Source organism: Paenibacillus sp. SAF-068 (assembly GCF_051967555.1).
In the GTDB taxonomy this organism is placed as follows: domain Bacteria; phylum Bacillota; class Bacilli; order Paenibacillales; family Paenibacillaceae; genus Paenibacillus.
On sequence record NZ_JBQCJX010000004.1, the window covers coordinates 1 to 57,671 of the forward strand.

The 57,671-nt window shown below is 45.6% G+C and carries 58 protein-coding genes and 1 other annotated feature (1 of these 59 running past the window's edge); of the genes, 38 read left to right on the forward strand and 20 right to left on the reverse strand.

The features are described 5' to 3' along the window. Nucleotides 1–256 precede the first annotated feature (256 nt). Nucleotides 257–1,177: a methyltransferase domain-containing protein gene (locus tag ACTHPG_RS21265; RefSeq protein ID WP_440391428.1), complete on the forward strand. Its 921-nt coding sequence runs from the start codon at nt 257–259 to the stop codon at nt 1,175–1,177. 346 nt (nt 1,178–1,523) lie between these two features. Here ACTHPG_RS21265 and ACTHPG_RS21270 read toward each other — a convergent pair whose 3' ends face one another. Further along, the gene (locus ACTHPG_RS21270) at nt 1,524–3,914 is read right to left on the reverse strand and encodes a helix-turn-helix domain-containing protein (protein ID WP_440391429.1); all 2,391 of its coding nucleotides are present in this window, start codon (nt 3,912–3,914) and stop codon (nt 1,524–1,526) included. A 556-nt stretch (nt 3,915–4,470) separates the two neighbouring features. Between ACTHPG_RS21270 and ACTHPG_RS21275 the strand changes: the two genes are divergently transcribed. The 12 genes from ACTHPG_RS21275 to ACTHPG_RS21330 all read left to right on the forward strand — a co-directional run bounded on the left by ACTHPG_RS21275 (nt 4,471) and on the right by ACTHPG_RS21330 (nt 14,971). Further along, a complete protein-coding gene (locus ACTHPG_RS21275) occupies nt 4,471–4,779 on the forward strand; it encodes a LiaF transmembrane domain-containing protein (RefSeq protein ID WP_017692311.1) in 309 nt (102 codons plus the stop codon). A gap of 35 nt (nt 4,780–4,814) precedes the next feature. Then, nucleotides 4,815–5,486 (forward strand): PspA/IM30 family protein, encoded by a 672-nt coding sequence (locus ACTHPG_RS21280; protein ID WP_091037978.1) that lies wholly within the window; start codon nt 4,815–4,817, stop codon nt 5,484–5,486. Nucleotides 5,487–5,490: 4 nt separating this feature from the next. Further along, nucleotides 5,491–5,724, forward strand: a complete 234-nt coding sequence (locus ACTHPG_RS21285) for a PspC domain-containing protein (protein ID WP_253440859.1) — start codon at nt 5,491–5,493, stop codon at nt 5,722–5,724. A 17-nt stretch (nt 5,725–5,741) separates the two neighbouring features. Next, nucleotides 5,742–6,245, forward strand: coding sequence for a PspC domain-containing protein (locus ACTHPG_RS21290; RefSeq protein ID WP_440391430.1), 504 nt, complete (start codon nt 5,742–5,744; stop codon nt 6,243–6,245). A 1-nt stretch (nt 6,246) separates the two neighbouring features. Next, nucleotides 6,247–6,954 (forward strand): PspA/IM30 family protein, encoded by a 708-nt coding sequence (locus ACTHPG_RS21295; protein WP_440391431.1) that lies wholly within the window; start codon nt 6,247–6,249, stop codon nt 6,952–6,954. A gap of 150 nt (nt 6,955–7,104) precedes the next feature. Beyond that, on the forward strand, nt 7,105–7,752 hold the full coding sequence (gene liaF, locus ACTHPG_RS21300) for a cell wall-active antibiotics response protein LiaF (protein WP_440391432.1): 648 nt from the start codon (nt 7,105–7,107) through the stop codon (nt 7,750–7,752). A gap of 31 nt (nt 7,753–7,783) precedes the next feature. Next, nucleotides 7,784–8,899: a sensor histidine kinase gene (locus ACTHPG_RS21305; RefSeq protein ID WP_440391433.1), complete on the forward strand. Its 1,116-nt coding sequence runs from the start codon at nt 7,784–7,786 to the stop codon at nt 8,897–8,899. Then, nucleotides 8,841–9,509 carry a response regulator transcription factor gene (locus tag ACTHPG_RS21310; RefSeq protein WP_278298330.1) on the forward strand — a complete coding sequence of 223 codons (669 nt, stop codon included), beginning with the start codon at nt 8,841–8,843 and terminating at the stop codon, nt 9,507–9,509. Before ACTHPG_RS21305 ends, ACTHPG_RS21310 begins: the two co-directional genes overlap by 59 nt. Before the next feature lie 283 nt (nt 9,510–9,792). Beyond that, entirely contained in the window at nt 9,793–10,542 is a 750-nt protein-coding gene (locus tag ACTHPG_RS21315; RefSeq protein WP_440391434.1) for a YwmB family TATA-box binding protein, read from the forward strand. Nucleotides 10,543–10,717: 175 nt separating this feature from the next. After that, the gene (gene zwf / locus ACTHPG_RS21320) at nt 10,718–12,268 is read left to right on the forward strand and encodes a glucose-6-phosphate dehydrogenase (protein WP_440391435.1); all 1,551 of its coding nucleotides are present in this window, start codon (nt 10,718–10,720) and stop codon (nt 12,266–12,268) included. A 366-nt stretch (nt 12,269–12,634) separates the two neighbouring features. Beyond that, the gene (locus ACTHPG_RS21325; protein WP_053783291.1) at nt 12,635–13,033 is read left to right on the forward strand and encodes a DoxX family protein; all 399 of its coding nucleotides are present in this window, start codon (nt 12,635–12,637) and stop codon (nt 13,031–13,033) included. A gap of 354 nt (nt 13,034–13,387) precedes the next feature. Next, nucleotides 13,388–14,971 carry a peptide chain release factor 3 gene (locus ACTHPG_RS21330; RefSeq protein ID WP_440391436.1) on the forward strand — a complete coding sequence of 528 codons (1,584 nt, stop codon included), beginning with the start codon at nt 13,388–13,390 and terminating at the stop codon, nt 14,969–14,971. Between the two features lie 221 nt (nt 14,972–15,192). On the opposite strand, the gene sspI is transcribed toward ACTHPG_RS21330, so the two are convergent. Continuing rightward, nucleotides 15,193–15,426, reverse strand: coding sequence for a small acid-soluble spore protein SspI (gene sspI / locus ACTHPG_RS21335; RefSeq protein WP_036673259.1), 234 nt, complete (start codon nt 15,424–15,426; stop codon nt 15,193–15,195). 127 nt (nt 15,427–15,553) lie between these two features. Between sspI and ACTHPG_RS21340 the strand changes: the two genes are divergently transcribed. Both ACTHPG_RS21340 and ACTHPG_RS21345 read left to right on the forward strand, forming a co-directional pair. Beyond that, the gene (locus ACTHPG_RS21340) at nt 15,554–16,255 is read left to right on the forward strand and encodes a potassium channel family protein (RefSeq protein WP_440391646.1); all 702 of its coding nucleotides are present in this window, start codon (nt 15,554–15,556) and stop codon (nt 16,253–16,255) included. Between the two features lie 26 nt (nt 16,256–16,281). Beyond that, a complete protein-coding gene (locus ACTHPG_RS21345; RefSeq protein ID WP_440391437.1) occupies nt 16,282–17,073 on the forward strand; it encodes a TrmH family RNA methyltransferase in 792 nt (263 codons plus the stop codon). A 1,258-nt stretch (nt 17,074–18,331) separates the two neighbouring features. Here ACTHPG_RS21345 and ACTHPG_RS21350 read toward each other — a convergent pair. From ACTHPG_RS21350 to ACTHPG_RS21370, 5 genes are all read right to left on the reverse strand, one after another. Further along, on the reverse strand, nt 18,332–18,931 hold the full coding sequence (locus tag ACTHPG_RS21350) for a class I SAM-dependent methyltransferase (protein WP_440391438.1): 600 nt from the start codon (nt 18,929–18,931) through the stop codon (nt 18,332–18,334). 34 nt (nt 18,932–18,965) lie between these two features. Further along, entirely contained in the window at nt 18,966–20,066 is a 1,101-nt protein-coding gene (locus ACTHPG_RS21355) for a sensor histidine kinase (RefSeq protein WP_440391439.1), read from the reverse strand. Then, nucleotides 20,059–20,739 (reverse strand): response regulator, encoded by a 681-nt coding sequence (locus ACTHPG_RS21360; RefSeq protein ID WP_440391440.1) that lies wholly within the window; start codon nt 20,737–20,739, stop codon nt 20,059–20,061. Before ACTHPG_RS21360 ends, ACTHPG_RS21355 begins: the two co-directional genes overlap by 8 nt. Nucleotides 20,740–20,828: 89 nt before the next feature. Continuing rightward, complete coding sequence (locus ACTHPG_RS21365; RefSeq protein WP_440391441.1) at nt 20,829–21,395, reverse strand: class I SAM-dependent methyltransferase; 567 nt, start codon at nt 21,393–21,395, stop codon at nt 20,829–20,831. A 45-nt stretch (nt 21,396–21,440) separates the two neighbouring features. Next, nucleotides 21,441–21,944, reverse strand: coding sequence for a DedA family protein (locus ACTHPG_RS21370; protein ID WP_440391442.1), 504 nt, complete (start codon nt 21,942–21,944; stop codon nt 21,441–21,443). 642 nt (nt 21,945–22,586) lie between these two features. On the opposite strand from ACTHPG_RS21370, the gene ACTHPG_RS21375 reads away from it, so the two are divergent. Continuing rightward, complete coding sequence (locus ACTHPG_RS21375; RefSeq protein WP_440391443.1) at nt 22,587–23,171, forward strand: sigma-70 family RNA polymerase sigma factor; 585 nt, start codon at nt 22,587–22,589, stop codon at nt 23,169–23,171. After that, entirely contained in the window at nt 23,161–23,910 is a 750-nt protein-coding gene (locus ACTHPG_RS21380; RefSeq protein ID WP_440391445.1) for a DUF3600 domain-containing protein, read from the forward strand. The genes ACTHPG_RS21375 and ACTHPG_RS21380 overlap by 11 nt, the downstream gene beginning before the upstream one ends. A 70-nt stretch (nt 23,911–23,980) precedes the next feature. Here ACTHPG_RS21380 and ACTHPG_RS21385 read toward each other — a convergent pair whose 3' ends face one another. Then, a complete protein-coding gene (locus ACTHPG_RS21385; protein WP_440391446.1) occupies nt 23,981–24,856 on the reverse strand; it encodes an AraC family transcriptional regulator in 876 nt (291 codons plus the stop codon). A 108-nt stretch (nt 24,857–24,964) separates the two neighbouring features. Between ACTHPG_RS21385 and ACTHPG_RS21390 the strand changes: the two genes are divergently transcribed. Further along, nucleotides 24,965–26,122: a Gfo/Idh/MocA family protein gene (locus ACTHPG_RS21390; RefSeq protein WP_440391447.1), complete on the forward strand. Its 1,158-nt coding sequence runs from the start codon at nt 24,965–24,967 to the stop codon at nt 26,120–26,122. Between the two features lie 198 nt (nt 26,123–26,320). On the opposite strand, the gene ACTHPG_RS21395 is transcribed toward ACTHPG_RS21390, so the two are convergent. Further along, on the reverse strand, nt 26,321–26,641 hold the full coding sequence (locus ACTHPG_RS21395; RefSeq protein ID WP_036605715.1) for a winged helix-turn-helix transcriptional regulator: 321 nt from the start codon (nt 26,639–26,641) through the stop codon (nt 26,321–26,323). 415 nt (nt 26,642–27,056) lie between these two features. On the opposite strand from ACTHPG_RS21395, the gene zwf (ACTHPG_RS21400) reads away from it, so the two are divergent. From zwf (ACTHPG_RS21400) to yunB, 4 genes are all read left to right on the forward strand, one after another. After that, nucleotides 27,057–28,511 (forward strand): glucose-6-phosphate dehydrogenase, encoded by a 1,455-nt coding sequence (gene zwf, locus ACTHPG_RS21400; RefSeq protein ID WP_440391448.1) that lies wholly within the window; start codon nt 27,057–27,059, stop codon nt 28,509–28,511. Between the two features lie 558 nt (nt 28,512–29,069). Next, the gene (gene gnd / locus ACTHPG_RS21405) at nt 29,070–29,963 is read left to right on the forward strand and encodes a phosphogluconate dehydrogenase (NAD(+)-dependent, decarboxylating) (RefSeq protein ID WP_347396611.1); all 894 of its coding nucleotides are present in this window, start codon (nt 29,070–29,072) and stop codon (nt 29,961–29,963) included. A gap of 86 nt (nt 29,964–30,049) precedes the next feature. Then, complete coding sequence (fsa, locus tag ACTHPG_RS21410; RefSeq protein ID WP_440391449.1) at nt 30,050–30,694, forward strand: fructose-6-phosphate aldolase; 645 nt, start codon at nt 30,050–30,052, stop codon at nt 30,692–30,694. Nucleotides 30,695–30,956: 262 nt separating this feature from the next. Further along, on the forward strand, nt 30,957–31,835 hold the full coding sequence (yunB, locus tag ACTHPG_RS21415; RefSeq protein WP_440391450.1) for a sporulation protein YunB: 879 nt from the start codon (nt 30,957–30,959) through the stop codon (nt 31,833–31,835). A gap of 127 nt (nt 31,836–31,962) precedes the next feature. Here the strand turns inward: yunB and ACTHPG_RS21420 are convergent, their stop codons facing one another. Beyond that, complete coding sequence (locus tag ACTHPG_RS21420; protein ID WP_440391451.1) at nt 31,963–33,033, reverse strand: M23 family metallopeptidase; 1,071 nt, start codon at nt 33,031–33,033, stop codon at nt 31,963–31,965. A gap of 240 nt (nt 33,034–33,273) precedes the next feature. On the opposite strand from ACTHPG_RS21420, the gene lipA reads away from it, so the two are divergent. Next, nucleotides 33,274–34,173 (forward strand): lipoyl synthase, encoded by a 900-nt coding sequence (lipA, locus tag ACTHPG_RS21425; RefSeq protein ID WP_253440726.1) that lies wholly within the window; start codon nt 33,274–33,276, stop codon nt 34,171–34,173. A 14-nt stretch (nt 34,174–34,187) separates the two neighbouring features. Then, nucleotides 34,188–34,607 carry a YutD family protein gene (locus ACTHPG_RS21430; RefSeq protein WP_440391452.1) on the forward strand — a complete coding sequence of 140 codons (420 nt, stop codon included), beginning with the start codon at nt 34,188–34,190 and terminating at the stop codon, nt 34,605–34,607. Between the two features lie 28 nt (nt 34,608–34,635). On the opposite strand, the gene ACTHPG_RS21435 is transcribed toward ACTHPG_RS21430, so the two are convergent. Together ACTHPG_RS21435 and ylbJ are read right to left on the reverse strand one after the other, a co-directional pair. Further along, nucleotides 34,636–35,439 (reverse strand): NAD kinase, encoded by an 804-nt coding sequence (locus ACTHPG_RS21435; protein WP_036673293.1) that lies wholly within the window; start codon nt 35,437–35,439, stop codon nt 34,636–34,638. Between the two features lie 104 nt (nt 35,440–35,543). Further along, a complete protein-coding gene (gene ylbJ / locus ACTHPG_RS21440) occupies nt 35,544–36,797 on the reverse strand; it encodes a sporulation integral membrane protein YlbJ (protein ID WP_440391453.1) in 1,254 nt (417 codons plus the stop codon). 152 nt (nt 36,798–36,949) lie between these two features. On the opposite strand from ylbJ, the gene ACTHPG_RS21445 reads away from it, so the two are divergent. The 3 genes from ACTHPG_RS21445 (at nt 36,950) to ACTHPG_RS21455 (ending at nt 38,511) form a co-directional block, all read left to right on the forward strand. Then, nucleotides 36,950–37,114 (forward strand): hypothetical protein, encoded by a 165-nt coding sequence (locus ACTHPG_RS21445; RefSeq protein ID WP_155984997.1) that lies wholly within the window; start codon nt 36,950–36,952, stop codon nt 37,112–37,114. A gap of 244 nt (nt 37,115–37,358) precedes the next feature. Next, a complete protein-coding gene (locus ACTHPG_RS21450; protein WP_440391454.1) occupies nt 37,359–37,736 on the forward strand; it encodes a globin domain-containing protein in 378 nt (125 codons plus the stop codon). 43 nt (nt 37,737–37,779) lie between these two features. Next, nucleotides 37,780–38,511, forward strand: coding sequence for a DUF2225 domain-containing protein (locus ACTHPG_RS21455; RefSeq protein WP_433747027.1), 732 nt, complete (start codon nt 37,780–37,782; stop codon nt 38,509–38,511). 12 nt (nt 38,512–38,523) lie between these two features. On the opposite strand, the gene ACTHPG_RS21460 is transcribed toward ACTHPG_RS21455, so the two are convergent. After that, a complete protein-coding gene (locus ACTHPG_RS21460; RefSeq protein WP_062324061.1) occupies nt 38,524–38,757 on the reverse strand; it encodes a hypothetical protein in 234 nt (77 codons plus the stop codon). Beyond that, nucleotides 38,754–38,924: a YycC family protein gene (locus ACTHPG_RS21465; RefSeq protein WP_074096390.1), complete on the reverse strand. Its 171-nt coding sequence runs from the start codon at nt 38,922–38,924 to the stop codon at nt 38,754–38,756. The genes ACTHPG_RS21460 and ACTHPG_RS21465 overlap by 4 nt, the downstream gene beginning before the upstream one ends. Before the next feature lie 118 nt (nt 38,925–39,042). Between ACTHPG_RS21465 and ACTHPG_RS21470 the strand changes: the two genes are divergently transcribed. Together ACTHPG_RS21470 and ACTHPG_RS21475 are read left to right on the forward strand one after the other, a co-directional pair. After that, complete coding sequence (locus ACTHPG_RS21470; protein WP_440391455.1) at nt 39,043–40,842, forward strand: M3 family oligoendopeptidase; 1,800 nt, start codon at nt 39,043–39,045, stop codon at nt 40,840–40,842. 273 nt (nt 40,843–41,115) lie between these two features. After that, complete coding sequence (locus tag ACTHPG_RS21475; RefSeq protein WP_440391647.1) at nt 41,116–41,529, forward strand: O-methyltransferase; 414 nt, start codon at nt 41,116–41,118, stop codon at nt 41,527–41,529. Nucleotides 41,530–41,617: 88 nt separating this feature from the next. On the opposite strand, the gene ACTHPG_RS21480 is transcribed toward ACTHPG_RS21475, so the two are convergent. Then, the gene (locus ACTHPG_RS21480) at nt 41,618–41,851 is read right to left on the reverse strand and encodes an alpha/beta-type small acid-soluble spore protein (RefSeq protein WP_017692382.1); all 234 of its coding nucleotides are present in this window, start codon (nt 41,849–41,851) and stop codon (nt 41,618–41,620) included. 213 nt (nt 41,852–42,064) lie between these two features. Then, entirely contained in the window at nt 42,065–43,039 is a 975-nt protein-coding gene (locus tag ACTHPG_RS21485; RefSeq protein ID WP_440391456.1) for an aldose 1-epimerase, read from the reverse strand. Between the two features lie 245 nt (nt 43,040–43,284). Beyond that, nucleotides 43,285–43,551 (forward strand) — a binding site (T-box leader). Nucleotides 43,552–43,626: 75 nt separating this feature from the next. Here ACTHPG_RS21485 and trpS point away from each other — a divergent pair. Continuing rightward, nucleotides 43,627–44,622 carry a tryptophan--tRNA ligase gene (gene trpS / locus ACTHPG_RS21490; protein WP_440391457.1) on the forward strand — a complete coding sequence of 332 codons (996 nt, stop codon included), beginning with the start codon at nt 43,627–43,629 and terminating at the stop codon, nt 44,620–44,622. Nucleotides 44,623–44,734: 112 nt separating this feature from the next. On the opposite strand, the gene ACTHPG_RS21495 is transcribed toward trpS, so the two are convergent. Further along, nucleotides 44,735–44,935 (reverse strand): hypothetical protein, encoded by a 201-nt coding sequence (locus ACTHPG_RS21495; RefSeq protein ID WP_440391458.1) that lies wholly within the window; start codon nt 44,933–44,935, stop codon nt 44,735–44,737. A gap of 120 nt (nt 44,936–45,055) precedes the next feature. On the opposite strand from ACTHPG_RS21495, the gene ACTHPG_RS21500 reads away from it, so the two are divergent. Beyond that, nucleotides 45,056–45,274 (forward strand): alpha/beta-type small acid-soluble spore protein, encoded by a 219-nt coding sequence (locus ACTHPG_RS21500; protein WP_024634589.1) that lies wholly within the window; start codon nt 45,056–45,058, stop codon nt 45,272–45,274. Nucleotides 45,275–45,391: 117 nt separating this feature from the next. Here the strand turns inward: ACTHPG_RS21500 and ACTHPG_RS21505 are convergent, their stop codons facing one another. Continuing rightward, entirely contained in the window at nt 45,392–46,372 is a 981-nt protein-coding gene (locus ACTHPG_RS21505) for a metal-dependent hydrolase (RefSeq protein WP_440391459.1), read from the reverse strand. A 424-nt stretch (nt 46,373–46,796) separates the two neighbouring features. On the opposite strand from ACTHPG_RS21505, the gene ACTHPG_RS21510 reads away from it, so the two are divergent. Further along, nucleotides 46,797–47,408 carry an SCO family protein gene (locus ACTHPG_RS21510; RefSeq protein WP_192135858.1) on the forward strand — a complete coding sequence of 204 codons (612 nt, stop codon included), beginning with the start codon at nt 46,797–46,799 and terminating at the stop codon, nt 47,406–47,408. A gap of 77 nt (nt 47,409–47,485) precedes the next feature. Here ACTHPG_RS21510 and ACTHPG_RS21515 read toward each other — a convergent pair whose 3' ends face one another. Both ACTHPG_RS21515 and ACTHPG_RS21520 read right to left on the reverse strand, forming a co-directional pair. After that, nucleotides 47,486–47,833, reverse strand: coding sequence for a toprim domain-containing protein (locus ACTHPG_RS21515; protein WP_062837991.1), 348 nt, complete (start codon nt 47,831–47,833; stop codon nt 47,486–47,488). Nucleotides 47,834–48,358: 525 nt separating this feature from the next. Beyond that, nucleotides 48,359–49,534 carry an MFS transporter gene (locus ACTHPG_RS21520; RefSeq protein ID WP_440391460.1) on the reverse strand — a complete coding sequence of 392 codons (1,176 nt, stop codon included), beginning with the start codon at nt 49,532–49,534 and terminating at the stop codon, nt 48,359–48,361. 187 nt (nt 49,535–49,721) lie between these two features. Here ACTHPG_RS21520 and ACTHPG_RS21525 point away from each other — a divergent pair, with 187 nt between their 5' ends. The 6 genes from ACTHPG_RS21525 to ACTHPG_RS21550 form a co-directional block, all read left to right on the forward strand. After that, nucleotides 49,722–50,207, forward strand: a complete 486-nt coding sequence (locus ACTHPG_RS21525) for an ATPase (RefSeq protein ID WP_440391461.1) — start codon at nt 49,722–49,724, stop codon at nt 50,205–50,207. Between the two features lie 66 nt (nt 50,208–50,273). Then, nucleotides 50,274–51,368, forward strand: a complete 1,095-nt coding sequence (locus ACTHPG_RS21530; RefSeq protein WP_440391648.1) for a transglutaminase domain-containing protein — start codon at nt 50,274–50,276, stop codon at nt 51,366–51,368. A gap of 105 nt (nt 51,369–51,473) precedes the next feature. Further along, the gene (locus ACTHPG_RS21535; RefSeq protein ID WP_440391462.1) at nt 51,474–53,510 is read left to right on the forward strand and encodes a peptidoglycan D,D-transpeptidase FtsI family protein; all 2,037 of its coding nucleotides are present in this window, start codon (nt 51,474–51,476) and stop codon (nt 53,508–53,510) included. A gap of 369 nt (nt 53,511–53,879) precedes the next feature. After that, nucleotides 53,880–55,856 carry a peptidoglycan D,D-transpeptidase FtsI family protein gene (locus ACTHPG_RS21540; protein WP_440391463.1) on the forward strand — a complete coding sequence of 659 codons (1,977 nt, stop codon included), beginning with the start codon at nt 53,880–53,882 and terminating at the stop codon, nt 55,854–55,856. A 248-nt stretch (nt 55,857–56,104) separates the two neighbouring features. Continuing rightward, nucleotides 56,105–57,037 (forward strand): metal ABC transporter solute-binding protein, Zn/Mn family, encoded by a 933-nt coding sequence (locus tag ACTHPG_RS21545; RefSeq protein WP_440391649.1) that lies wholly within the window; start codon nt 56,105–56,107, stop codon nt 57,035–57,037. Between the two features lie 32 nt (nt 57,038–57,069). Next, nucleotides 57,070–57,671, forward strand: the 5' portion of a protein-coding gene (locus ACTHPG_RS21550) for a metal ABC transporter ATP-binding protein (protein ID WP_440391464.1). It continues 220 nt past the right edge of the window; 602 of the gene's 822 nt are visible here — the first part of the coding sequence; its start codon is at nt 57,070–57,072; its stop codon lies beyond the right edge, outside the window.

Here is a 57,671-nt window from a genome sequence, read left to right on the forward strand (position 1 = left end):
CGTGGCGGAATGGCAGACGCGCTCGACTCAAAATCGAGTGGGAAACCGTGGAGGTTCGAGTCCTCTCGCCGGTATATTGAATAGCCCTACATGTTGCTTATGCAATGTGTGGGGCTATTTTAATTTCTAAGATAAGGTTGTTGTACATTAAGAAAATGTGGACTAAGAAAAGTGGGACGTTAATAAAGATTGACGTGTGCTTACATTCAGTATATTGTAGATAAGTAAAGTCTTTAATATGAAGGAGTGAAGCAAAGTGACTAATGGAAAACATATATCGGATAACGATCTGTTATTTGATCTTTCTGTATGGGAAGAAGCATGGAAGAATCGTCCGAGAAGTCCAAAATATAAAAAGAAAAGCGCCCCCTTTAATACAGATGAAGCATTTGAGCGGTGGGCCAGGGACTATCACGCACAGTCGTTTACTGAAGAAGGCAAGCAGCGTTCTGAGCGCATTATGGGTTGGATTGAGAACCAGGGGGTGGAGTTCTCAGGATTATCCATATTGGACATTGGAGCGGCCTCAGGCATATTTACCATTCCTTTTGCGAATAAAGGGGCAAGTGTGACTGCAGTTGAGCCTTCCGAGTTACTTGTCTCCCTTATGAAAGAGACGATCCCTTCGTCTTTGGAATCCAGTATTGAGATCGTAAAAGAACGATTTGAGGAAATCTCTATTCAGGATAAAGGCTGGGAGAAGAAATATGACTTTGCATTTGCATCCATGTGTCCTGCAATGTCAGATTGGGCAACGATTGAGATGGCGATCAACTGTGCTCGTAAGTATGTCTATATAAGCACGATGGCGGGACAGAAGGAACACACACTAATGGATGAACTTAAGAATGTTCTAGGGGTTACTTCTTCATATAAAGCCGGTGATATGGGATATATTCAACAGTTGTTGTATTTGAAGGGGTATTCATACACGATGATTATTACAAGAGAGGTTAATTCATTTGAGATACCGGTGGAAGAGGTTATCGAGAAGCTACCAGAATGGCTTAATACGTATGAGTTACCATCGGATGAAGATTCTCTCAGACTTGCTGAGAAGTACATACGGGATTCGTACAAGGATAGTACGTTGACCTTCTCACGTGGAGCTAGGTTCGGGAAAATTCTAATACAACTTGAACAGCCTAATATGAAAACAGTTCGCATTAAGGATTAAGGACAAGCGACAAATGGTATAAGCTTGTTACGTGTAGAGGAGAATCAGGAAAGGATACGGACGACGTGGTCTAATGTCTGTGTTGACGCGAGCAAGCATCAAACCGTCACTCAAGACAATGCACGTGTGAAACTTATGAAGTTTGGTTTTTACTTATAAAAAAGGAGGGATCAGCATAGTTGCTCCCTCTTTTTTATAACTTTCAACAGGATTTCAAGCACGTTGAATCAAACCGTTGATTTTTGGCGCTGTAAAGCTGAATTAATGAATCACCTATGGGCTGGCATCAACGTTTGATCTAATATTGAACAACGGAAAACAAAAAAAGAAACACGAAACACGTAATTTATTTCCTATTGGATACTTCTACTTTCTGCTTACGCTCCCGGTACTGGCCGGGGGTGATTCCCTCCCATTTACGAAATGATCGAATGAAATTTTGCGAATTGTTGTACCTAAGTCGTGCTGCGATATCCTTAACCGTTAGATCACTTTCGTCCAGCCATTTTTTAGCTATGCTAAAACGGTACTTGGTCAGATATTCACTAAATGCACAACCTGTCTCTTTTCGGAAAACACTACTTAAGTAGTTGGCATTGTAGTGAAGCTTCAAGGCACATTCCTCAAGCGTCAGATCCTTATCATAATCTTGATGAATCATGGCAATCATCTTCTCTGATATATGCTGGTACTGGGCATACTGTCTCGCTTTAAAAACCTGGATGACGGGCAAAATGACATGATGATTAAACCATTCCTCAACTTCAGCGGCGTACTGCAAACCATGAAGTTCATGGAACATCGATCCACGGCCCTGTGAGATCTGTCCAAGTCGGATACCGGACTCCTGAGTCATTTGCAAAATATGCGTGAGCAGCCTCGTAAGTGCTATCTGATATTCTTCTGGTGTACACTCCATACCAAAGAGTACTTCAAGCAACTGTTGCAAAAGAATAGAGGCCTGGACTTCGTCCGCACTTTGAATAGCTTGGATCAACGAATATTCCAACGATTCCGGGTAGGTAATGGACCATGTTGGAGCGTAATGATCTATGTTCTCATATTGAAAAATAATGCCTGTTCCCAGCTTCAGACGGTGCATCAATGCTTCCATGGCTTCTGCGTAGGCTTGTGGGATGTGATATAGGGAGCTGTGTGGCTGGCTGAAGCCTATACTGACTTGAAGAGCTAGAATGTTATTAATCTGTTGTTGTAACTGGTCTGTTAATACATGTAGCTGCTGTGAAAACATAAAATGATCCTGTTCTACAGTGCCAATCACCGTGACCACCGTATGTTCCAACACAATGGGAAGCAATTGTTGGTTACGCGCAACCGTTTCCTCCAATATATTCTGAATAGCGAATAACAAGAGGTCACGATCACTAGCGCTATATTTTGTATGATTAACGAGATCGGCCTGTAGTGTAATAACAGCAATTTGTTGCCATTCCCGAACCTGATGTTTATAGCCATATTCATTCAGGGTGTCATGAAGCGTATGAAAAGGGCTCTTGCCTTGGAACAGATTCATCATAAAATGAGTGCGAATCTGCAACAGATGCATATTAAGTGTGTTCTCTAATTGGGAGCGAGAGGCAGATAATTGTGAGACCCCTGCTCTAATCTGTTCGAACTCATCAGAAAATGGCGGGGATTGCTGGGCTAGTATGTTTCCTCCTTTGGACAGCTGGTTGTCACCAAGTTGGGTTAAAAGTTTACGAATCGGGACATGCATTCGCTTGGAGCCGAGCCAGGCGAGCAATAATGAAAGTAAAAGCAAGAAGATGCTGATATACAAGGTGTGTAATCCAATATTGATATATTCCTGCGTCAGTATATTAGTCGGTGAGATTAGAACATAAGTCCATCCTTTCAAGGTAGAAGGGCTATACGTTAAAGAATATTGTGTATTGGCGATCGTAACTTCTCGTTTTTCAAAGCCTGTTGAGAAGGGGATGGGTGATAGTTTAGTTATGCTGGCTTTCGTATCCCGATCCTGTAATCCTATGGCAGACAATGGTTGTCCAATGTATACAGGATCGGGATGAACCAAAATACGTTGTTCCCGATTCAAAATGACCAGTCCTGAGGCAGCAATGGCTGAGGAGGATTCTCCCAGTGTGTTTTGCAAAGAGCATGCAGGAATTCCCGCAATCAGGGCAGCATCGGAAGATGTATTCAGATTCGGGATTGATCTCGCAAGTGCAATATGATAAATACAGCCTGTACCGGGTGAAAGCTCATCATTACTAAATACCGACGAAGGGGAGAGCTGCCATCCGGAGGTTAGCGTATCCGATATCATTTCCTTCATGGGAAGAGCCAGTGGGAAATCCGTATTCCGATATAATCCCGCATGATCAATAAGCCAATTCTGAGATTGATTCACCAGGGTAATATCTAACAAAGGTTCCCATGACCGCATATGCTGAAACTCGCTCTGCAGCTTATCGGCATGTAAAGGCCCTTTCCCTTGTAGTGAAGAAGATGCAGACAGGGAACGGAGGGTTACTGGAGAGCGAACGGCCTGATCAAGCATATAACTGACTGTAGCGAGTTTGTGTTCTACGTTGGATTGCATTTGTTCCAGCAACTGCCTGTTGGCCTGCGTGCGATGCAGTTCTGTTTGGTTTGATGAATAGATAAATGCGGCAATTCCTGTTAACAAAATGGGCAGGGTGCTTAACAGGATTCCGAAGATGATCATTTTATGGAGATAGCTGATTGGTCGCACAGTTTCCGCTCCACTCCTGACATTAGTAGTAGTAACACTTTCTATTTTAGTAAACGCTTACATATAGAACAATCTAAAATTTGTTTATTTGGATAAAAAAGTAATTATTTTGTGTGAGCATAGGAAAAAAGATAAGGGATTGCTGATAGATGATTTGCGGAAAGGGTTATAGAAACAGCTTGGTCTTACACGTCTGAACGGAATCATGAGAAACGAAATTGCAGTGTGAACGTAAATAGAGACATGGACATCATTCTCTAGAGGTCGATATCGGTTGAAGGGTGACCCGGATATGGGGATATAGAAGGCATCCGAAGTGCCAATTAGCTTGGGCGGAACGAAGGTCTTATATAGGGACAGTCAAAGGTCCAACTAGATCCCCGACCTGAGTCTAGGATGAAAAACCGTCCACGGTCTGTTTTGAAAAGTCTCAAATTCCCCTAGAATAAGGACATAAGGTTAAACAAGAAACACGGAAACAAAAAAACAAGAAACAAACGAACAAATGACTCAACACATTAAAACGAATGAATGGAAAGGGCGGTGAACAACAATTATGAGATTGAATAAGGGAAATGGCTGGGCGATTGTATTGATTGCGCTGGGTGCACTACTCCTCTTCGGAAAGTTAACTCCACTTCTGGGACACCTAATGGGTTATCTGATTCCGGTCCTGATGATTGCACTGGGATATTACGGAGTCAAGCGAGGGAATGTGATGCTCGGATGGATTGTTCTCATCATCGGTATCATCTCACTGATGGGCAAGCTGGCATGGTTGATCGGACCGATCATCGCGATCGGGTTAATCATCTTTGGTATCTCAATGCTAAGCAATAACCGCAGTCGTCGTGGTAGGTACTAAGCTTTCACGATTATGAAAAGGAGGGACAGAACATAATGAGTGTATTTCGTCGAATGCGGGATATTACCGTAGCCAATCTGAACGAACATTTGGAGCAAAGTCAGGATCCAGTCAAACTGATTGATCAGTTCCTGGTCTCGACCCGCCAAGACATCGGTGAAGCCGAGAAACTTCGTCATCAATATGCAAGCCATACCAGACAAATGAAACAACAAGCCGATCAGGCAGCAGGTATGGTGAACAAACGGGAAGAACAGGCTTCCATGGCTCTGAAAGCCGGGGAGGAACATCTCGCCAAGCTTGCCTTGCAGGAGAAAATCCTCCACGAGGAAAAAATGGAACAGTACAATGAATTGTATGCACAAAGTTATGCGGCATTACAGGAGCTGGATGAACAGATCGACCAGCTGAAAGTTGAATATCAGAATGTATACAGCAAACGCCAATATTACTACGCTCGTATGCAGACGATTCAGTTACAACAACGCATGAACCAGAGAGGGAATCACAACGGTCAGAATGTACCCCGTATGTTTAACCGACTGGATGACCAAGTCTCTGATCTGGAATATGAAGCACAAAGTCTCCGGGATATCCGGCGGATGAGTCAAGATGGTTCAGGAGTGACTGGCAGCATGTCATCCTCCACGCTGGATAAGGAACTGGAGCGCTTAAGACAGAAATTGAACAATGACAGAAAGGAGTAGTCACATGAATAAATTATACCGCTCGGCGCGTAATCGGATGCTAACAGGTTTGATCGGCGGCATTTCTGAAAATCTCGGATTGAGTACCACGCTGCTGCGTATCATCTTCTTCATCAGTATTTTCGCTACGGGAGGTACATCATTGTTGATCTACTTCATCGCTGCGTTGGTGGTACCAAAGGAATCCAATCACGTTGATCCATATGCTTATGATTCCAACGTAAGAGGATACAAGTAAACGAAAGGAGCAAGCACATGAGCAAATTATACCGCTCAACGCGTGACCGGATGTTGACCGGCTTGTGCGGCGGAATTTCCGAAAGCATCGGAATGGATTCCACCCTGCTGCGTATCATCTTTGTCATCAGTATCTTCGTAACTGGCGGCACGTCGTTGTTAATATATTTCATTGCAGCACTGGTGGTACCAAAAGAACCGTATCCACCTTATGATCCATATGGTTACGGCCCGGGCCCTGGTCCTGGCAGAGGATACAACAACTATGATCATCAGCCGCCAAGAGGTCCTTTTCAAAATAATCACAATCAACAAGGTCCTGGTAACTTCGGTCCCGGCCCTGGATACAACAGCAGACCTCAATCCGGTCCGCGTTCTTATGACAACAACGGCTACGGAGCAGGCGCACCGCAAGAAAGTGAACTTGATTCCATGATGAAAGATATCGAGAAAAAAGCACTGAAAAAAGAAGTGGAAGAGCTTCGCCAAAAATTATCTCGTTACGAGAAGGGAGAAAAGTAAAATGGGAGTATTTAAACGGATTAAGGATATGACGAAAGCGTCGGTAAATGATATGTTGGATAAGGTAGAAGACCCGATTGTAATGTTGAACCAGTACTTGCGTGATATGGAGGCTGAGATTCATGAGGCAGAGGTAACTGTTGCCAAACAAATGGCGAATGAGCGCCGCATGAAACAACGTCTGGACGAAGCGGAGCGTACTTCGGTACAACGTGAGTCCCAAGCAGAAGCTGCTCTGGCGAATGGTCAGGAAGAAGTGGCACGCAAATTGCTGGAAGAGAAAATCTACTTTGATCAAAAAATTACGGAGTACAGCGAACTGCATGCACAATCTGAAGCACAAGCAAAAGATCTGTTGCAACAGTTGCATGACATGAAAGATGAGTTCTACAAAATGCGTAACAAACGTAATGAACTCGTATCCCGTGCACAAATGGCAAAAGCCAAAAAACAAATGTCTTCCATTAACAGCTTGCATTCGATTGAAAGTGGTGGCGCATCATTAGGATTCCACCGCATGGAAGAGAAAATCATGCAACTGGAAGCTGAAGCGGACGTGGCCCGTGCACCTTATCGCAACACTTCATCCACGTACACGAACCCTGTAGATGTGGAAAAACAATTCAAAGTGGATCAGCAATTACAAGCCCTCAAAAACAAAATGGGCAATGGTTCCAAGAATGAAGAGAACGGAACTTCAAAAGAATAACTGTTCGCATAGTGGACAATATGATATTCTATAAATCGTGTATAATGTACGGTTGGTAGAACAAAAGTTAAGCCATACAGGACTTCATCGCCTGGTATGGCTTTTCCGTTGAATAAAGAGAGATTAACTTACAGAGGAGGTGCGGCGGGGATGAATAACAAGAGTAAATGGCTTGCAGTTGTCATTATTATTATTGGTGCAATGATGTTATTGAATCAGAATATTAACTTTCTGACTGCTGCCGCACTGATTCTGTTGACGGTTGGAATGCTTCAAATTCGCAAGGGAGATACCCGCAGAGGTTATCGATATCTTGGGATTGGCGCGGCACTGCTGTTGCTGGATAATTTAATGATTGTATTCTTGATTGTACTGGCTTCTTTAGCTTACTTTTATTCAAAAAACAAAAAGATTCATCTGGACGAAGGTGTTATGAAGAAACAAAACTTCATGGCTCGGTACTACTGGGATCAATCATCCTGGACGTTACGTAGCATGAGCCTGTGGCATGCCATGGGTGAGGTTAATGCGGATCTGTCTCTTTCGATTCCGGAGGAGAAACAAACAATTGTGCTGCTGCAAGGAGTTATGGGTAATGTTCGTCTTACGTTACCAGAAGATTATGGTGTGGAGATTGAAGCATCGGTTCTCTTCGGCCGGATTAATCTTCTTGGAGAACAAGATAGCGGTATGATGAACAAATTAGTATGGAGAACTCCTGGATATGAGTCCAGTGAACATAAAGCAAAATTTGTCATTTCTTATATTGTTGGCGACCTAAGCATAAGTCATTCGTAGTAAAATAGATGAAGAGAAGGAGGAGACCCCGATGAAGACAAAACGACATACCGACATGGTAACCCGAAGTATGGGTGAAGGGATCCTCCTGGTTTTCATTGTTCTTGCTGTTATTTTGTATGTATTGTATACATATGGTTATCTTGCTCCATTTGCAGGCTGGCGTCACTTGATTCAATCGGGTCTTGCCTTATTGCTGCTTCTGATTGGGATCGGTGCGGTCTTTGGGTTCTATCAGAGTTATCGGGTTAAACGTCGGCTTGAACTGCTGCGGGAAACACTTCTACTGTGGGAGAAGGGCTCTCTATCACGCACTGTACCTGATCTGGGCGTTGATGATGTGGGCCGTTTAAGTGAACAACTCGGACGAATCGGCAAAAAGTGGGAAGATCAGGTATCTTCGCTTCAGCGATTGTCTACTCATAATGCACAGCTTGCGGAACAAGCCAGAATAACGGCAATTGTGGAAGAACGGCAGCGGCTGGCACGGGAGCTGCATGATGCGGTATCGCAGCAACTGTTCGCGATATCCATGACAGCAACGGCCGTTGGACGGAAGATGGAGAAGGATTTTGAACGTGCTCAGCGGCAGGTGGCTCTGATTGAGGAGATGGCTTCGGTAGCACAGTCGGAGATGCGTGCATTATTGTTACATCTGCGGCCAGTCTATCTGGAGGGCAAACAACTCGAACAAGGTCTGCGTGATCTGGTGATGGAACTGAAAACGAAAGTACCCATGGATATTGTGCTCGAAATAGATGAAGACATCGATCTGATCAAAGGCATCGAGAATCATCTGTTTCGGATCGTTCAGGAGGCTATGTCCAATACGTTACGGCATGCGAAAGCGGAGAAAATGGAGATACGGCTCCAGCGCCGTACGGATGCAATCCGCGTACTGATCCGTGATGATGGGCAAGGCTTCGATCTGGATGAGAATAAACAGGCTTCCTACGGTCTCGCTAACATGCGTGAACGTGTTACGGAGATTGGTGGAGCCATACAATTTGTAACAGCGCCTGGTAAGGGAACGCGGATTGAGATTACGATACCTTTGATGAGCGATGAAAGCGAGGAAGAACATGTCAATGGAACCGGAAGTCGAAACGGAGACGGAAACGTCGATCAAAGTATTGCTCGTGGATGATCATGAGATGGTACGTATTGGTCTTGCAGCGGTACTGGATACCGAAGATGGGATTGAAGTTGTTGGTGAAGCAGGGAGTGGAGAGGAAGGCATCCGTCTTGCACAGGAATATAAGCCTGATGTGGTTCTGATGGATCTGGTGATGGAAGGCATGGATGGCATTGAGGCTACCCGTCAGGTACTTAAAATGTATCCGGAGTGCAAAGTCATCGTGTTAACCAGTTACCTGGATGATGAAAAAATGTACCCTGTCATTGAGGCAGGCGCATTCAGTTATCTGTTGAAAACATCAAGAGCCAATGAAGTGGCAGATGCGATTCGCGCAGCTGCTCGCGGCCAATCCGTTCTGGAGTCACAGGTCGCTTCAAAAATGATGAATCGATTCCGGCAGCCACAGGCAGCAGCTCCTCTGCATGATGAATTGACGGAACGTGAGATGGATGTGCTCCGATTACTGGCCAAAGGCAAATCAAACCAGGACATCGCGGATGATCTGATCATCGGCATTAAGACCGTCAAATTTCATGTTACGAACCTATTGGCAAAATTGGGCGTAGACGACCGTACTCAGGCCGCGATCTATGCTTATAAGAATGGACTTGCAGAGTAAAAATGATCATGTGCAATAAGATCATTAAGCCAAAGAATCGTGCTTTCATGTGCCGACAATCCGGGGATAACAGCGATCGGAAGGTTGTTCTGTCATCGGAGTTGCGCGTGTAAATATGGATGAGTTCAATTTAGATAGAAAACGTTAAATGGAAAGCTCCAATCTGCCATGCAAGTGGCGGGTGGGGCTTTTTTTGATATGTTCATAAGAAGTATAGCTGATGTGGGAAAGGGGCATGCTGTTGATAGATTCATAGAATGCAAGAATGAAGCGGGGGATACAAATGTTAAATCGTTGGATGACAGCAGGTATATTAGCAATGGCTATCATTATTCTTATCGGTGTGACACAGGTATACGCAGAGAAGAATGAATCCGAAGCAGCCCAATTGGAACAGTTAATCCATACTGCTGACAGCGTGATTGATAAAGTGGATCGTCTGGTTATTAAATGGCAAGGAGATGGCCAGGGAAACGCAGAAGCACAGGCAGTATCACTGGCTGGCCATTTGGGACTGGAACATCCGGTACGGGTACGTCAGACGGGGCACGATGTGTATCGCAGTGAGAAGGTTAACAATGAGGCTACAGGAGAAGCAGGCCTGTTGGTCAATGTCGTTGAGACAGGAGATAACGGCTATTACACCGTCGTACAACTTTCAGGGGACGCATACACGGATCGGAAGGCACTAATGACCGTACATGAACAGATCAGTCAACTGCTTGTAGACTCGGGAATGAAGGCAGCCTGGAATATATCTGTGCAAGGTACGGCAACTCATGCTATACAACGTGATGCGAGTCAGCAGTTGGCATGGATTGAGGAAGACCTGTCCAAAAAGGTGGATCTCGTCTCCGTTGAACGTTATACGGATGTAGCCAGCGCAAGTGTCTCTTACGAGGCGGCTGAGCTCCCGTTGTCGATTAAGAGTGGCTCGCATATGTTGAATATGCAACTCGCAGTTCACCAGGTTGGTGACGAGGTTGACAATCGAATTACAGTGGGGTTTCCGGTAATTACGATTGAATATTAAGGGATACTAGAAAAATGAATTTGAAATAGTGCATCCATTCAGTTGATATGCTAAAATGGCATCACATCCAAGAAGGAACTTGCTGGTAATTGACAGTTGTATGTCGTGCATATATAACACCATTACATAGCTCGGGGAGAGCGTGAAGGTTTCTTCCCGGAAGAAAGAGGAGCCCATGGTTGAAAAACAATCGCAAGATGAAGTACAGACACCAGGCGCAGTATTTTTCATTTTTGGAGCAACGGGTGATTTGGCCCGCCGGAAGCTGTTTCCGGCTATCTACAGTCTTTACCGTGAAGGCAAGCTTGCCGAAGACTTTGCGGTTATTGGCGTAGCACGTCGTCCGAGGTCCCCAGAAGAATTCCGGGAAGACATCTATGAATCCATTAAAGAGTTCTGCCGCTATCCGGCGGGGGAACCTGATGAGTGGAACGCTTTTGTCGATCATTTTGAATACAAAGCACTGGATATCAATAATGTGGACGGATTCAAAGAGCTGCGTGCGCAGACAGAGCATCTGGAGTCGAAGTTTAATACGCCGGGGAATCGGCTGTTCTATCTGGCACTGGCACCTGAGCTGTTTGGAAGCGTCTCGTATAGCTTGCGGGATGGTGGCATGCTGGAAAGTCAGGGCTGGAACCGTTTGGTGATCGAAAAACCATTTGGGTATGATCTGCAATCCGCTGAACATCTGAATGAGCAGATTCGTGAGGTCTTCCGTGAAGAGGAGATCTATCGGATTGATCATTATCTGGGCAAGGAAATGGTGCAAAATATCGAAGTGATCCGCTTCGGAAATGCTTTTTTCGAACCACTCTGGAATAACAAACATATAGCCAACGTTCAGATTACGCTGGGGGAGACGGTAGGCGTGGAAGAACGTGGCGGTTATTATGATCACTCCGGTGCACTGCGTGACATGGGGCAGAATCATATGCTTCAGATGCTGACGATGATTGCGATGGAACCGCCGAGTCGCCTATTCCCTGAGGACATTCGGGATGAGAAGGTGAAGGTATTACGCTCATTGCGGGCTTTTACTTCGGATGAGGAAGTCAGCAACAACGTTGTGCGGGGACAGTATTCCGAAGGGGAGTACCGTGGCAAGCAGCTTCCGGGGTATCGCCAGGAAGACAAGGTTGATCCGCAATCGAATACGGAGACTTATTTTGCAGCACGTGTATTCGTGGATAATTTCCGCTGGGCGGGAGTTCCATTCTACATTCGGACAGGCAAGCGTCTACCGGTAAAAACGACCGAGATCGTAGTGGAGTTCAAGTCGATGCCGAACAATGTGTACCTTGGGAAAAAGTATAAATTGGAGCCGAATCTGCTGGTCATTCGGGTGAATCCGATGGAAGGCATATATATCAAAATCAATGCCAAGAAACCAGGCTCGGATTCCGAGATTCAGCCGCTCGCGATGGATTTCTGTCAGAGTTGCATGATCGGAATCAACTCGCCTGAAGCGTATGAGCGTCTGCTGCATGATGCAGCGGAGGGGGATTCTACGTACTTTACCCGTTGGGATGAAGTGGCGACAGCCTGGTCTTTCGTAGATCGGATCGCTGCAGCCTGGAGCAAGAATCAGGGAGAGTTACACACGTACCCTGCTGGAACCTGGGGACCAGAAGCAACAGACAAGCTGCTGGAGCAGGACGGATTCCACTGGTGGCCGGTAAATGGTCAGGACGAGGACAGCGTGATCTGGCAAGTGAACGGTTAGGGTAAGGGCGTTAACAATGGTAATAAGAACATACAGAACATGACTGAGCCTGGGACATCGCAAATTTTGCGGTGTACTCAGGCTTTTTAGCGAGGAAAAGGCTGGCATCCATCATAAGGAAATAAGTAATTAAAATTAAGTTGTTGACAAAAAGTAAGTATGTAACTTATACTCAACACATGAGTTAAAGAGTTACGCAAATGAAAAACTTCATCCGGCAAACCTTTCGGATAAGTTATCATTCATGAGATAAAATGTAAACCAGTTGAAGGGGTTTGCGAATAGAGAATCATGAAAAAAAATATGCATAATATCTTTAATCTGAGAATACTATTTTGTATATATTGAATGGAGGAAAAGAAAATGATGTTGGATGTAGGGTTGTTGTTGATTCGTTTGGTGATTGGATTGTCGTTTATGGCGCACGGGGCTCAAAAGCTGTTTGGTTGGTTCGGAGGTTACGGAATCAAGGGTACAGGCGGCTGGTTTGAGTCGATGGGTATGAAACCAGGTGCATTGGTGGCGTTACTGGCTGGACTCGCTGAGTTCGGGGGCGGACTGTTGCTGGCTCTGGGTCTGCTCACACCGGTAGGTGGCATTCTAATTGCGCTGACGATGGTCATTGCCATTGTGAAAGTGCATGGTGCGAACGGATACTGGTCCACACAGAACGGATTCGAATATAATCTCGCGATTCTGGTCGTTGGTGTAGCGCTGGCCCTGACGGGTGGCGGACAATACGCGCTGGATGCATTGATTTTCTAAACCGGATAAATAAAAATGAATGAGGAGTGCCTGGATGCCATGATTATGGCTGAAGGGTGCTTTTTTTTTGCAAGTGAAAAGAGAAGAATCTGCGGTAGTAATCGGTTATTTTCGGTACAGATTATGGTACAATAGGAGAGTTGGGTTAAGAAGCAGTTCACGGTATGGAAGAAAGCACAGATTTGAGGAGGATGAACTCCATTGTAAATGTGTAAAATTAATCTAGTGTATGAATACCTCATATGCAAAATGACCAGTGTACAATCAACCGGCCTCGCCGGATTGCATAAAGATTGAATGATGGACCGGCCATGCCGGATTAACGTGAATGAACGGACGAAAGGGATTAAACCTATGAGCAAAGCTGCAAATGATATTCTTCAACAGGAAGTGGACAAACGCCGGACGTTTGCCATTATCTCTCACCCGGATGCGGGTAAAACGACATTAACCGAGAAACTGTTGCTGTTCGGGGGCGCGATCCGCCTTGCGGGAACGGTAAAAGCTCGGAAAGCGAGCAAACACGCAACTAGTGACTGGATGGAAATTGAGAAACAACGGGGGATCTCGGTTACCTCTTCCGTAATGCAATTTGATTATCTGAACCATCGCGTCAATATTCTGGATACACCGGGTCACCAGGACTTCAGTGAAGATACGTATCGTACACTTACGGCTGCCGATAGCGCGGTAATGTTGATCGACGTGGCGAAGGGTGTCGAGGCACAAACCATTAAATTGTTCCAAGTGTGTGCGAAGCGTGGCATTCCTATCTTTACGTTTATCAACAAACTCGACCGTGAGGGTAAAAGTCCATTTGATCTGATGGAAGAACTTGAAAATGTACTGGGTATTCGTTCCGTTCCGATGAACTGGCCTATTGGTACAGGTCGCGAGCTTTGCGGTGTATATGACCGGATGAAAAATCAGGTGGAATTGTTCCAAGGGGACGATCACTCTACCATTAAAGTTCAGAAAGTAAACGGTTATACAGATCCAATTATCCGTGAGATGGCAGGAGAATATCTGCATGATCAGTTAATTCAGGACCTGGAGCTTTTGGACGTTGCGGGCGACCCGTTCGACATGGAGAAAGTTCAACGCGGCGAACTGACGCCTATTTTCTTCGGTAGTGCGATCAATAATTTTGGTGTGCAAACCTTCCTGGAGAATTTCCTGGAACTGGCACCGAAGCCTGAACCACGTCGCAGCACAGCAGGGGAAATCCAGCCAACGAATGAAAAATTCAGCGGTTATGTATTCAAGATTCAAGCGAATATGAACCCGGCACACCGGGATCGTATCGCATTCCTGCGTATTGTATCAGGCAAGTTCCAACGCGGAATGAGTGTGAAGCATACCCGTGTAGGTAAAGAGATCAAACTGTCACAGCCACAGCAATTTCTGGCACAGGATCGGGATATTGTGGAAGAGGCGTATGCCGGCGATATTATCGGTTTGTTCGATCCAGGTATCTTCCGGATTGGGGATTCACTGAGCCAAGGCAGCGAGGTTGTCTTTGAGGAGTTGCCAACGTTCTCACCGGAGATTTTCGCTAAAGTTACCGTGAAAAATGCGTTGAAACATAAACAGTACCAAAAAGGCATTGACCAGTTGACGGAGGAAGGAACCATTCAGGTGTTCCAGACGGCAAGTTTTGACGAGACAATCCTCGGCGTAATTGGTCAACTTCAGTTCGAAGTATTTGAATACCGGATGAAAGGCGAGTATGGGGTAGACGTGCAATTGCAGCGCATGCCTTATCAGTTCGCTCGCTGGATCGTGGATGAGAATCTGGACTCAAGCAAATTCCGGATTAACTCTGCGCTTGTAAAAGATAAAAAAGGCAATTATGTCGTGCTCTTCGAAAATGAGTACGCCATGAGAACAGCTATGGATAAAAATCCTACAGCTAAGTTCCTGGAGACTGCGCCTTAAGTAAGGCTGTTTTCTGGGAATCATGGAAGAGTTAGTTGAATGTGACAAGTTCATATGATGAAATAGAGCTTGTTATAAATAAGATCCCTCCGCCGATTGGCGGAGGGATCTATTGCTATACACCTTACTTTGAGGCGGGTATGATCCAGCCGAATAAGGGAAAGCTTTCTTTTGCAGACAGAACAAACGGTATGATGGTTACCTTACCCTCCAATGCTTCGTTAGCGAAGCGGTTGAACGGGAATGGTGTGCAGATGCTCCTGCGCGATTTGAATGAGTTCTTCCTGCTTGGCAGGTTCTGTGTTCTTCCAGATCATCTCGAAAATGGCGCCAAGTCCAGGTAATGCAGCTTCCGGTCCGTCTACTGAACCTTCAATCATCTCCCGGAGCTGATCATCACTCTTGTCATGAACTTTATGAACAATCGCTTCACGCAGGCTTAATGTAATGGGCATCGCAATTCCCTCCTCGTATATTCGGCTGCTCTTATACTGTTCCCTGGGAAGCGCGAGCGCATTCAAGTTTATCAGGCTTTGTGGTATACTACGAAGGATTATTTACGTTGGCATGGGTATCCGAATGATGCGTCATGCTGAAGTGCAGCGGGAGGTTAAGACCCTAATGGCCAAGAAACAGTATGCCGTAATTGGCATGGGACGGTTCGGATCAAGTGTTGCCAATGCACTGAGTGGCATGGGATTCGACGTGCTGGCAATTGATGCGGACGAGCAGCGGACACAGGAAATGTCCAATGTGGTGACCCATGCGGTATCGGCAGATTCAACAGATGAAGAGGCGCTGCGTGCGCTGGGTATACGAAATTTCGACGTTGTCGTTGTGGCAATTGGTGAAGATATACAGGCGAGTATTCTGACAACCTTGATATTGAAAGATATGGGCGTGCCGGTGCTGATCGTAAAAGCTCAAAATGAGCTACATGGTAAGGTGCTGCAGAAGATCGGAGCAGACAAGGTGATCTATCCTGAGCGGGATATGGGACTTCGTGTAGCTCATCATCTGACTTCGCCTAATATACTGGATTACATCGAGTTGTCTGAGGACTACAGCATTCTGGAGATGAGAGCTTCCGAGCAAATGATCGGTAAGAACCTGATGGAATTAAACATCCGGGCACGTTTCGGGTGTAACGTGATGGCGATCCGCAGTGGAAATTCGATGAACATTTCGCCGTATGCGGAAGACCGGATTGAACCTGGAGATGTGCTGATTATTGTGGGTCACAAGGATCATCTGACGAAAATGGAGCTTGCATATCCGAAGTGATGGATGCAGATGGGAAGGATGGAAAGATGGATATTGTATCACCGCAAAATACACGTGTAAAAGAATGGGCACAGTTGTTGGAGAAGAAGCATCGTACCCGTCAACATAAATATATTATTGAAGGTATTCATCTTGTCCAGGAGGCATTGCGGGCCGGCGCAGATCTGGAGTGCATTGTGTATGACGGAGAGCAAGGCGTGCCTAGCGAACTGGCCGGACTTGAGAACCCGATACAGCGTGTGGAGTGGGTCAGCGTATCTCCTGCGGTTATCGCCAAATGTACGGACACGATGACACCGCAGCCTGTATTCGCAATTGTGCGTAAAGGCAGTGAGCCGCTGGAAAGTCTAATTGCCGGAGTACGCGGGCTTGTCGTGGTACTGGATGGGGTGCAGGACCCCGGAAATGTGGGGACGATTATTCGGAGTGCGGATGCAGCTGGAGCAGCGGGTGTCGTACTTGGCTCGGGTTGTGCGGATGTATATAACCCGAAGACGATTCGTTCGACGATGGGGTCATTGTTTCATCTGCCCATTGTGGAGGGCCAGTTGGAATCCTTGCTTCCCGAAGCAAAGGCTGCGGGCGTGAAGCTGGTCAGTACTTCTTTGCAGGCAGAGCATTCATGTTACAGTTATGATTTTACGCAGTCCGTATGGCTTGTAATCGGTAACGAAGGCAAAGGCATCTCGGATGCTACGGCACGTTTGGTGGATGATGCGATTACGATTCCAATGCAAGGCAAGGCGGAGTCGCTTAACGCGGCAATGGCGGCAACGATTTTGTTGTTTGAGGCGATGAGACAGCGGATGTTTAACTAACTAATAATTCCTGTCCAATTTCACATTAACTGTCCCTAACTAAAATTAACTGTCCTCAAAGCACTAAAGACTGGAATATGGTTGATGATTGTCCCAACCATTTCTCCAGTCTTTTTCTCAACCCCAAAACCATCCCAGCAGGGAATTCCCACCCGAATCCCGAATAGGTAATCAAGCAGAAACCCAGGCTACTCAAGGATTTTGGGAATTGAAAGCAGTTGATTCAAGCTTTTACTCAGGGATTTCCCAGGCTCTTACCCAGGCGTTTTAAATGCCGATTCCTTCTTTTCTCAGGCACCTCTCTATCCTTTCAGGGACACGAATTATTAGTCGCTTTCGTTCACAATTGAACCAGTTTATTTCCAGTTTTCAGGTGTATTTCTCAGCGTTTTTGGGACACGAATTTTTATCTCGGAAATGGCGGTGAAACCTGTGGGGTAAGGGATTGGGGGATTTGGAGTTGGGGACAGTTATTTTTAGTTTTCTACAGGATGTTTAACTAACTAATAATTCCTGTCTAATTTTATTTTTACCGTCCCTGCTAAAATTAACTGTCCCCAAACCACCAAAGACTGGAAACTGGTTGATGATTGTCCCAACCATTTCTCCAGTCTTTTTCTCATGCTTTGAGGCATCCCAGCAGGGAATTCTCATCTAAATCCAGAATAGGTAATCAAGTAGAAACCCAGACTACTCAAGGCTTTTGGGAATTGAAAGCTGTTGATTTAAACTTTTTCTCAAGCATTTCCCAGGCTCATACCGAGGCTTTCTAATGCCGATCCTTGCTTTTCTCAGGCACTTCTCTATCCTTTCAGGGACACGAATTATTAGTCGTTTTCGTTCACAATTGAACCAGTTTCCTTCCAGTTTTCAGGTGTATTTCTCAGCGTTTTTGGGACGCGAATTTTTATCTCGGAAATGAAGGTGAAGCCTTGTGGGGTAAGGGATGGGGGGATTTGGAGGTGGGGATAGTTATTTTTAGTTATTTACAGGATGGTATAGGTGGTAGTTTAACTAACATTTTCTGAAAAACGTATGAAGACTGGATACTGGTTGAAGATTAATTAAACCAGTCTTTTTTTTATTTTCTTTTTTAATTCTCATTTTTGTTGCATTTGAGGCATATTCTCTATACAAAATAATTCTTTACTGTTCGTTCTATATATAATAAAAAACGATTTTTATCGAAAATATAATCACACGACTCTAAAGCTAAAAGGAGAAGGTAAAAAATTTTTGAATAGGTTCCCTGCTAGAATCAGCTTTCCCCCAATTCGCTCATTTTATTGGCTCCTTTATCGAGTCTTTTACGACAAACATACACAAAAACAGGAGGGAGATTGAAGGGTTCAAATTGTATTTTCTCAATCTCAAATAACTCAGCTAATTGTTTCTTCATATATAGTGAGTACTGGTATAACACTAATGTGCCTCCAGGTCGGAGCGCTGTATGGATCTGTGACAGAATATTATGTCTCATTTCTCTGGAGAAATTAAAGAAGGGTAGTCCGCTAATGATACAATCCAACGAATGGATCTGTTCTTGATTGATCCTTTTCAATAGATAGGATGCATTTGAATGGAACATGAACCCAGGGTATGTTTGCTTGAGATTATTCCTCATTTTGGGGTCTCTTTCAAATAAAAACACGGTTGCAGATTTCGGTAGATGTGCTCTCATGAGACGTGTCACTGCACCTGTTCCTGGTCCCAGCTCAGCAATGGTTCTAACCTCATCCCATCGTACAGAATGGACGATTTTATGGGCCAGCAATTTGGAGCTGGGCAGGAGACTGCCTACTCGTTTGGGATTTCTCAGGAATCCTTGCAGGAAAAGAAGCGGTTCGGATGTTTTCATCGTAGTATCCTCCATGGTTGAACTCATTGATGGTTCACTTGGTGTTGGAAGGCAAGTTTAATTCGAATGTAAATACGTTATGCATATGTTGAAGCGTCAAAGTACCCTGATGCAGCTCTGCAATATTTTTGGCTATTGAAAGCCCCAAACCCGACCCCGTTTGAATGCCTTCACTGCTTCTTGAATAATCCACCTTATAAAAACGATCAAACAGTTTGTCTTTTTGCTCCATTGTGAGCGGTGCACTTTTATTTTCGACTTGAATGGTAACATGCTCATGGTGCATACTCATTCGAATGTGAATCACACCAGGTTTAAAGGAATACTTCAGCGCATTCATGAGAAGATTATCGATAGCCCGAGCAATCTTATCACTGTCCACGCAGGCCATAATGGGGGCATTACCGATTTCCTTCTCAAGCTGTATACCATTCTCCTGAGCTAAAGGCTCAAATTCAAACAATAACTGATCCAAAAGTTGATACAGGTCAACCTTTTTCATATCCAACTGGGTATCAACTGAAGTTAAACGTGTATATTCAAATAGATCATCAAGCAGCTTCTTTAAATGCGTTGCTTTGTTATGGGTGTTCTGAATGAAGCGGTCATACTCTGCTTTGTTTTGAAAGGATTCTGTTCTGAGTAGCTCAATATACCCGATTATGCTGGTAAGTGGTGTACGCAGGTCATGTGAGATACCCGTGATCATGTCCATCTTGGATTTCTCCAGTTCGCGCTCCTTGATCATCTGTAACTGCAATTGTTCCGTCATGTGATTAATATTGGAAGCGACGCGTCCAAGTTCATCTTGTCGATTAATGGGCACCCGATAGTTCAGATTTCCTTCTGAAATGAATTGAAGCCCTTGCTCCAATGTAATGATATCTTTAACCATTCGACGTGTTAAGAATAGAAAGGATAAGATAAAAGTCAATATGAAGATTGGCGTAATGACATACGGAAGCGAATTGCGGAACCAAGCTTGCTCCCAGGCTTTGAAAACATCTATAGATAGGTATATGAGCATATTATTAAAGCCAGCTGCAGCAATGGTACTCAAAATAATTCGGATTAAAATGTTAACCTGAATCTTCTTCTTTCGAGTTCGATGTGAAGGGTTAGATCGTTTAGTCAATTTTATAACCCACTCCCCAAACTGTTTTAATATATTGAGGTTCTCGTGGATTCACTTCCAGCTTTTCTCGCAGATTACGAATATGGACCATCACCGTATTATCTGAATATCCGTAAGGTTCTTTCCATACGGTCTCGTATATCTTTTCGGAGCTAAATACTTGTCCAGGATGGCTGGCAAGCAACACCAGAATGGAAAACTCCAGTGGTGTAAGCGAAATATCATTATCTTTGAGCTTCACAGAATGTTTACTTGTATCAATGACAAGGTCCTTGATCAGGATAAGTGAATTATATTCATCTTTCCCAATTAGTGTTTGACGTCGCAGTTGAGCCTTAACGCGAGCCAGTAATTCTAACGGGTTAAACGGTTTAACCATGTAATCGTCAGCCCCGGTAGTCAAGCCTGTGATTTTATCAATGTCCTCTTCCTTGGCGGATAACATAATAATGGGAGTCGTTGATACCTCTCGTATTTTGAAGCAGGCTTTGATACCATCCATAACGGGCATCATGACATCCAGAATAACGAGTTGGACCGATGTGGTTTTAATCATATTTAATGCTTCTTCACCATTGGATGCTTCAATAACATGGTATCCTTCGTTACGTAAATAGACATGAATGACATCACGGATATCGGGTTCATCATCAACAACGAGAACGGTATTCATTATTCAAAACTCCTTTTATGACCTGATTTAAATAAAATCTATAATCTTATGAAAAGGATAACATCAGTTTAAACGATAACCCGGGCTGTTTAAATTGTTTCCTTTTTGCGACAGACATAAACGAACGCAGGAGGGATATTCAAGGGCACCAATTTTATTTTTTCGATGAAAAATTGCTCGGATAATGTTTTTTTCATTTGAAGTGAATATTGAAAGGCGATGAATAATCCTCCAGGTTTGAGTGCCTTATAGATCTGGTCTACCAACGTATTTCTTAATTCAGGCTCAAAGTTGAAGAAGGGCAACCCGCTAAAAATATAATCCAGTTGCTGAACGTCCTCTTGATGCATGAATTCTATTAATCGAGCGGCATCTGGATAACAGGAGTATTTCGGGTATGTTGTTTGCAGATTACTTCTCATCGTTTCGTTCATCTCAAACAACAGGACTTTGGTGGAATCCTGAACCTGTTGATGAATATAACGTGTGATGGCACCTGTACCTGATCCGAGTTCAGCGATGGCTTTCGCCTCCAGCCAAGACGCTTGAGTTACCATTTTGTTAGCGAGGAAACGGGAACTGGGAATGATGCTGCCAACATGTTTAGGGCTTTGCAGAAAACTTTTCAGAAATAAAATGGGTTCATTGGAATTCATGTTTGTGGTTCCTCCATATATGTGATGGTATGATATCCAAACCAGTTAGAAATGTAATAATTGAAGCGTATTTAGAATGGGGCCGCCGAAATAGATTCCTGCTGTAAAATACGTAATGGTCCAGAGCACAGCGCTGGAATATGAAATGAGAGCAAATTTACGATACTGTACGCCGCTTAGCCCAATGGCCAATGGAAGAACATAGCGCACGATTGGAATGAACAAACCGATGCACATGGCCCAATTGCCACTCTTATTCAGCAAGAGTTGAGCCTTGACGAAGTGTTTATGATGTTGAAATCTGTGTTTTATCTTGATCCCGAATACCTTTCCTGCAAAATAGGCAAAGGTAATGGCCGTTAATAGTCCTGATAAAATACAGAAATATGTGATCCAGGAATTAATAACTCCTGTGTGACTCAAAATGGCACCGCTGATAATTGTGATCTCATTCGGAATTGGAATGCCGAAAGGCCCTAATGAGAAGGCAAAATAAAAAATCAGATATCCATACTGATGAAGCAGCTCTAAGATCGTATTACTGATCATTGTTTTGCCTCCTCTTTTGTTGATACAGCAATCTTAATGAAAAAAACTAAGGAATTAATGAGTATAAATCTGAAGAAAAACTAAAGAATACATAAGCAAAGCCATACAACTAGATTCAAGAGAAAAAAAGCCTTGCCAATGTACTGGCAAGGCTTGAACAGGTGGATATTCAGGAGCATCAGCACGGAACAGAATGCGCATAAATGAAGAGCCGAGACGTCATAATGACGTCTCGGCTCTTCTGTATGTCCCATGAAAAGCGACTATATTTGGAATCCATTTATTGTAGGAAATAGAACCAGCTAAATTTTATGCTTGCAACAACAAACAAAGCTATCCATCCCCATAGAAACAGTAAACGTAAAGGTCGTGGAATCAGTAAATATTCTGAGTGAAATTTGGTGAAAAACTTCATCACAGTAGTACCATCCTCCGCTAAGTTTACTCTCTGATAAATCATATTAATAGACCTAAAATGATCCTATAATTCAGATGCCATCGATCCAATTATATCAAAAATAGGTATATTATATCATGATAAACACTCATAGGTCCTTTGGTTTTTTGAAATGTTCAATAAATAAATCGAACGATATGATGCTGGCATGCCAATATATAGTGTAAGGAGGAAGGGGAGGGATAATGAGCGAGCAGGATGAGTACATACAACTTGTAACGTTAATACGTGCTGGGCATGAAGAAGCGTATGGAGAGTTATATGAGAAAACAGTGATGGGTGTATATCGGACTGTGCGATTTCTCATCAAGGACGAGCCCGACGCGGAGGATGTGGTACAGGAGATTTATATTCAGGCCTATCGATCCTTGGCGGGATATGATGCGGAGCGAGCTTTTCGTCCTTGGTTAATGGGGGTGACGATGCGACAGGTTCAGAGTTATCGACGCAAAAGATTGATGCAGTTTCGATTTGGCAAGCGAATCGAAAAATCGGACGTGAGATTGGAACATGATTTTTCCACGGATCTGGTCAACAAACTGGCAAATCGTCCTCTTCTCGAACAGGTCCGCCGTTTACCGTACAAGCTGCAGCAGGTGGTTACACTTCACTACTTGAATGAATACACGCAAGAGGAGATTGCTGGCATATTGGACATTCCGCTTGGAACTGTGAAATCGCGCATACATGCGGCGCTGGCGAAGTTGAGACAGAAAGAGAAGATGAATCCAAGGTTGCGGGGAAAGGTGGAGGATCTGCATGAAACTTGATGAACAGTTGCGTACAGCCTACCAGGAAGAGACCAAAGACTGGTCGATTCCTGCGGGAATTAAACATAAAATGATGAATGAAATTCGAAGTAATTCACATATCAGAAGAAATCGAAAAAAATGGCTGGTAACAGGGCTACTGGCTGTTGTACTCATTATCCCCACCGGAGTCTACGCAGGGTATACCTATCTCGCCGACGGAATATACGGTTCACAGGAAAATATTACAGCTATGGGGGGAACAGCTGAGGATTACATGAGGTTGGAAGCGAAGTTGCAGACGGCCAAAGCCCATTTCAGCGAAGAAGAATTTGTTCAATATATGGACTTGCTGAAGCATATGGGGCAAATGGCCGTGAAGCATGCCGATGCTCAAGGCAATATGTATCCAGAGCAGTGGAGTACAGTGGAGCAGGAACGATATAACGTTCTTGTAGCTGAGCTGGAACCGTTTTTCGATAAGCTGAATGCTGTGAGTGCAGGGTCCTCTCAAAAACAGATGGACGAGCAGCAATTTTGGACGGAACAGTTGGAACAGGCAGAGAAGTCATTTACCAAGGAACAGTATCGTGAGTTCAAGTCGGTCTATGATCAGATGAAGAAATACAAAGTGATGGTGACGGACAAGGATGGAAGTATCCATGAGGAACGTTTGTCAGCGGAGCAGAAGGATGATTTGAGACAGCTAGAGAGACGCCTAATCCCCTATTTGAAACGGTTGGAGCTCAATGTGCGTTGAGTCGCGCGAACTGTGAAAGAGGAGTAAGGCGGAGAAGTGAATTCTTTCCCTTCTTTCTCCATCTTAACTATTATTTCCTCCCCTGTACCTTCAGCCGATACTGATGCGGCGTAGAGCCTGTGGCATTACGGAATACTTTGCAAAAGTAAGACGGACTCGTCATACCGACACGGTGACCGATCTCGGGTACGGTGAGCGAGGAACGGGTGAGCAGTACACAGGCATGACGAATGCGGGTGGCTTGAGCATAAGCAATGATGGTAGTGCCGGTCGCTTTTTTAAACAGATGAGACAGGTGATAGGGAGATAGGTGAAGTGCATCTGCGATCTGCTCCAAACGGAAAGGCTCTGAATAATGCTGTTCAATCCACTGCATGGCAGCTTCGGCATGAGGATGAAGGATTAATGAACTGGTTGCTGCAGGGGCCTTTAGATTTTGAAGGAAAACATCTTTCCATAAGTAACGAAGTTGCGTAAGTGAATCCAGTACAAAGAGACAAGTATCCTCCCCAGCTTCATGAGGTAGTAGTTCTGAATAAGTCTTATCGAATTGTTCCATGCGTTGAATGAGCGGGGAAGTGGCAGCAAGTCGGATGGGCTGAATGGGGGATTGCTCTCCCAGCAGATCCTGTATGAAGTGGTGAGTAACGATAAATTGCGACCAGTGTGCCTTCAGTAATTCAAGCTCCACCATGAGAACGTTTCGAATGAAAGGTCGCTGGCTGGATACTTGTATCTGAACGTGGTGCAATTGAAAAGGTCTAAAAATCATGAGCATACCAGGTTCAAGGGAGAACACCTGTCCTTCGGTTATCAACTGTCCATATCCTTCGTGGATATAGGTTATCTCCAACTGTGAATGAGCATGAAACACTTCGCGAAACGTAGTCTTGGAAGTACGACGACAAGCCAAGTTAAATTGTTCTCCCAGGATGATGGACATCATGAATACCTCCCTTATCATGCGCAAGATAGTTTCATTTTAGCACAAGATGAACGCATAAAAGCGCTTTATTATTGTGTATTGTGAAGGGAATAAGGGAGGTATGCAACGATGTTAAAAGTGGCGATTATCGGCGCAGGAGCAATTAGTGGAGCACATATCTCGGCATACTTGGCATTTCCTGAGCGATGTCAGATTGTGGCTGTGGTCGATATGTACGTGGATAAAGCACAGAAGCGAATGAACGAATATGGACTGGAAGGTGCACAAGTCGTTACGGATTATACGGAATTACTTACCCAAAACATTGATCTGGTATCCATCTGTACACCGCCATATACTCATGCTTCTATTGCATGTGATTTCATGCAGGCAGGTGCGCATGTATTGGTCGAAAAACCGATGGCATCTTCCTTGGAGGAAGCGGATCTGATGCTGAAAGTAGCGCAAGAAAGTGGCAGGCTACTATCTGTTGTAGCTCAGAATAGGTTTACGACACCGATGATGAAACTGAAAGGTGTGTTAGACAGTAAACAGATGGGCCCCATAGTACATGTGCAGGTTGATTCGTTCTGGTGGCGTGGGCACAATTATTATGATCTGTGGTGGCGCGGTACATGGGAAAAAGAAGGTGGAGGCTGTACCCTTAATCATGCGGTGCATCATATTGATGCCATGTTATGGATGATGGGACCTCCGATGGAATTGCAGGCCATGATGGCGAATACGGCGCATGATAATGCGGAAGTCGAGGATATATCCATGGCGATGCTCCGCTTTCAGGCAGGTGCGCTTGGCATGATTACCAGTTCGGTCGTACATCACGGAGAGGAGCAACAGTTAATCTTTCAGGGCAAGGAAGCCCGAGTGTCTGCACCTTGGAAAGTGGTTGCTTCTACCTCACGGAGTAACGGGTTTCCGGAATCAAATCGAGTATTGGAGCAACAGATTCAGAAGCTCGCTGACGAATTACCGGATGTTATCCATGTCGGTCACGCTGGGCAAGTTGAGAATGTGTTAAATGCTATTGAGACAGGTTCACCGCTACTGGTGGATGGGAATAGTGGACGGAATACACTTGAACTGATTGTAGGCATTTACAAATCGGCGAGTACCGGAGAAAAGGTTGTTTTTCCACTGAGGGCGGAAGACTCATTTTACACAAGAGAAGGAATCATGCAACATGCCGTACACTTTTATGAAAAAAAGACGGCGGTGGAGAACTTCGAGGATTCGGGTATTACACTCGGGAGCAAGTTGGATTCGTAGTATAAAATGTCAAAAAAGATGCTGTCTCATGAAATTGAGAAAAGGCATCTTTTTTCTAGGTCTGTGCAGCCTTCCTACTCTAAAAATAAAATCATTGTATCCATTCATATTTATGGAATGACGTTGTTACGTTATCTTACTGTGCACCATTATTATTTAGAATTTAAATTAATATAATTAGGATTCCTCGCCTCGATGTTACAGCCACTTATCAGCCCAACGTTCCACAGCGCTTAGTGCTCTCCCCAGTTCCGTGCCTTTTCGTGACAACATATATTCAGTTCGAACTGGACGTTCCGTGACCACATGGCGAACCACGAGTCCTTCCTCCTCCAATTCCTTCATTCGCTCATTTAACACACGTTTGCTCAAGTCAGGGATATAAGCGTGAATCTCACTGAAGCGCTTGGGTTCCTCCATCAACGCATGGATAATGAGGGCTACCCATTTTCGGCCAATGATCTGATAAGATTGTTCCACTTTTGTGCATATTTGCTTGGCATTCTCATCATCGCTCATGATTGTACTCCTTTGATTTAGTATTGCCTGTAATATCATTAGTATACTTATTGTAACCTACTTGTCCACAGGCCATATGTGTAAAATGTCACATACCAATTGTTATTAATGTTACCACATAAAGCGTTATCATCAAATAAAAACCCTATAAACACTGGAGTTCACAGGTTCGACACGATTATTGACGAATTGTGACGACAGGTGTAATATGGGTAACGTTAATTCAAATGGTTACAATTTATAACCTAAACACAGGTTGTGGAGAGAAGGAATGTTCCATGGTTGAATTCAGGTGCGCAATATAAACGGAGGCAAGGCGGGGAACACACCCACTTATTCCGTCTTTTGTCATGCTTGGATTTGAACATTTTGCAACATCATATACTATACTGCACAGATCACAGGAGGCACTCCAATGGATGCAATGACATTTGTCCTGTTCGGGGCAACAGGCGATTTAGCCAAACGCAAGATTTACCCTGCATTATATAACTTGTACATGGATCAGAAAATGCCGAAATCCTTCTCCGTTATCGGTTTGGGACGACGCGAGTTGTCCGATACGGACTTCCAGGCGAATGTTGAAAAGTCACTGCATGAATTTTCACGTCAAACGCCGGAAGAAGCATCACAGGTTCGTGATTTCATTGGCGCTTTCCGTTACTGTTCTCTAAATAATACGAAGCCTGAAGATTACACCAAACTGTTGGAACTGGTTCAACAGCGTGAACAAGAGCTTAACATTCCCGAAAACCGCATGTTCTACATGTCGGTAGCACCGGAATTCTTTGAGCCAATCGCATTGAACATTCAAGAAAGTGGGCTGGGTAACACCAAAGGCTGGAAAAAACTGATTATCGAAAAACCATTCGGACACGACCTGCAATCGGCTCGTGATCTGAACGAAAAACTGAGCAATACCTTTGCGGAAGAAGAGATCTATCGCATTGACCATTTCCTTGGTAAACCGATGGTTCAAAATATTGAGACGCTCACTTATGCAAATCCGGTGATTCAGGCGTTGTGGTCCAACCGTTATATTGCCAATGTTCAGATCACGGCAAGTGAGACGGTAGGTGTTGAAGAACGTGCTGCGTATTACGACCAAAGCGGTGCCCTTCGTGACATGTTCCAGAACCATATGCTTCAGTTGCTGATGATGATTGGATTGCATTTGCCTAAACGTTGCACACCAGAAGAAATTCAATTCAAAAAGCAAAAAATTGCTGAAGCACTTCGTCCGTTGACGAAAGAAAACGTCGCTTCTGAAGTCGTTCGTGCGCAATATGCCGCAGGTGAGCTGCAAGGCACTTCGGTTGTTGGATATCTGGACGAGCCTGGCATCCCAGCTGGATCGCAAAACGAGACCTATGTTGCCGCGAGACTGTGGATCGATGATCCGTTTTGGAGTGAGGTACCATTTTACATCCGTACAGGTAAACGCCTGGCTGAGAAATCCACCAGAATCGTTGTTGAATTCAAGGCTCCACTGAAGACGGGGCATGAATCCGAGAATACAACGGAACCTAACCTGCTGACGATTGAGATTGGTCCGGGAGAAAGTATTTCCCTTCAATTAAATGCGAAGAATCCATTGAACCATGGTGAAGTGGAACCAATGCATATGACCTTCAACTCAGGTAAACGTAACATCCCTGAAGCGTACGAGAATCTGATCTTTGACGCTATGCGTGGTGATTCCACCTTCTTCGCTCACTGGAACGAAGTGGAGCTGGCATGGCAGTGGGTTCAACCGATTCAGGAAGCATTCGAAGCCGGCAGCGTTCCACTAGATACGTACAGTGCAGGTTCGCATGGCCCAGAATCAGCCGATCGCCTGACAGCTGCAGATGGCTACCGTTGGTGGTAAGTGTAACAACAGAGTAATCATCTGAGAACACAATAGTGCATTCCATTGTGTTCACCAATGAACATTTTGCACAGATCCAAAGACCGTCTTTCAAGTAAACAGGATATGAAACGAAATGGTTCTTTTCGTTTTCTAGAACTTGTATTCGGAAGCGAGTTGATCGAAATGATGCAAAATGCTGATATATATGAAGTAACTTTCATGATGTATACAGATCTCATTTTTTATGAATTATACCGTTCCAATTTTGCATAAGCCCTTCCGGTTATGTTTGCCGGAGGGCAGTGAAAATTTTTAAATATAGATTAGCGGACGCACTGAATTTTTTGCCTAAGTAGCGACGTAGTGTAGGGGACGGAATCGATTCTGTAGAAGCCAAAGCGTTCGCCTTTGTATCCAAATTTCATCAATTTAAAGGTTGATGAAAAGAAATTTGGATACAACAGCGATCGAAAGAACGATCCGTAACCGGAACGATTGCTGCGAAACGGGAATGTATTCTGGTGCTCTGCAACAAAGATGAAATTTAAACATTGTTGATAACAGGAGGATTTTAAAATGAAACTTGGACTTGTCGGACTAGGAAAAATGGGATTGAACCTGGGTAGAAACTTGATTGATCACAAACATGAAGTGGTTGCTTTTGACCTGAACGCTGAAGCAGTAAAAGAAATGAAAGAATACGGCGCTGAAGGCGTATCTTCATACGCAGAGATGGTGGCTTCGCTCGAATCCCCACGTGTATTGTGGATCATGGTTCCTCACAACGTGGTAGATGCTGTACTGGCTGAAGTTAGCCCATTGTTGTCTAAAGGCGACATCATCATTGAAGCGGGTAACTCCCACTACAAAGAATCCATCCGTCGTTACGAAGAAATGAAAACCAAAGGCATTCACTACATGGATGCAGGTACATCTGGCGGTATGGAAGGCGCACGTAATGGAGCATGTTATATGATCGGTGGAGACCCGGAAGCTTGGGCAATCGTTGAACCGGCATTCAAAGATACTTCCGTAGAGAATGGCTACCTGTATGCTGGTAAAGCGGGCAGCGGTCACTTCCTCAAAATGGTTCACAATGGTATCGAGTACGGTATGATGGCATCCATCGGTGAAGGTTTTGACGTATTGGAGAAAAGTGGATTTGATTTCGACTTCGAACAAGTAGCACGTGTATGGAACAATGGTTCCGTTATCCGCTCTTGGTTGATGGAGCTGACAGAACGTGCCTTCTCCAAAGATGCAAACCTCGATGAAATCAAAGGCGTGATGCATTCTTCCGGTGAAGGACGTTGGACGGTAGAAACAGCATTTGACCTTCAAACGGCTACACCTGTTATTGCGTTGTCCTTGTTGATGCGTTATCGCTCCCTGGAGACAGATACGTTCACAGGTAAAGTGGTAGCTGCACTGCGTAATGAATTTGGCGGTCACGCTGTCGAGAAGAACTAATTTTATATATAACTGTTAACATATGATGAACATCGGGTAATGACTTATATCGTGTTTACGAATTCATCAAGTGGAGGTAACATATCATGAAATTTTTCTTGGATACAGGGAATGTGGAAGAAATCAAACGGATCGAACGTCTGGGTCTGGTGGATGGAGTCACGACTAACCCGTCTTTGATTGCCAAAGAAGGTCGCGTATTTAAAGAAGTCATTCAGGAGATCTGTGGCGTGGTTAAGGGCCCAGTCAGTGCTGAAGTCATCGGTCTCAAAGCCGAGGATATGTTGAAGGAAGCTTATGAAATTGCAGAATGGGCACCGAATGTAGTCATTAAATTGCCGATGACCGAAGATGGGCTGTACGCTTGTCATGAGTTGACGCAAAAAGGGATCAAAACCAATGTAACGCTGATCTTCTCCGCAGCACAGGGTCTGATGGCGGCGAAAGCCGGTGCAACCTACATCAGTCCATTCGTTGGCCGTTTGGATGATATTGCGGTGGATGGTATGAAATTGATTCGTGATCTACGCCTGATTCTGGACATGTATGATCTGCCTTCCGAGATTATCGCAGCAAGCATTCGCAATATCAAACATGTAGAAGATGCGGCCCTTTCCGGTGCGCACATTGCAACCATTCCGGGTGCGCTTCTGCCGACACTTTGGAAACACCCACTGACGGACAGCGGGATTGAACGTTTCCTGAAAGACTGGGAATCCGTTCCGAAATAAAAGGATAGACAAGCCTTAATCTTTAGGTGGTCTAAACGTAAAGCCTTTTGCCTTGCAGAGAGTAATCTGCGGGCGAAAGGCTTTTTTATTTATGTAGTTTCGGATTTTTCGGTTAGGTAGCGAAAGAGAATTAAAACCTTGTCTCATGAATGTTGTTGTTACTTTCTTTCCGGTGTCCACGTACTGTCCTTCTTTTTCAGGACAACGGTGCATAAGGTTAACATATAGCCTATAGCTCATCCCGCAGGGGAGGGACACTTCGATGATGAGAAGAAAATGGCGAAGCCGGAGACGCCGTAAGCCGCCAAGCGGCAAGCGCAAAATGTGGCTGATCATTTTATTGGTTACCGTGTTTTGTTTGATGCAGGGCTTTGCTTACGTGGATAAGAAAATGAAGCCCCCCATCATGCACTTGGCCAAGATCAGAGTGAAGCAGATTGCGACCGAAGCGATCAACAAGGCAATTACAGCACAGGTGGCAGATGGCAAAACCAACGAAGGACTGATTGATTGGAAGACGGATACCGCCGGGAAAGTGTCCGGGTTCATGCTGAACTACAATGAGCATATGCGCATTACCGCAAGTACGATGAATATCGTGCAATCCACGCTACAGAATGTACACATGTTAAAAGAAAAAATTCCGCTGGGTCAGGCGCTGGGAAGTCCGGTGATGGCTTCATTCGGCCCGAGTATACCGGTACGTATTGAGCCTCAGGGCGCTGTCAAAGTGGACCTGAACACCCGTCAGCAAAATGCAGGAATTAACATGATTTTGGTGGAAGTGTACATTCACATCATTGCTGAGGTCGCGGTCGTGGTGCCCTTCGACATGGAGCCCGAGACCGTCGATACGGAAATTCCGATATCCTATCTGTTGGTTGTCGGAGATGTGCCAATGTATTATTACGATAATCAGGGTAAGCCGGTGGGCAGTAACGGCAGTAATGCCCCGGCTATTGCGCTGCCATCCGGTCATACGGGAGTATCAAGCGGTAGTGGATTGACTACGAATCCCCCTAGCCAGAACCAGCAACAGACGCCATCCAACCCTTTGCAAGGAAGTGAACTTGAATTTGAACCGGATAATCTGCCCGATGTGAATGGGGGATTGCAGCCTAATAAGGACGCGCACCCGTGATAGAATCCCATTACCAGTAAAAAGGCTTTAAGGACAAAATGAGAAAAGGGGCCTCTAATAAAGAGGTCCCTTATTCGCATGCTCATCGTTACTCCTAGCGGAAACATTTATATTGACCTATGTCGTCTCACTTGCTTTTCTTGTTCTTTTGTTTACGTTCTTCCTGTTCCCAATGTTTCAGCTGTGGATAAGGATCGAACGACCATTCGTGCAGTCCGCTGTCCCGGTAGATCCCATAGTGCAGATGTGGAGGGAATTTCCCTTGTGTTCCCGGTTTCCCGTAACCGGAACTGCCGACCCAACCTACAACCTGACCGGGAATAACGACTTCACCGATGCGAGCACTTTTATCAAAACCCGACAGGTGGGCGTAATAGTGATAATGATTGTTCAAATCCCGGATACCGATGCGCCAGCCGCCAAACGGGTTCCAGCCTTTGATTTCCACGACTCCGTAACAGGTACTGCGCACGGGTAGACCATGCGGAGCGAAAATATCCGTTCCCTCATGAATGCGATAGCCGCCCCAGCTTCGTTTCGTCCCCCAGGTGCTGCGATAGGAATAATTGGTTCCGAGTGGAACCGGAAAGGCATGTCCAAACAGATCCAGATTGTCAAAATGCTCATATAACTTCGCAAATTGCTGTACCCGTTGCACAGCACGGGAGTTGTGATAATATTCCCACAGGGCAATGTTGAAGTCCTCTTGTTTGTGCCCGTAACCCTGAATCACAGAAGCTATGCTGTATAATACATCCTGATCATTGTTGGCATCCGCGATCCCGTCTCCTGAACCATCACGTCCATATCCTTTAAAAAAAAGAATGGATTCCGGATGTTGATCTGTCTCATCTGGATTTAGCCATCCTCTCCAGGCTGGAGGGGTCATGAAGATACCCGTGAGCCGCTCAGGATGCTTGCGATCCTTAGGATGTGCACGGGTAATCGTACGTTCATACTGATCAATGGCGGCCAGCCTGTACCAGGGAATCTGAGTCATCTGACCGATGCTCTCATATAAATGGCGACGTGCAGCGAAGATTTCTGCCGGCTTTAGTTCAGCAGTCTGTGGTTTCGGAGCGGCCTGGGCGGGTTCACCGTAAACATCAACAGGCAAGCATGGGAGAAGCAGAGTACCTGCAAGTAATGTTTTGATCCAAAAGCTGTACGTGTGCCTGAAGGTCAAGCGTTGTTGCACTGGGAAGCAGCCCCTTTCCATTAGAATGATACAAGGTACCCGATGAACCAAGCTAAAGGTTAGCGTTCTTCAAAAGTTCTCATTTTATCCATGCAAGCACTTGGGACGAATCGAATGATCCAAATTGTCCATATCGGGCATGAATGCACAAGATGTGACAAATGGGGGTTTTTCCAACGCTTTCATGGTATAATATGTTCCGAGCAACAGCCTAACTTCAGTAGAAAGAAGGTTTATGCATTGGCAAAACGTGTTAAAGAACCGAAGCCGGATTGGATTCGGATCAAATTGACAACCGGCGATAACTATCAGGAAATGAAAACGATGATGCGTTCCAAAACGCTGCATACGGTATGTGAGGAAGCACGGTGTCCGAATATTTATGAATGTTGGGCCAATCGAACGGCCACTTTTATGATTTTGGGCGATATTTGCACAAGGGCATGCCGGTTTTGCGCGGTGAATACAGGCTTGCCAACGGAGCTTGATTTACAGGAACCGGAACGTGTGGCGGAAGCAGCAGAGCAGATGAATCTGCAACACTGCGTCATTACAAGTGTAGCCCGTGATGATCTGAAGGATGGAGGAGCTACGATTTTTGCAGAGACGGTAAAGGCCGTACGGCGGCGGTTGCCATTATGCAGCGTTGAAGTACTCATTCCAGACTTTCTGGGCGATCGGGAATCTTTGCAGATTGTAATGGATGCCAAACCGGACATTCTGAATCACAATATTGAGACGGTTGAGCGGTTGTCAGACAAAGTGCGTGCCAAGGCGAAATATAAACGTTCACTGGAATTGCTTGCTCGTGCCAAAGAAATGCAACCTAACATCCCAACGAAATCAAGTATTATGCTTGGTGTAGGTGAGGAATATAATGAAATTTTATCAACCATGGATGATCTTCGAGCAGTGGACTGTGATATTATGACGATCGGTCAGTATTTGCAGCCATCGGAGAAACATCTGTATGTTGAAAAGTATTATCCGCCAGAGGAGTTCGCTGCATTGAAACAGGAAGGATTAAAACGTGGCTTCAGCCATGTCGAGTCCGGCCCGATGGTACGCAGCTCCTACCATGCGCATGAACAGGTGAAATCGGCAACCAAACATGCTGAACAGGCGGCAACACACGCGTGATGGAGGACACCCGATTGGAAGAAAACAAAATTACAGAACAGATTCAGGACCAACTTCAGGAGCAGATCCAGGAGCCGGTTCAGGAATCGGTTGTTGAATCGGTTGAAGAAAAGCCCAAAGAACCGGTCATTGTACAGATTGGCACTAAAAATTATGAAATCGTCCAGAACCACAAAGAGGGCTGGAATCCAGAGGTCTTCCGTGATCGTTACAGTGAGGTGCTGGAGCGTTATGATTATATTATCGGGGACTGGGGTTATAGCCAGTTAAGGTTAAAAGGTTTTTACCGTGATAACCATCCGAAAGCGACAAAGGATTCCACGATCGCCAGTATGGTCGATTATATCAATGAATATTGTAACTTTGGCTGTGCGTATTTTGTTCTTCAGAAGAGCAAAGATCAGCCCCAAGCCAAAGCAAAAAGCGGTTCCTGAGAAGGACCGCTTTTTTGTGTGAGTTATTTTAGTCAAGAAATGCCGTGCGGACCCGGTTCCAGAATGGATAAGGACGGAAACGTGCGAAACTGACCTTGTGACTGGATACCTGACAACGGACGGATATTAGATCCTCCACCATCACGTTCACATGATCAATCGTCATCAATAACCGCTGGTCCTTGCGGGAGAAAATATCACAATGATGATGCTTGGGCAAAATAACCGGTGAACCGAGTGTACGATAGACACGGTTATTAATTGAAGCAATCTCCGCAATCTGAATTGCCTCAATGGTCGGATGAACCATGGCACCGCCAAGGGCTTTGTTGTATGCCGTGCTGCCTGAAGGCGTGGATACACAGATTCCATCCCCACGGAACATCTCGAAGGTCACATCGTTAATATCGACTTGGGCCACGACGGTACCATCCACACCTTTTAACGTAAATTCATTAAGGGCGATGTAGGAGGAATTACCCGACTTCTTCCGAATCTCAAGTTCCAATAGCGGATATTGTACAATGCGTGGTTTGAGACGCTCCGGATCTCCTTTGCCACTCATCAGCCTGACCAATTCCCTTAATTCTTCCTTCTTCCAATCGGCATAAAAGCCGAGATGGCCTGTATGAACCCCAACAAAAGCAATATCCGGAATACGGTCGATGAAATTGTGAAATGCCTGTAGCATCGTACCATCGCCCCCGATGGAGATGACAATCTCCGGCGATTCTGCATCCAGCTTGAACCCTTCTTCCTTCGCCAGCGCATGAAACTGCTGACTGAGATCAATCGATAACTGGTCTCCGCGGTCTTGAACATAATATCTCAAGATGAAAGCTCCTTTGTGGTCATTATACTACCGATGATAATCAATTCCGCGGAAGAACACAACGTTTGGAGGCATATTCAGTTAAATATAGATGAATGAGCGACTTATTTTTTGACATGTCGTCTTGGCTTGAAGATATAACCTAATATCGTAAGCAATAGCAATAACACAATGATACTCGCAAAAACAATGACCCCCGTCAGGAAGATCAGTCCCCAGTCTGGTGCATAGGTCGATAACGATGGGATGAAACCAGGCTCCATGAGAACGGGTGAAGAGGAACGTCCCATCATGGGTGTCCATAACATCAGGACCAGCAGAGGTGCGATTAGCGCATGAATCGCTCTGGCAAATAGAAATGGGCCGTATCTCATGGGGGTGTTGCTCAGAACACTCATAATCTGTGCATGGACGGATAATCCGCCCCAGGAGAGAACAAAGGCTGCTGCTGCAACTTTATAGACGAGTGGGATGGCTGATCCGGCACTTCCGGCCTCTTTGTTCCCCAGCGTTACTTCAAATAACCCACCAACCAAGCTAGGAGATAAGGATGGAGGAAGCCCGCTATATCGAAGCAATTGCTCGGTAATTCCGTACAATCCAGCAAGCCAACCTGTCTGTACAAGCAACTCCAACATGACCGAGAAGAATACAACCAGCCCTCCTACGATAATAATAAGGCGAAGGGATGAGGAGATTGCCTGGCGCAGCAGTTCGCCGAATGCCCGTCCGTCAGCCTTTCTTGCATCATGCATCGCGTAGATGGCCCGAACCAGTCTGTTTCCGGGTATTTCACCCGATGGAGATGCAGAAGGGAGGTCTGGCGCTGAGCCTTTCGCTGTACCGCCGTGAAAACGCATGAGTATACCCACCAGAAAAGCCGCAGCGTAATGGCTTGCAACCAATAATGGAGCAATGGCGACATTGTGAAAGAACCCAACGGATACGGCTCCAATCATGAAGATGGGATCGGATGATGTGGTGAAGGCAACGAGCCGTTCTCCTTCTTCCCGGGTAACCAGCTTTTGTTCCCATAACTGGGCGGTCAGTTTCGCCCCTGTAGGATAACCGGATGCACAGCTCACAGCAAATACAAAACCACCGCTTCCGGGAACACGAAACAAAGGACGCATCAGTGGATTTAACATGGTACCCAGAAAATGAACAATGCCAAAGCCGAGCAGCAGCTCGGACAACACCAAAAAAGGAAAAAGGGAGGGAAACAATACGTCCCACCAGATGGACAGTCCGCGTACACCTGCATGCCAGGTTTCCGCTGGATACAAGACCATTAACACACAAAAGATCAGGAGAGCGAGTGTGACCAGGACATGGGTAAGCCGTTGTGAAGTAGCCATGAATTCTTCTCCTTTACTTTTGGAATGGTCGGTGTGCGGAAGTCTGTGATGCTATTGCCATCAATATATGAAAAAAAGTGGACAAACAGTACAAAATTATACGTAGAAAGCGCTTGCAAAAGTGGCTGTGTTTTTGAGTGATGTGTGCTAAAATGAGAAAAACGCCTGAACGTCACCTAATTGTCTCCAAGGTGGAATTCAATTCGGATGGAGTGATGATCATGAGTCTTGTCACCGGAATCCTGGTCTGTGCTTTTGTATATGTGATACGTGCCTCGCTGGTACGCTCTGAGGAAGAGGACTGGCGGAGTTATTAATGGAATATCTAGTGCGCCAACCCATGCGGTTGGCGCTTTTTTTGTGTTGAGTTCGGAAGAAGGTCCTATACACGGATGGCAGGTTATGCATCCTGAGAATTACATGTTATATAGGACTTTTTGGTTTTTTTTGATAGAATGGAGATAAAGGCTTTTATGGCCTGGATATTGTTACTGTTTTCACAATGTTCACGGAACGTGTAATATATGGCAAAATTCGACATCAGAAAGGGGAATCAGACGAATGAATCCCAGTTTGAGTATTTATGACAATCTTGGCGGTGAGAAAGGGGTTCGCGCACTGGTCGAGGCCTTCTATCCAATCGTTCAGCAGAATGAGCAACTGGCTCCGCTTTTCCCGGAAGATATTCAGCCGGTCATCGACAAGCAGTATATGTTTTTGTCTCAGTTTTTTGGAGGACCTGATCTGTTTTCCGAAGCGTTTGGACATCCGATGATGCGTGCCCGTCATATGCATTTTGAAGTGACGGTTGAACGGGCTGAAGCTTGGCTTGCATGCATGGATCAAGCCTTAACACAGATCGGTGTGGAGGAGCCCTTGCATTCGTTTATCCTGCAGCGTTTATCCGGGCCTGCACATCATTTTGTGAATACACCGTAGTTCCGAATATGATTATAAGCGTACGGGAGAGGGATGGAAGAGATTGGAATTAGAGCCGCTGTATAAGGTGAAAGTGACCTGTCATTATTGCGAAACAGAGTATGAAACCTCACGTGTAAGACCTAGTTTGAAGAGGCCCTATCGGACGGATTCAGATTTTTGTGCTTACTACAAGCTGGAGAATCCGGATTTTTATGTGGTTCGCATCTGTCCGCAGTGCGGGTTCGCCTCTACGGAGAACGCAACGGAACATTTGAATGATGCTCAACGCAAGGCTTTTAAAGAACAGGTTGGTAATCGCTGGGTCAAACGTGATTATAGCGGAGCACGTACACTGGACCAGGCGCTGGCAACGTACAAGCTTGCCTTGCTGTGCGCACAGGTTATCCAGGAGAAAGACCGTGTCGTCGCTGGTCTGCTGCATCATATAGCATGGTTGTATCGATATATGGAGGACCATGCACAGGAACATCGTTTTCTCGAATTTAGCCTTGAAGCCTATGTGAAGGTGTTCGAACGGGAAGGAACGGGCGGCAATGAAGCCAAACTGTTGTATTTGCTTGGGGAATTGAACCGCAGGGTAGGACGGTTTAATGAAGCAGTGCAATGGTTCAGCAAGGTCATTCATGACAAACGGATCACAGATGCGGCCATGATTCGTGCTTCAAGGGAACAGTGGGCTGTGCTGCGTGAACAGATGATCTCAAGTAAGTTGGAACTCCCTGAAGAGATGCTGGAAGCAGACAAAGAGGCTGCGAAGCGCAGCCCCCTCTAGGTTGATCTTGCATTAATTACGGACAGGACGGCTGGATAACAAATAGTCACTGTCATTGTCGATCACGGTCATGCTGGTATTACAGCAGGGAAAGACGAGTAATTTCTTTTTGCCCTCGCGGATGCGCACAAGCTCTTTGGGTTTGAGGGGGAGCAGTACGTTGCTTGCATGACAGTAGGGACATTGCTGTACATAGATGTCTCCCATCACAATATCGTAAGGCCAGCTGTTCTCAAACGGAATCATTCTTGTTCGCCCTCTGGTGCGGAAGGTTTGGAGGTTTCTTGTTTGGCAAGCTCTGCAATCTTCTGCATCAGGATATGTTGCGGCATGTGCATCAGGTGTTCCAAAGGTACGCCCAGGGATTCTGCTAATTTGACGGCTGTATCAGCCGATACTTGTAAAGGTTTCATACGTTTACCTCCTGAAAGTTGCTATAAGTATGTCTCTAGTATAGAGATATGACACGCATAAAACCAGTTTTTAATTCAATCCTAACCATCCAATTTATAGAGAGAGGTGCCTTATTAAATGAAAACGCCATTACACCCCGTATGGGATCTGGAGTCCATTTTTAGTGGGGGTTCTTCCTCCGAGACATTCGCTTCGTATCTGGTTGAACTGGAAGAGGATGTACGTAAACTGCAACAGCTGTTAAACGAAACAGCCGCACCGGCTTCATTAGAAGAGACGACAGCATTTGATCCCATTTTGGAACTGCTGCAAAGCTGTTATGTCCGCATATCGGAAGGTTCTGCGTTTGTATCCTGCCTCTCCTCACAAAACCAGAAGGACAAGAAGGCAACGCAGCTTCAGGGAGCCATCAGTTCTATTGCTGCGATGCTGAACGGCAGCAAATCCAAGTTCGACAATACACTCAGTCAGACATCAGATTCGGTGTGGGACGCTTGGATTGCTCGGGAAGATATTCAGCCGCTGGCATTTGTATTAAACGAGAGCCGCACGCTGGCTCGTGAGAAGTTGTCGCCTGAACTGGAAGGGCTTGCTCTGGATCTGGGTGTGGATGGTTACCATGGTTGGGGCAAATTCTATAATACGATTGTCAGCAAGGTAAACATTCCATTTGAGCAAGATGGGGAAACGGTGATGCTGTCCGCTGGACAGGCTGCCAACAAGCTGAGTGATAGTGATCGGAATGTACGCGAGACGGTATTTGCAAACTGGGAACAAGCTTGGACTGATGTCGAAGATTTCTGCGCAGACACGTTGAACCACCTCGCAGGATTCCGTCTGAAGTTATATGAGAAACGTGGCTGGGATGACATCCTCAAGGAACCTCTGGCTATCAACCGGATGTCACGTAAAACACTGGATACGATGTGGGATGTAATTAATGGGGCCAAACCTGCGCTTGTTCAATATCTGGAGCGTAAGGCAGAATTGCTCGGGGTAGACAAGCTCAGCTGGAGCGACGTAGATGCACCTGTAGGTAAGTCGAGTGGCAAAATCACCTACGATGAGGCAGCCATCAATATTGTTGAACAGTTTGCCAAGTTCAGTCCTAAACTTTCTTCTTTTGCAGAGATGGCTTTTGAGAAACGCTGGATCGAAGCAGAAGACCGTCCAGGTAAGCGTCCAGGTGGATTCTGTACGTCTTTGCCACTTAGCAAAGCAACCCGAATTTTCATGACCTTCTCCGGGACACCATCCAATGTGTCGACTCTTGCGCATGAACTTGGTCATGGGTATCATCAACACATTATGGAAGAGTTGCCTGCATTGAATCAACGTTATGCCATGAATGTGGCTGAGACAGCGTCCACTTTTGCTGAATTGATTGTAGCGGATGCTCTGGTGCAGGCAGCAACAGATGAGCAAGAGAAGCTGGCTTTGCTGGAAGACAAGATACAGCGGAGTGTGGCTTTCTTTATGAATATCCATGCCCGGTTCCTGTTTGAAAATCGTTTCTATGAACAGCGCAAAAAAGGCCTGGTGAATGCGGATGAGCTATCCAAATTAATGGTAGAGGCACAGCAGGAAGCATTCTGCGGCGCGCTTGCCTCAGATCATCCTCATTTCTGGGCATCCAAACTGCATTTCTATCTCACAGGTGTACCATTCTATAACTTCCCATACACGTTTGGGTACATGTTCAGTGCTGGAATTTATGCGAGAGCACAGCAAGAGGGAACAGCATTTGCAGATAAATACGATGATTTGTTGCGGGATACGGGACGAATGACGGTCGAAGAACTTGCTCAGAAACATCTGGGCACGGACCTGACACAACCGGATTTCTGGCAAAATGCTGCGGACTTGGTTATTGCCGATATTGAGCAGTTTTTGCAAATGACAGCACCCCAAAAATAGGTTGAACATATATGAAAGAGGCTGCAATTCCGTGTTAACAGACACAGGAGTGCAGCCTCTTTTTGTTTTACGATCCTGATTTTCTGCTTTTAAATATTTTGTCGCAAATAAACGAAAAAACTCACTTTAAGGAGGGGGAATGGCAATTAATTGTGCAAATCATAGTTAAAAATACCCAAGTTTGCCGTTGTTTGTTGAACGCGCACATATGATGTCATATAATGAGTCGTAAGTCCTTATCGAATAGGACTATAAGCATGTAGGAGGAGTGTTATTATGAAAATTGACCAGCTTTCTTTAGCACGGCAGTTAGATTTGGTATTTAAAGAGCTTGATCATGAGTTGTCAGGGTTAGATTCAGGGGTAGTTTTTGTGCAAATACGAAATAACGTAATTGGGAAGTTTGGTATTCGACATAATCCGATAACTGGACGGGATGGGCAGATGGATGCGGAGGAAGGGGGACTAAACGAAACCCAAAGAAATTCTTTTCGGGCGATGGCACTGGAAACGCTGAAATTTAAACGCAATTGGACACATGGTGAAATATCGTACGATTTCGGATTAAGACAAGGTATGATTTTGGTAGATGCAACGATGGAGTCTAATTACAATATGGCGAGCTTGATGATTCGTTACCCTAGAACCAATACATACAAGGATACAGATATGGAGTCGACCTCATAATTCGTTGGACCAAAAAAAGCGGCACTTCCGAAGAAGGCCGCTTTTGCTACTTTGGGATTCTGCTTAGTCTCAAGCAATCATTACGAGCTTACGAACGACCCGATAATTGCTGCTCAGCGATTTGCACCAGACGTTTCGTGATGTATCCACCCAGAGAGCCTGTCTCACGGGAAGTATAGTTACCGTAGTAACCATCTTGTGGAATCGTTACACCCAGCTCTTGTGCAGCTTCAATTTTCAATTGTTGCAATGCTGCAGTTGCTTGGGGAACGACCAGGTTGTTGGAGCGGCTACCGCTACCTTGGTTTTGACCTCCGTACATATGTGTCACCTCCTTATGGGTTGGTGATGTTAGTATGGTTAGAGAATAAGGAAATATACATGATATGGCGTAAGGGAATATATGGGTAATTCACATTAAACAGAACATAATAAAAGCCGACCCAATGCGGGTCGGCAAGTTGTATAAGAATATCAAAATAGTTGTTGAGATTCGTACAATGCGTAAAAGCAGTATAGAGGGTAATCAGCTCGTTTAGTCTGTAGGAGGTATAACCTCAATACGTGTAAATAGCTCAACAGGCTGTTCCGGTTCCAGGCGAATCAACCCGGTTTCCTCATCCGATAAAGCCAAATTCGGTGCATCCGGGAGCCAAGTGTATGGTTCAATGCACAAGAACTGATCGGACTCACCTTTGGTGAAGAGAACCCAGTGTTTGAAAAATGCTTCATCTGCTGAATACTTCAAGGTATATCCATCTCGTCTGCGTAGGTACGCCGTAGCAGGTTCACCTTCGGTAGCTTTCAACAAGGTATCCCAGTTACGTCCCTGCAAGTTGATGCCATCGTTAAGAGCAGACCATTCTCCCAGGGATTCCAGTTCACCTGTCGGTAGTTGTTCTTCATTCTGTCCGTATATGCCGGAAACAGGGAGCTGCAGTGTCCAGTCGGCAGGTTTGCCGTCTAACAAAAACCATGTATGATATCCCATCCCAAAAGGAGCAGGCGTTGAGCTCAGATTGGTAACTCGCAGACGCTGGCTGAATACAGCGTTTTGCAGGCTGAACGTCATCTCAAGTTTCAGGGGAATGGGGAATTGAGCCATCCAGTGTTCTTCATTTTCAGTCCGTAATTCGGTCGTGATTGCACAGCCGTCTTCATCTTCCTCAATGTCACTGACACACCAGGATTGGGTACGATGGAGGCCGTGAATATGGTTGTCATTCGCCGTGTTCTGATCGAACTGGTACCCAACACCTTCATATTCGAATTGTCCCCGATGAATGCGTCCTGGTGGAATCAGGAGAGGGACGCCAAAATGGTACGGCTTCTGCAGATAAAAGGCAAGATCGTCTTCATCCGGACGGCGGACGACATCTCGGTCCTGCACTAAATCGCGAATAGAAATAATATTATTCCCAAGACGCGGCAGCAGGGTGATTTCCAATTCACGGCTATGTAGGATATACGTGTCGTAACCATTCCATTGGCCTTTGGTCACTTGTTTCATATCGATGCTCCTTTTCCCACTTGAAATCTGTCTGCAAGCAGTGTTTGATAATTGTACTGATGCAGGCGTGTCATTGTGTACATGCCAGCTATTTCCTGCGCTGCTTCGTGTGAAGCAGGCTTTAGAATAAGCAATTCCATCATAACAGATTTTGATGTCTCGGGTAAAAAAGTTCAACTCATTTTGACATTCGCGCCTTTGCGCATTAAGATGGAACTCTGAAAGCATTTATTCAATCAAATGACATGAAATCGATGACAGGGATAAGTAGGCCAAGAGAATCCTCTTCAGAAAGCCGGTGGTAGATGCGAACCGGTGTGAGCTCTTTACCGAATGGACCCTTGAGTGTGGATTTGAACAGGCTAAGCCAGAGAAGGGCTTGCCCCATTAGAGTCTGCCGTATAATCCACGTTACGGAACAATGAAGGCATTTCTTCAGCTTGACTAGATTAAGGGTCAGGGCAGTAGGAGAAAAGCGAATAAGGGTGGCACCACGGTCTCACGTCCCTTGCGGATGTGAGGCCTTTTTGCGTTCGCAGAGAATGACAGGAGCTGCTTTATATATAATCAGGGAGGCGTTATGTGCAATGAAAACAGTACTTTCAGGTATTCAACCAAGCGGTAAGCTCACATTGGGCAACTATATTGGCGCAATCAAAAATTTTGTAAAACTCCAGCATGACTATCAATGTCATTTCATGGTAGTTGATCTTCATGCAATCACCGTGGCTCAGGAGCCAGCAGCATTGCGTGAGCAGTCGGAAGCGGTAGCTGCGCTATTCCTTGCAGCAGGTATTGATCCTTCGAAATCTAACGTATTTCTTCAATCCCATGTACCACAACACGCAGAATTGGGCTGGTTGATGACGACGCTGACCTCCATGGGTGAGCTTGAACGCATGACTCAGTTTAAGGATAAATCATCCGGTAAAGATTCCGTGGGTGCGGGACTATTCGTGTATCCATCATTAATGGCAGCTGATATTTTGTTATACAATGCTGATCTTGTACCGGTAGGTGAGGATCAGAAGCAGCATCTGGAACTGACACGTGATCTGGCAGGACGTTTTAACCACCGCTATGGGGAGTACTTTACGATTCCTGATCCGTATATCCCACAGGTAGGTGCACGGGTAATGTCGCTTGACGATGCCTCTTCGAAGATGAGCAAAAGTAACCCTAATGCTGGTAGCTATATTGCCCTGCTGGATCCGCCGGATGTTATCCGCAAAAAAATCAGCCGTGCCACTACAGATTCGGGACGTGAAGTCGTATATGATCCGGCAAACAAACCGGAAGTTAGCAACCTGATGAGTATTTACGCTGAGTGTGCGGGTATGACGCTGAAGGAAGTCGCTGAGCGTTATGAAGGCAAAATGTATGGTCCTTTTAAAAAGGAACTTGCTGAAGTGGTTGTGTCTGTTATTGAACCGCTGCAACAACGATATAATGAGATTCGTGAATCTGGCGAATTGGCTGAGGTTCTGGATACGTCCGCTCGTCGTGCCGAAGAAGTTGCTTCTCAGACGCTGAGTGCGGTGAAAGAACGTATGGGGTTTGTCCCGAGACGTACGCTGTCGTAGTCTTGGAAGACAAGAAGTCTATATGTAACGGCATGAATAGTTAATATGAAAAAAGAGGAGTCCATTGAAGGACTCCTCTTTTTCCTATGTTCTGACTTGAGTTAAATACTGCTCAAGAAATAGGCTCTGAAGCCGCCGAGCGAACTTCCTGACGTTCTTTTTTGGCGCGAATTACAAAACCCCAGCCAATGTTGGCAACAGACAGGACAAACATTAAAGCAGCGAACCAGCCGGAGTATGAGATCATAATGGCTGAAACCGTTAACAAAACAATCGAAGAGAATGCGAACCATACGGATAGACCTTTGCTCATTGGGAAAAACCTCCATCTACAAATTTAGTAAAACTCCGTATAACCTGTAGCCTGCGAGCCATAATAATCTTGCAAGCTTGCAATTACATTACAGACACAGATTGAAGGGAGATTATAAATATGGCTCAAGGATCTCGTTCTAACAACTTGGTGGTACCTCAGGCAAATTCAGCACTGCAACAATTGAAAATGGAAGCTGCACAGGAACTGGGTGTAACTATCCCTCAAGACGGGTACTATGGTAACTATACTTCCCGTGAAACAGGATCTTTGGGTGGATATATCACCAAACGTCTGGTACAAATCGCTGAGCAGTCTTTGGCTGGGTCTGGCAAATAATTCATCCTAACCAACAGCAGTAAAAAAAGGATAAACAGAAAGCCCGGGGCGGAAACGCTCCGGGCTTTCTCGCGTATCAGTTCCTATGTCTGATTGTGCCTTGCCGTGCTCACTTCGTCAAGGGCGTGCGGATAAAAGTTTTTTATCCATCTTCTCATCACTTAACCAGCCTACATACGTATCAATCGTTTCAAAATTCCGATCCATCACAATTACCGCGACAAATGGATATTGCTTCCGGTGTCGATAACGTACATCTGCCCAGCGGACCTTGTAACCGGCAGGCAGTTCTTCAACCTCTGCCACCGCATAGGAGGTGAAATAGAGGAAAGCACTGACTTCCGGTGATTTGCGTGAAGCGGCAACGGCCGCATGAGTAGAAGACGAGGCGTGCAGATTCCATGCCAGATTAGAACCATCCATTTTACCGATCACATAACTGCCGTCCTTCACTCGTTTAACCACATGCCAGCGGTTCCAGGAGATCGTTGGAATGACGATGTATTTTGCCTGTTCTGGGCTGTTATCAAGACGTCTAACTTTTCTGGCCGCTTGGGCACGAGCAATCGTTCGCCATATATAATATAGACTGGTCAAACTATACAACGTAACGAAGAGTGGCGCAGGGGCGATCAGATCAAAGGCCCATAACAGGATAGCTACGACATGCGTAGTGAATAGAAACGGATCAAAAATATGAATAATGTTCCAGGCGATCCAGCGTTCCGTAAAAGGCCGGGCGGCTTGGGTTCCATAGGTGTTGAACAGATCGGTGAATACATGGACACCTACGGCTACAGCGGTCCAGGTGGCAACGTGTCCAATGGGGACGCCAGGGAATATCAGTGCGATGACGCCGGTGATGAGCAGAACCCATAACAGGAGAAATGGCAGGGAGTGTGACAAGCCCCGATGATTTCGAATATAAAGCGAATTGCTTTTGAGACGTAACGCAGTATCGATGTCAGGGGCCTGGGAACCGGCAATCGTGCCAACCATTACCGCGGCTGCAAGCATAGGGTTGGATGCAACGACAGGATCGACATATGCCAGACCGGCTAAACCAATCCCCATGACAAAATGTGTAGAGGTATCCATAAACGTCTCCTTTGTGTGGTGTATCGTTCTAAGGCATATTACTTCTCTATCTAGGTGATACCCATATATAGTGTATAATATCCGTCTGTCCGGATGCAAAACATCCCCAATTTCAAAGTTATGACAATAACCTGGTCCACACCCAATAAATGTACGTAGTTTGTCAAACTATTTCGGCATTTCCTGTGATAAACTTTATATCGGATAGTGAGCGGAATTTCGTCAGAGCCTACGCGTTCAGGATGTTCCATAAATATGTATGGGCATTGGTACGTCAAACCGTTACAATAATATAGAATCTCATAAAAAGTAGGTTTCCTGGAGTACATATGTCACAGTAGATGGATGAAGTTAAACAAACGTGTTTTTAAGTTCAAATATGTATGCGTATTCACAAAAGGAAGATACAGAAGGGACGAGAAAGATGCTGAAAAAGTACAAATGGACATGGATATTGCTTGGGCTCGCACTTATTATGGCTGTGTATCTGATGTGGGGCACCGTATTCGCCAGTAAGGAGAAATTACCCGAGATTCGCGAGATCCAATCCTTTTCCATGGAAAATGTAGATGGCAGTACGGTATCCCTGGAGGATACTCAAGGGAAGGTCCGTTTGTTCTACTTTTATTTCACCAGCTGTCCGGATGTCTGCCCTATTACGACGTTTACGTTATCCCAGGTGCAGGATCTGTTGAAAGAGGACGACACCTTTGGTAAAGATGTCTCGTTTGTATCCATTTCATTCGACCCCAAAGTCGATACAAGAGAGAAGATCAAGACGTTTGCGGACCGCTTCCATGCGGATTATTCCGGTTGGTACTTCCTGCGGGGGGATATGGACAAAACAAAACAGTTCGCCAGGGATTCTTTTCAGATCCTGATTGAAGGGGAGAATAAGGACGATTTTGCCCATATGAATATGATTGGCTTGGTGGATCAGAATAATCAGCTGCGCAAAGTATATAATGCGTTCAATACAGAGGATGTTGTGCCTGCTGTCATTGCTGAGGATATTCGCAATCTGATCAAGGAATAATGATCGGATACTACTCTATTGTAAAGGCTGCCTTCAGGTTGGATATCAACCGAAAGGCAGCCTTTTGGCATTTCTTTTTAAAAGGAAGGATGCTCAGGGTATTGAATGTATGTCTCTAACCCGGCTTTCTCCAGCTGGGCAATGATATACTCATCAGGTGTTCCTTCCACACCTGCATATCCTCGGCGTGTATACATCTGTACAGCATCCGGGAAAGCATCCCGAAGCACACCTCTAATTTTTTTGCCGGAACTGTCGTTATCCATAAATAAAAAGACTTCATCATAACCGACTTGCTTGCGCAGGGTTTCCAGTTTGAGTGAATTAAGTGTTCCAAACGTACATAGAATGTTGATCTCGGGACCAACCAGACGTTTCAATTTGCTTCGGTCATTCTTACCTTCCACAATGACATGAATAGGCATGGTATTCACCTCTTGTTCGAGAGCTTATGTCGACATTCCCCGGGAAATGTTGCAGCGAAAATCGACTGATTATATAAAATGGACTCCTTTTCTTTACACTGTTCACCACGCGGACAGGAGCACGTCTGATTTCTGAATTCTTCTTCACATACATCATGAATTAATTCTGATCAGTAGTGGCCGTTACGGTTACGGATCGTTCCTTCGATCGCTGTTGTCTCCAAATTTCTGATTGATTTTATTTTTTAAGGTTGAAATATGGAGACAAAGGCGAACGCTACCGCTTCTTCAAAATCGATTCCGTCCCCTTCACTACTTCCAATGATCGTCCATACCTAATGATGATATTTAAGAAAAAGATGAAATCTTGAAGTAGCGCTCATGCCCCCTAGGCCGTTCAGTTCGTGTGTAAACCATCAGTCCATTTTATATAGTTTAGCTGTAAATGGGGGAATGATGCAAAGCTTATGAAAATACTGGCCTAATTGCTGTCATAACGTTAGGGACACAGTGACTGATCAAAATTTAATTCAGTATACTTTTTGGATCAGACAGGGAAGCTTCGCTTCTGGATGTATAGTATGGAAGGAGCAGCATGCCAATCATTAACAAAAGAAACGCAATGAAATAGGGCGATAACCCGACACGAAGTTGTCCGGCTGTGATGGGGCCGATAAAAGAGCCGATGGATGTGGCAATGGATTGCAGCGAGAAAATGCGGCCCAATCTGCTTCCTCCGCTCAGACGGATAAATAAGGTAGCCATAGCTGGAAAAATAATGCCTTTGGACATCCCGAGTACAAATAATACGGTAGACAACGGGATTTGCGGAATGGCTGCCATCACAAAAAAACATAAGGACATCAGCAGTACACCCGCAACCAGACGCAGTTTGGGTGAATAACGATTGAGAAATAACATGCTCAGTGTGAAGAGAGCTCCAATACTGATTACGGAGAATAACAGGCCGGTAGACATGATGGAAGAATGCCCTCCTCCTCGAAGGGGTAACTCGAAGAAGAGGATCCCTTGAGCACAAGAGATAACCAGAGGCAGGGCAAAGTATCGCCAGGACACGGGCAGGAATGCACTTGTGGCACCTGCTGGTGAAACGTCAGGTTTGGCAGGTTCAGTTACTCTCTCATGTTGCTTGATGATGCCACGGGGCATTGTCAGGAGAGCAATGATACCTGTGAGAATAAGCAGATAGCCCAAACCTGAGAATGTAGCAGAGAATCCCATGGAACCCACAATGATCGCGCCGGCTGCGGGGGACACCACAGACGCGAGGGTATGTACTACCCCGTGTCCCGACATATACTTCCCCTGTTTCACCGGATCGCTGGATAACTGTGCAAGCAAGGCGAGACATGCCGGAGACAGGAAGGCCAGTACAAAACCGCTGATGGAACGCAGCGCGAGCAGTTGCCATGGTGTCTGGACATAGGCTTGCAGGAGCAGGATGACTCCTGCCCCGAGCAGACTGAAGACAATGTAGCGGCGACTGCCATGTTTATCGATTTGTGTTCCGGCAATGAGATTGCCAGGAAGATGCGTTAAGGAATAAATGCCCATCATCCAGCCAATGAAAGTAGGGGCGGCTCCCAGCGAGATGGCAAAAGGGGTCAGAATGGGATACTGGGCGTGCAGATCAAATACAGCAAGGAACAAAAACAGGTATAGCCAGATGGCCGTTTTCACATAAGCCCCTCCTTGTTAAGCGATGCATGTGCAAACTTCAGGTCTTGAACGTATTCCGTTCGCCAGCAGAACCTTATGGTACTACTTGTACGCCTGGCGGGACGAACTTAGACCGTTTATTTTTAAGGGAGAGGGCTTAGCTGACAGCGGCTTCGGAAATCATGTATAATATTCGGGAGTGTTACGAATGAATTCAAATACGGAAGGTGTAGTCATGAACATAGAAGTAATCAAAGAGTTTCTGATGCAGAACTGGTTGGTGATCGTGGTTGCGCTGATCATATTGTTCTTTGTTCTGAATGTGGTCAAAACCGTATTGAAATGGTTGATTGCCATCATCATTATTGCGGCTCTACTGATATACAGCGGCATCTCCATTGATCAGATCAAACAGACAGTGACAGACGTGCAATCCAGTACGATGGACACCTTGAAGAAGGAAGCAACCAGCATGATGCTGAAGGAAGCTTCCAAAGCAACATACGTCAAAGGGGCGGATGGAGCATTCGCCATCACAAGTCCCAATGTGGAGATTAAGGGCAGAACTCAATCCGATAAAGTTGATGTGACCTTCCGCGGAATTTCACTAGGCGAATGGAAACTCGACAATGAAACGATACGTACATTTGTCGAACAGGCACAGGAGAACAAAACAGCACCAGCATCGAAGTAAAGGGGGAATCGGTACGTGCTGCAGAATTGGCTGGACAGCCTGAAGGAATTGAATGGCATCACGATTATGCTGTTGCTGATTGTGGCTGCTTCATTGTTACAGGGTTGGTCCAGAGGAGCTTCACGTTCAGCAGGCAGACTCTTTGGTTTCCTGATGGATGGCATTATGGCGGTTATTGGTATTCTGTTGTCGATCGGTTTAACACTGTGGCTTGCGCCATATGTACAGCAGTGGCTGTCGGAGTATGCTTCAGCCATGCCTAACCGTGAGCTGAACCGGTGGGAACAGATGTATTATACGTTAATTACGGCGATTGCAGATTTTCCGCTAATGCGGTTCGCTGTATTATTTGTGCTTAGCTATGGACTCATCCGACTGATCCTCGGGTTTCTCTCTTCATTTATTTTTAGCAGCCGGCAGGGGTCAGCTGAGGAAAGTGCGCCGAAAGGTATGCTTAGTCGGCTGACGGGTGCAATCATTGGCACAATCATAGGCTCCGTCCGTGGAATGATAGTCATTGCCGTTTTGTTCATGATCGTCAGTCTTTACCCCGGGAGCATGTTCAGCCGATATGTGGAGGCATCTCCCATCTATATGCAAGGGGCCAAATCGGTTATCGAACCGTTGTCGGGTACGTTTATCAAGGACAAGCTTCCCGTATTTACGCAGGCTGTGCAGAAGGAACTGGGCGGCATCCTGCAACGCAAATATGAAGTCATTGACCACAATATTCCGACGGATATTGAATCTGCTGCGAGAGAGGTTGTCAAAGGCCGATCGACAGATGAGGCAAAGGCAAGAGCACTATACGACTGGGTAGGTTCACGCATTCAGTATGACTATGATAAAGTGGATGACTATGAACAAAAAGGCATATGGCATGAACAGAATCCGCAGAATACATTTGATACACGCAAAGGCGTATGTATTGATTATGCCCGTCTCTATGCTGTGATGGCCCGTTCACAAGGACTTGAAGTCAAAGTCGTTACAGGACTTGGATATAACGGACAGGGAGGATATGGTCCCCATGCATGGAATGAAGTGTATCTGAGTGATTCGGAGAGCTGGGTTCCGCTTGATCCGACATGGGCGATCAGTGGAGACTGGTTCAATCCTCCGAATTTTGCCGATACCCATCTGAAGGATCAATCAGCTTAACCATACAATGGACATGGGTACGTAATATGACGACGTTGCCAGGTTATCATGCCGGGAAGAATCAGTTGTAGCGGTATGCATCAAGTCATGAAAGAGGTAGGATGGATGAAAAAGCATTCCAATGAGAAGGAGGAACTTACAGACAAACGGCGATTTAGCTACCGAATGAATGTATTTTTCTTCGCTTCCTTTGTTATTTTTAGCGTTATTATCGTACGTTTGGCGTTTTTGCAATTTGTCGAAGGCCCTGAACTTAGTCAGGAAGAAGCAAGTAACATTACGAAGGATGTACCGCTTCCCCCTGTGAGAGGCACGATCTACGATTCTACAGGTGAGGTGAAGCTGGCATACTCCAAGCCCATTCAGTCGCTATACCTGACGCTGTATAAAAACTATGGGGATGTTGATGGGAAACCGAGTCCTAACATAGGGGAAGTGCAGGATATTGCAACCCGCTTGCATGATGTGTTCGAACAGTACAAGCTGAAGGATTCGGAGTCACTTACAGTGGAGCAGATCATTGAAGAGATGGACTTGAATTCACGTAAGGCGAACGGCTTCATGCCGCGTCTGATCAAGAGCGATCTGTCCGAAGAAGAAGTAGCTTACTTCCTGCAGCATAAGGATGAGTTCAAGGGCATTCAGATTGTTGAGGAGAGTGTGCGATTCTATGATCCGGATACAGTGGCGGTTCAGACCATCGGATATCTCAAGAAGTTCAGAAGCTCGAAATCCCTGAACAAATACAAAGAAGTGGACGAGGCCAACAAAGCGCAAACAGATCCGGGTCTGGTGTATACAGAGAACGAATTCGTTGGTTTTGATGGACTTGAACTGCAATATCAGGATGTACTGCGTGGCAAAAGCGGATATACGTCCGTCGATGTCGATTTGCGTAACTTGCCTGAAGGTGTAGCTGGTTCTACCCCGCCGGAGAAAGGTTACGACCTGATATCCAGCATTAACAAGAACGTTCAGGTGAAAACAGAACAGGCCATTCTGGACCAGTTGAGCTGGCTTCATCGTAACCCGGTTTCTGGTCGATTGCATCCGAATGCAAAGACCGGATTTGCAGTTGCGATGGAAGTGGATACGGGGAAAATCGTATCTGCTGCCAGTATGCCGGATTATGATACCAATGTATGGAGAACCGGCGGTATAAGCAATGAAGACTACGATAAAATAAAATATATCTATCAAAATGGTACGATCCGGGGCTTCCCGCCAGACGATACAGGCAAGCGTGCTGAGTCTGTAGTCTTGCTCGGTTCCACGATCAAACCGCTTAGCGTATTGATTGGTTTGAAAGAGGGTTTCTTTACGACCAATACCGTTTATCAGGATAGAGGTTCAACGACCTTTGGTGGTGACAACCGTAGAGTACAGAACTCATCAGGGCATGTGTATGGTGCGATGCGTCCGCATGATGCGATTCGTCATTCCTCCAACGTGTTCATGATTGACGAGATCGGGAAGAAGCTGTATTCGAAGTATGGTGCAGAAGGTATTGGTGTATGGGATGATTACATGAAGCAGTTTGGTCTTGGCGTGAAGACGGAAGTTGATCTGCCGAATGAATATCCTGGTTATTTGGAATATATCCGAAGTGAAGAGAGCTCCCTCACTAAACTTGTGTATGCTTCCTTTGGTCAGCAAGGAAAATACACAGCCATGCAGTTAGCACAGTACACCACGATGCTTGCGAACAAAGGAAAACGGATGGAACCACAATTGGTTAACGAGTTCCGGGATTCGGAAGGTAATGTGGTTGAGAAAGTTAAACCGAAGGTACTCAGCACGGTAGAGTTTAACGATGCCTACTGGAACGAGGTGCAACGAGGCATGGCTACCGAAGTTTCGGCATTTAGCGGCTTCCCTTATGATTTTGCCAGAAAAACAGGTACATCGACGCAACTCGTCGGCGGTAAACTGGTGGATAACGGGGTGTTTATCGCTTACGCACCACGTAATAATCCGAAGCTTGCTGTCGCTGTGGTTATTCCCGAAGGGGGCTTTGGTTCGAGCAGTGCGGCTCCAGTTGCGCGTGCGATCTTCGATGCGTATGACGAAGAATTCGGACTCGACGGTGTACCGAAAAAGGACAAAAATAAAGATTCAGAATCGGAATCAGGCACACAGTGATGTGAGATATTGATTACAGAGAGGACCCTATGGGTCCTCTTTTTTTGTTTTTATGCGGAGAATGGCTCCTAAGAATGAGTTAATTAGTTGCATTAATATGTAACCATATGAGCTATGCGACGTTTATATAAGGGAAGGGTAAACGCTTTTTTAAAGAACATGTTAACGTTGATATGTCAGTGCTTACATGTAGAACAGTAGATTGAATAATCGAATGGTTCTGATTACGAAAATGTAACCAAAAATTGAAAGACGTGACAGCTAACCTTTGGTAGACTTGGATGAGTAAGGATTAAATATCGGATGGATTACGTGCGCAATATGGATAATTATTTTATTTTTATAGAGGAACGGGAGAGGCTTAAGACGATGTTTAACCGATTGAAAAAGAAACCCATGACCGAGGAAGATGCACCCGTCAATAAGCCTTCCACCGCAAGGCTGAATCTGTTTTTTTTCGCGGCATTTGTCATATTTAGTATCCTTATTTTCAGGTTGGCCTTTGTGCAGTTTGTGGAGGGGCCTGAACTGACGTATATGGAAACGAGTCGTAATACCAAAGATATTCCGCTGGCACCTGTTCGTGGTCCCATCTATGATGCGACGGGAGAAATTGCGCTTGCTTACTCGGAACCTGTACAGTCGCTCTATGTGCTCTTATATGAGGATTATCGGAACGATGAACGCAGGCAGGAAGCAGAGGAACTGGCACATGATCTGGCCGCTGTGTTTAAGCAGTTTAATCCAGGGGACAAGGAACAGCCGGATGCAGAAGAGATCATTAAACGACTGGATCTGGATTACCAGAAAACGTTCGGATATGTGCCGAGGCTGGTGAAGTCGGATCTGTCGACCAAAGAGATCGCTTTTTTCATGGAGAAAAAAGCGGAATATCCAGGCGTGATGGTGCTGGAAGAGAACATACGGAAATATGACCCGGATGGTGTAGCGGTTCAGGTTGTCGGTTACACAAGAGAGTTCAAGCGGGCACCAGACAGCCTTGCCAAATATAAGGCCATCCGCGAAGGGGGAAGTACCCAGCGTGATCCTGGTCTTGTATACCATGAGGAGGAGAAGGTTGGCTTCGATGGATTGGAGCTTCAATACCAGGAGGAACTTCGTGGACGAAGCGGCTACCAGTCCATTGATATTGATGCACGTAATCTGCCGGATGGAACGATGCTCCAGACTCCACCGGAGAAAGGCTACAGTCTGGTTTCCACCATCAACAAGGAAATTCAGATGGCTGCACAAGAGGCGATTACGGACGAACTGCGCAGACTCCCGAAGGCGATTACGGGGTATGCAGTAGCCATGGAAGTGGATACGGGAAATGTGGTGGCTATGGCGAGTATGCCGGATTATGATCCGAATGATTGGGATTATGACAAAATTAAATATGTATTCCGGAACGGCACCACTGAGTCGTTCCCGCCGAATGATGCCAAGCCTAGTCGAGCGGAATCCGTAGTACTTCTTGGATCGGTTATCAAACCACTAAGTGTGCTGATTGGATTGAAAGAGGGGTTATTTACAGCCGGACAGACTTATCATGATCAGGGATATGCCATTCTGGGGAAAGACGGACGACAAGTGAAGAACTCGCATTCGGCTTATAATGGTTCTATTACGGCGAGAAGAGCGATTGAGAAATCCTCCAATGCCTTCATGATTGATATGGTGGGTAAACGTTTGTTACGTAATTATGGCTCGGATAAAGGAATTGATATCTGGGACAAACACATGAAGGAATTTGGCTTGGGTGTGTCCACCGGTGTAGATCTGCCTAATGAATTTCTGGGTAGGCTAGAATATAATAATAAAGACGAATCAGCACTAACACGTTTGGCATTTGCCTCCTTTGGACAACAAGCCAAGTACACCACGATGCAACTCGCCCAATACACGACCATGCTTGCCAATAAAGGCAAACGGATGGAGCCTCACTTGGTGAAGGAAATTCGTGATGCGGATGGCAATGTGGTGAAAAAAATTAAGCCTAAGGTGCTCAACGAAGTTGATTTTGCCGATGCGCACTGGAATGAAGTTCATAAAGGTATGGTTACCAAAGTAAGTTCATTTGACGGTTTCCCTTACGATTATGCTCGGAAAACAGGAACATCAGAGCAGGGGACCGGACCGAACAAGAAAGAGAATGGTGTATTTATCGCCTTTGCACCACGGGATAATCCAAAGCTTGCTGTAGCTGTCGTTGTACCGGAAGGTGGGTTCGGGTCAGTGAGTGCCTCGCCAATCGCACGGAAAATTTTTGATGCATATGATGAAGTATATGGTCTCGATGGGACGCCGAAAGGGAAGAAAGACGAAGGCAAGGATAAAGAATAATGCAAAAGAAGCATTGCGGGAGTTAGCTCTTTTAACATCGTGACCAAAAGGTTCATGAAGTGAATTAAATGTATATTTGGACAGGCAGGGGAAATAATCCCTTGCCTTTTTTTTTAGCTTCGGATAAAATTTGCACAAGGGAAACATTATTAGTCTTGATTAAAACTTAATACCTTGTACAACAAAATTAGATGTGGACAATACTTTTAGGAGAGGGAAAGGGGACGATTGAATTGTTAAAGGTGAAGATGAGGAGCATTCAGAGGGGGTTCATAACACTAGCAGCTCTGGCTCTGGTTGTTGTTCTTGCGGCATGTTCAAGGGATGCAGAGACTGGCAGCGGCAAGCTACAAGTAACCGCTACAACAGGCATGATCGCTGACGTAGCACGTGAGGTAGGCGGAGCATATGTTGATGTTACCGGGCTCATGGGCCCGGGCGTTGACCCCCACTTGTACAAGGCATCCCAAGGTGATATTCGCAAGCTGGAACAAGCAAAAGTCATTTTCTATAATGGACTGCATCTCGAAGGCAAAATGACAGACATTTTGGAGAAAATGTCCTCAAGCAAGCTGGTTACAGCCGTTACAGAGAGCATTCCAGTCGAGGAATTACACTCAGGCAAAGATACAGGCGGCACGGAATATGACCCACACGTCTGGTTTAACGTCAGCCACTGGATGCATGCGGCAGAAGCCGTACGCGATACGCTCGTGAAGGCGGACCCGGACCATGCGGAAGAATACAAGGCTCAGGCAGAAGCCTACCTGGCGAAGCTTGAAGAGTTGGATGCCGAGGTACGTGAGAGGATTTTGCAGATTCCGGAAGGAAGCCGGGTATTGGTTACGGCACATGATGCATTTGGATATTTCGGTCAGGCTTATGGCATGAAAGTGATGGGGCTTCAGGGCATCAGTACAGCAGCCGAATATGGTGCAAAAGATGTTAGCGAACTGAGAGATTATCTCGTGGATAACCATATCAAAGCTGTGTTTGTTGAATCGAGTGTGCCTGCCAAAGCGATGGAAGCCATCATTGCCGGAGCAGCTCAAAAAGGGCATACGGTCAGCATTGGTGGAGAACTGTTCTCGGATGCCATGGGGGCTGAAGGAACGGAAGAAGGCACATATATCGGTATGATTCGCCACAATGTTGAGACGATTGTAGAAGCCCTGAAATAAAGAAATCCGATGAAGAGAGGAGTTACAGGATTATGAATGATACCATTTTATCGCAACAAACTCCTACGAATCTGAGCAACAGCCATTTGCAGGGAACGCAGCCTACGTCGGCTCCTCTTAGTGTGAGGGATTTGGCCGTTGCCTATCACAAAAAGCCGGTGCTTAGCAGCGTATCCTTCGATATCCCGGAAGGACAGCTCATCGGAATACTGGGACCGAATGGAGCAGGAAAATCGACCCTGATCAAAGCCATTCTGGGACTGGTACCGAAGATGCATGGCGAGGTACGGATCTTCGGACAATCGTACCGGGAACAACGTCGCCGCATCGGTTATGTACCCCAACGGGAATCGGTCGACTGGGATTTTCCTACGCATGCACTCGATGTGGTGATGATGGGACGGTATGGTCATCTGGGCTGGTTCCGTCGTCCGGGGAAAAAGGAGCGGGACCTGGCAGCACACTGCCTGGAGCAAGTCGGGATGGGCGATTATATGTACCGCCAGATCAGTCAGCTGTCCGGTGGACAACAGCAGCGTGTCTTTCTGGCACGGGCACTCGTGCAAGACGCAGATCTGTATTTCATGGATGAGCCATTTGCAGGTGTGGATGCTACCACGGAGAAAGCAATCAT

Bases quoted from the DNA above. Each gene is read 5' to 3' on its own strand.
- ACTHPG_RS21290 (WP_440391430.1), top strand. From the start codon at position 5,742: ATGAGCAAATTATACCGCTCAACGCGTGACCGGATGTTGACCGGCTTG.
- ACTHPG_RS21385 (WP_440391446.1), bottom strand. From the start codon at position 24,856: ATGATGTCCATCATCCTGGGAGAACAATTTAACTTGGCTTGTCGTCGT.
- trpS (WP_440391457.1), top strand. From the start codon at position 43,627: ATGAAAACAGTACTTTCAGGTATTCAACCAAGCGGTAAGCTCACATTG.
- ACTHPG_RS21370 (WP_440391442.1), bottom strand. From the start codon at position 21,944: ATGATCAGTAATACGATCTTAGAGCTGCTTCATCAGTATGGATATCTG.
- ACTHPG_RS21500 (WP_024634589.1), top strand. From the start codon at position 45,056: ATGGCTCAAGGATCTCGTTCTAACAACTTGGTGGTACCTCAGGCAAAT.
- ACTHPG_RS21325 (WP_053783291.1), top strand. From the start codon at position 12,635: ATGTTGGATGTAGGGTTGTTGTTGATTCGTTTGGTGATTGGATTGTCG.
- ACTHPG_RS21275 (WP_017692311.1), top strand. From the start codon at position 4,471: ATGAGATTGAATAAGGGAAATGGCTGGGCGATTGTATTGATTGCGCTG.
- ACTHPG_RS21540 (WP_440391463.1), top strand. From the start codon at position 53,880: ATGTTTAACCGATTGAAAAAGAAACCCATGACCGAGGAAGATGCACCC.
- sspI (WP_036673259.1), bottom strand. From the start codon at position 15,426: ATGCCCATTACATTAAGCCTGCGTGAAGCGATTGTTCATAAAGTTCAT.
- zwf (WP_440391448.1), top strand. From the start codon at position 27,057: ATGGATGCAATGACATTTGTCCTGTTCGGGGCAACAGGCGATTTAGCC.
- ACTHPG_RS21350 (WP_440391438.1), bottom strand. From the start codon at position 18,931: ATGAAAACATCCGAACCGCTTCTTTTCCTGCAAGGATTCCTGAGAAAT.
- zwf (WP_440391435.1), top strand. From the start codon at position 10,718: ATGGTTGAAAAACAATCGCAAGATGAAGTACAGACACCAGGCGCAGTA.
- ACTHPG_RS21465 (WP_074096390.1), bottom strand. From the start codon at position 38,924: ATGAAACCTTTACAAGTATCGGCTGATACAGCCGTCAAATTAGCAGAA.
- ACTHPG_RS21285 (WP_253440859.1), top strand. From the start codon at position 5,491: ATGAATAAATTATACCGCTCGGCGCGTAATCGGATGCTAACAGGTTTG.
- ACTHPG_RS21485 (WP_440391456.1), bottom strand. From the start codon at position 43,039: ATGAAACAAGTGACCAAAGGCCAATGGAATGGTTACGACACGTATATC.
- ACTHPG_RS21460 (WP_062324061.1), bottom strand. From the start codon at position 38,757: ATGATTCCGTTTGAGAACAGCTGGCCTTACGATATTGTGATGGGAGAC.
- gnd (WP_347396611.1), top strand. From the start codon at position 29,070: ATGAAACTTGGACTTGTCGGACTAGGAAAAATGGGATTGAACCTGGGT.
- yunB (WP_440391450.1), top strand. From the start codon at position 30,957: ATGATGAGAAGAAAATGGCGAAGCCGGAGACGCCGTAAGCCGCCAAGC.
- ACTHPG_RS21390 (WP_440391447.1), top strand. From the start codon at position 24,965: ATGTTAAAAGTGGCGATTATCGGCGCAGGAGCAATTAGTGGAGCACAT.
- ACTHPG_RS21495 (WP_440391458.1), bottom strand. From the start codon at position 44,935: ATGAGCAAAGGTCTATCCGTATGGTTCGCATTCTCTTCGATTGTTTTG.
- ACTHPG_RS21375 (WP_440391443.1), top strand. From the start codon at position 22,587: ATGAGCGAGCAGGATGAGTACATACAACTTGTAACGTTAATACGTGCT.
- ACTHPG_RS21450 (WP_440391454.1), top strand. From the start codon at position 37,359: ATGAATCCCAGTTTGAGTATTTATGACAATCTTGGCGGTGAGAAAGGG.
- ACTHPG_RS21535 (WP_440391462.1), top strand. From the start codon at position 51,474: ATGAAAAAGCATTCCAATGAGAAGGAGGAACTTACAGACAAACGGCGA.
- ACTHPG_RS21530 (WP_440391648.1), top strand. From the start codon at position 50,274: ATGCTGTTGCTGATTGTGGCTGCTTCATTGTTACAGGGTTGGTCCAGA.
- ACTHPG_RS21365 (WP_440391441.1), bottom strand. From the start codon at position 21,395: ATGAATTCCAATGAACCCATTTTATTTCTGAAAAGTTTTCTGCAAAGC.
- fsa (WP_440391449.1), top strand. From the start codon at position 30,050: ATGAAATTTTTCTTGGATACAGGGAATGTGGAAGAAATCAAACGGATC.
- ACTHPG_RS21505 (WP_440391459.1), bottom strand. From the start codon at position 46,372: ATGGATACCTCTACACATTTTGTCATGGGGATTGGTTTAGCCGGTCTG.
- ACTHPG_RS21295 (WP_440391431.1), top strand. From the start codon at position 6,247: ATGGGAGTATTTAAACGGATTAAGGATATGACGAAAGCGTCGGTAAAT.
- liaF (WP_440391432.1), top strand. From the start codon at position 7,105: ATGAATAACAAGAGTAAATGGCTTGCAGTTGTCATTATTATTATTGGT.
- ACTHPG_RS21395 (WP_036605715.1), bottom strand. From the start codon at position 26,641: ATGAGCGATGATGAGAATGCCAAGCAAATATGCACAAAAGTGGAACAA.
- ACTHPG_RS21280 (WP_091037978.1), top strand. From the start codon at position 4,815: ATGAGTGTATTTCGTCGAATGCGGGATATTACCGTAGCCAATCTGAAC.
- ACTHPG_RS21470 (WP_440391455.1), top strand. From the start codon at position 39,043: ATGAAAACGCCATTACACCCCGTATGGGATCTGGAGTCCATTTTTAGT.
- ACTHPG_RS21305 (WP_440391433.1), top strand. From the start codon at position 7,784: ATGAAGACAAAACGACATACCGACATGGTAACCCGAAGTATGGGTGAA.
- ACTHPG_RS21445 (WP_155984997.1), top strand. From the start codon at position 36,950: ATGAGAAAAACGCCTGAACGTCACCTAATTGTCTCCAAGGTGGAATTC.
- ACTHPG_RS21545 (WP_440391649.1), top strand. From the start codon at position 56,105: ATGAGGAGCATTCAGAGGGGGTTCATAACACTAGCAGCTCTGGCTCTG.
- ACTHPG_RS21330 (WP_440391436.1), top strand. From the start codon at position 13,388: ATGAGCAAAGCTGCAAATGATATTCTTCAACAGGAAGTGGACAAACGC.
- ACTHPG_RS21310 (WP_278298330.1), top strand. From the start codon at position 8,841: ATGGAACCGGAAGTCGAAACGGAGACGGAAACGTCGATCAAAGTATTG.
- ylbJ (WP_440391453.1), bottom strand. From the start codon at position 36,797: ATGGCTACTTCACAACGGCTTACCCATGTCCTGGTCACACTCGCTCTC.
- ACTHPG_RS21340 (WP_440391646.1), top strand. From the start codon at position 15,554: ATGCGTCATGCTGAAGTGCAGCGGGAGGTTAAGACCCTAATGGCCAAG.
- ACTHPG_RS21380 (WP_440391445.1), top strand. From the start codon at position 23,161: ATGAAACTTGATGAACAGTTGCGTACAGCCTACCAGGAAGAGACCAAA.
- ACTHPG_RS21525 (WP_440391461.1), top strand. From the start codon at position 49,722: ATGAATTCAAATACGGAAGGTGTAGTCATGAACATAGAAGTAATCAAA.
- ACTHPG_RS21515 (WP_062837991.1), bottom strand. From the start codon at position 47,833: ATGCCTATTCATGTCATTGTGGAAGGTAAGAATGACCGAAGCAAATTG.
- ACTHPG_RS21510 (WP_192135858.1), top strand. From the start codon at position 46,797: ATGCTGAAAAAGTACAAATGGACATGGATATTGCTTGGGCTCGCACTT.
- ACTHPG_RS21345 (WP_440391437.1), top strand. From the start codon at position 16,282: ATGGATATTGTATCACCGCAAAATACACGTGTAAAAGAATGGGCACAG.
- ACTHPG_RS21360 (WP_440391440.1), bottom strand. From the start codon at position 20,739: ATGAATACCGTTCTCGTTGTTGATGATGAACCCGATATCCGTGATGTC.
- ACTHPG_RS21315 (WP_440391434.1), top strand. From the start codon at position 9,793: ATGTTAAATCGTTGGATGACAGCAGGTATATTAGCAATGGCTATCATT.
- ACTHPG_RS21480 (WP_017692382.1), bottom strand. From the start codon at position 41,851: ATGTACGGAGGTCAAAACCAAGGTAGCGGTAGCCGCTCCAACAACCTG.